The sequence below is a fragment of the Verticiella alkaliphila genome (assembly GCF_018904615.1).
Classification (GTDB): Bacteria; Pseudomonadota; Gammaproteobacteria; order Burkholderiales; family Burkholderiaceae_B; genus Verticiella; species Verticiella alkaliphila.
The window spans coordinates 114,130-170,191 of the sequence record NZ_JADCNH010000002.1 but is presented as its reverse complement, the minus strand read 5'-3'; the positions used below and the strand labels follow the sequence as shown (position 1 = coordinate 170,191).

Genomic DNA, 56,062 nt, shown 5'->3' with positions numbered 1-56,062 from the left:
GCAGGGCTACTTCTTCGTCGATCCCTCGGGCTACGCCACGGCTGCGCAATGGCAGTTCTGGATCGGCACGGCCAAGGCGTTCAATCCGCAGGCCCGACGCTCACCATCGAAGCGGCGAACTGCAGCCAAGCGCGGCTGACATACGGATCGAGCAGACGCGGGAGCGGATCGTTGAGCGTCCCCGTGAACCAGACCACCTCACACGCCCAGATAGCGTTGCCAGAGCCCGCGATCCGCGTCGAGCTCCGCCGACGTGCCGCTCCACGCGATGCGCCCGCGCTCCAGGATCACGTGCCGATCCGCCAGACGCACGAGTCGCTCGACATACTTGTCCACCACCAGCGTCGTCTGCCCTTCGGCACGCAGGCGAGCCAGGCAATCCCAGATCTCCTCGCGAATGACAGGCGCCAGGCCTTCCGTCGCTTCATCCAGGATCAGGAGGCGCGGATTGGTCGACAAGGCCCGCGCAATCGCAAGCATCTGTTGCTCGCCACCCGAGAGCTGGTTGCCCATGTTGCCCGCGCGCTCCTTTAATCGCGGGAAGAGTTCGTAGAGGCGCGCCAGCGTCCAGCCGTCTTTCAGGCCATTGCGGTGGTCGGCAAACGCGACAAGATGTTCCTGCACGGACAGGTTCGGAAAGCACTGACGCCCCTCGGGTACGATGGCCATCCCCAGGCGGGCGATGACATCCGGGCGTGCCGCATGCACGGGTTTGCCGGCGAACTGGATCTCGCCGCCCTTGGCGCGAAGCCCGCCCACCAGCGTCTTGATGGTGGTGCTCTTGCCCATGCCGTTGCGCCCGAGCAGGGTGAGCATCTCGCCTGCGTGTATGTCGAAATCCAGGCCGAAGAGCACCTGGCTCGCGCCGTACCCTGCTTCCAGACGACGGCAGCTGAGCAAGGGCGCAGGGGCTCGCGCGTTTCCGCGAGGCACGGCCGCCTCTGGCGTCTCCTCGAAGATGGTGGGAATCGTCATGTGGCCTCCGTGCCCAGATAGACGGCTTGCACCTCCGGATGCCCCTGGATGTGCGCGGCATTGCCGCAGGTCAGCACGCGACCGTAGACCAGCACGGAGATGCGGTCCGCCAGCTGGAAGACGGCGTCCATGTCGTGCTCGATCAGCAGGATGGCTGTGTCGGCGCGCAGGCGATCGATGAGCTCGACCATGCGCAGCGAATCCTCTGGCCCCATGCCGGCCATGGGCTCGTCCAGCAACAAGAGCTTGGGCCGCGCGGCCAATGCCAGGGCCACGTCGAGCTTGCGTTGCGCACCATGCGGCAAGGTGCCGGCGATACGGTCCAGCGCATCGGTAAGGCCAACCTTCTCGGCCAATGCCAGTGCCGTCTCGCGCAGCGCGGGCTCCTCACTGCGCACGCCCAGGCAACCAAAGCTGGAGCCCGCGTGGGCCTGCGCGGCCAGCAGCAAGTTATCCCGGACGGTGTCACCGCGAAAGATGCTGGTGACCTGGAAGCACCGCGACAAGCCGTAGCGCACGCGCTGATGCGGCGCCAGGCGGGTGAGATCCACGCCATCCAGCACGAGCTGCCCGTCATCCGCGGGGAGCAGGCCGGAGATCAGATTCACGAGCGTGGATTTGCCGGCGCCGTTCGGGCCGATCAAGGCATGGACTTCGCCGGGCAGCACCGTGATGTCGACGTGATCGGTGGCGAGCAGCCCGCCGAATCGCTTGACGAGCCCTTGCGCGGCGAAGAGCGGCGCGTGGGTGAGCGGATCGGCCAGAAAGCGCAGCGGTGCGTTGGCCCCGCTGGATAAGGACGCTGATGGGCTCATGCGGCCCCCCGGCGGTCAGCCAGCGCGGCCAGGCCGCGCGGCGCAAAGAAGACGACCAGCAGCAACACCACGCCCATGGGCCAGTGCCAGTAGGCGGTGTGCAGCTTGAGCACTTCGGCGAGCGTCATCCATACCGCCACGCCCAAGGGCGCGCCCCAGCGCCGGCCCAGACCCCCCAGCACCACCATGACGAGCAGCGTGGCGGATTCGGTCCAGTGCATGAGCGATGGGCTCACGAAAGCGTTGTTGACGGCGAGCATGGCGCCGGCAAGCCCGGCCACCGCAGCCGCACCCACGAAGGCCGCCAGCTTGATCGCGAACACGGGGTAGCCCATGGCCGCCATGCGCGTCTCGTTGTCGCGAATGCCTTGCAGCGCCTTGCCGAAACGCGAGCCTGCCAGGCGACCCACCAGCAAGAAGGCCGTGGCCGCCAGCGCCAGCACGATCCAGTACAGCATGTGCGGATGCCTGCCGTCGAACCAGCCCAGCGACAAGGGCGAATAGATGCCGTAGCCGTCATCGCCACCGTAGGTGGAGAGCGACACCGCCACGTAATAGAGCATCTGCGCGAAGGCGAGCGTGATCATGATGAAGTACACGCCCCGCGTGCGCAGGCTGATGGCGCCGATGACGAGGGCAAAGCCTGCGGCAGCCAGCATGGCGAGCGGCCAGGCGAGCCATACCTGATCGAAGCCCGCATCCACCAGCGCGACCACCGTGTAGGCACCGACGCCAATGAAGCCCGCGTGGCCCAGCGCCACCATGCCGCCATAGCCCAGGATGACGTTCAGGCTGGCCGCAGCGATGGTGACGATGAGCACCCGGCGCACGAACTCGATGTAGTAATCCAGACCGAAGACCGGCGCCACGAGCGGGATGGCGGCGAGCGCGGCAAGCACCACCCACGGCGCGAGCCGCAGCGGCGGCGCGCGCGCGGGTGCGAGACGGCCTCAGAGGGCAAAGGAACGGACGACATGGCGACCTTCAACTACGCGCGGGAAAGAGGCCGGCGGGCTTGAGCGACAGCACCGTGGCCATGAGGAGATACATCGCGATGCCGGCGATCGCGGGGCCAAGATCCGCCGCGAGCGTGGGCGGCAGTACCGCGCGCAGCAAGGGCGGCAGAAAGGCGCGACCCGCGGTGTCGATCATGCCCACCAGCAGGCTGGCCACGAACGCGCCGCGGATCGAGCCGATGCCGCCGATCACGATCACCACCAGCGCCGGGATGAGGATGGATTCACCCATGCCGATCTGCACGGCGCTGATCGGGCCCATGAGCGCGCCAGCGAGTGCCGCAAGCGCGGCCCCCAGTGCGAAGACGAACGAGAACACCCGCGCCACCCGCACGCCCATGAACTCGGCCATGCTGCGGTTGGACGCCCCCGCCCGCACGAGCATGCCGAGCCGCGTGCGGTTCACGAGCAGGTACAGCCCGATCGCCACCACCAGGCCCGTGCCGATCATGAGCAGGCGATATGAGGGATACGGCAGGCCATCCAGCACCTGGACCGGCCCCGTCAGGGCAGCCGGCGTGGGCGCCATGATAGGCGATGGCCCCCAGATGGCGTGCACCAGATCGTCGGCGATGAGGATGATGCCGAAGGTGGCCAGCACCTGCGCCAGGTGATCGCGCTGATAGAGCCGGCGCACGATCACCATCTCCAGCAGGAACGCGATCAGCACCGTGACGGCGATGGCGATCAGCACGCCGCCCACGAAGGAGCCGCTGCCCGCGTGCACCTTGGCGGCCACGTAGGCGCCTGCCATGTAGAGCGAGCCGTGGGCAAGGTTCATGGTGTCCATGATGCCGAAGACGAGCGTGAGCCCGGCCGCCAGCATGAAGAGCATGAAGCCATAGCCGATGCCGTTGAGCAGTTGCTCGATGACGAAGATCGTGTTCATGGGGGCAAAGGACGATAGCGATAGCGCATGATCCTGAATGTTCCTACATCTTGCATTCGCCGACGTAGGCGTCCTGGTGCTCCTTGAGCACCGTTCCCACCAGCGTGTTCGTCATGCGGCCCTGTGCGTCCTTGGCCACTACGCGCTCGTAGTAGTTCTGGACGGGGAAGTGATTCGCGCCATAGCGAAAGGCGCCGCGCACCGAGCCGTAGTCTGCCTTTTGCAGCGCGGCCACCACGGCCTCGCGGTTGGCCACATCGCCCTTCACCTCGCGCACCGCGGCATCCATGGCCATGACGACGTCATAGGCCATCGCGGCATACACCGAGGGATAGCGTCCGTCGTACTTGGCGCGGAAGGCCGCAACGAAATCGCGGTTGGCAGGGTTATCCAGATCGTGCGCCCAGTGGCCGGTGTTCTTCACGCCCAGCATGGCGTCGCCCACAGCGTGGATCACGTCCTCATCGGCCGTGAAACCTGGCGCCACCAGCGGGATGTCGGCCAAGCCGGCCGCCACGTATTGCTTGACGAAGTTGATGCCCATCGCGCCCGGCAGGAAGGCGAAGACGGCCTGCGGCTTGCTCGAGCGGATAAGCGCCAGTTCGGCGGCATAGTCGATCTGGCCCACCTTGGTGTAGATCTCGTCCTGGACCTGGCCCGTGTAGGTGCGCTTGAAGCCGCCGATGTGGTCGCGGCCCGCCGGGTAGTTGGGCGCCACGAGCATCATGCGCTGGTAGCCCGCGACGTTGGCGACGACGCCCGCGGCTTCGTCGTACGTGTCGTTCTGGTATTGCCCGAAGAAGAAGGCGTTGCACTGCTTGCCGGCGAGCTGGCTGGGGCCCGGATTGCTCGACAGGAACGGCACCTTGGCGGCGAAGAGGCGCGGCGCCACGGCCAGTGCGGCATTCGAGGCGATCGGGCCGGTGAAGAAATCGATCTTGTCGCTCTGGATGTAGCGGCTCACGAGCTGGTTGGCCTGCTCGGGGTTGCCTGCGAAATCCGTCTGCAGGAATTCGGCGGGCACGCCGCCCAGCTTGCCACCGAGCTTCTCGATGGCCAGGTTGAAACCGTCGCGCGCCTCGGCGCCACTGGCCGCGAAGGGCCCGGAGATGTCGAGGGCGATACCGACCTTCACGGTAGCGGCAGCCAGCGCGGCCGTACTGGCAAGGACGAGACCGGCGCAAAGGGCGGCGTGTTTCAGCGAGAACATGAGGACTCCTGGGGAGAATGCGCAGACGAAGCAGGCGCGGCACGCTGCATTCTGGGAGCCAGATGCGGGGGCCCGCTATCCGCTGCGCGCAAGCGATCACGCGCGTCATCCGTTTCTGGCAGCTTCCCGCCACCGCGGGCATGCCGCGCGGCCGCCCAGAGAATGGCATGGACCTTGCAATAAATCGTTTCCTGTCTTGCGAGACGCGCCATGCTTCACGCCCTGCCCGCCCCCGCCGAGCTTCTGGCCCTGCGCCAGCACCGCTACTTCGAATCCACGGATGTGGATGACACGCGCATCCGCATCTCCACGGTGCTGCAGCCGCACCGCCTTGAGCCCACGCGCGCCGCACGGCGGGCGAGCGCCCACATGGACGTCATCAAGCTGGGCGGGGTGACCATCGGCGCACTCGACTTTGGCGACGAGATGGATGTCACCGTCGATCAGATGGCCGAGTACTACCTCTTCGTGCTGTGCCTGCGCGGTCATGGGGACTTGCGCACCATGGGCGAGCACGCATGCATCGGCGCGCACCACGGCGCGATCTGCATTCCGGGCGGGCCGTTCTCGGGCCGCTTCTCCGAGAGCTGCGAGCAGTTCTTCATGCGGGTGGACCGCGCCACGATGACGCGCCACACGGGCATGGATCTGGTGCAGTTCGACCCGCGCATCGATCTGCGCCGGCCCGAGCTGCAGCCGTGGTTCGCCCAGCTGCGGCTGCTCGCGAGCGAGCCGGAGATGGCGCGCCTGGCGCAGCGCAATCCGGCCGTGGCCGCGGAACTCGAGCGCATGTTGATCGCGCTGGTGCTGGCCGGACAGGCGCACCAGCCGGCGCCCGCCAAAGCGGGCGATGGCATCGCACCGCGCGCGGTGCGGCGCGCCGAGGCCTACATCGAAGCGCACGCCCATGAGGCCATCTGCCTGGACGATATTGCCCAGGCGGCCGGTGTGCCGGTGCGTACGCTGCTCGATGGCTTCAAGCGCTTTCGCGACTGCACGCCGATGCAGTCCGTGCGAGAGCACCGCCTGCAACGCGTGCGCGAGGTGCTGGTGCACGCCACGCCCCGCACGCGGGTGGCGCAGGCGGCGCTGGACTGTGGCTTCGTGCACCTCGGGCGCTTCGCGCAGCTCTACCAGCAGCGCTATGGCGAGACGCCGTCGCAGACGCTGGCCGAGCGGCGCCGGGCGGCCTGACGAGACAACAGGGAGCGCTCAGGCCGAGCCCAGCGTGTGCATGAGGTGCTGGTGCAGATTGACCGGCTCGCCGCGGCGCTTTCGGGCGCGGTGGTAGTTGCCGTCCGCGTCCTGGATCCAGGCGAGCGCGGTGTCGCGCAGGGCGAAGGTGAAGGATTCCGCGATCACGCGCTTCTTGAGCTTCGGGTCGAGCACCGGCGTGGCGATCTCCACGCGGCGGAAGAAGTTGCGGTCCATCCAGTCGGCCGAGGACAGATACACGCGCTCGTCGCCACCGTTCAGGAAGTAGTACACCCGCGAGTGCTCGAGAAAGCGCCCGACGATGGAGCGCACCGTGATGCGCTCGGACAGGCCCGGCACGCCGGGGCGCAGCGTGCACACGCCGCGCACGATGAGATCGATGCGCACGCCCGCCTGGCTGGCTTCGTACAAGGCCTGGATGATGGTGGGCTCGAGCAGCGAATTCATCTTGGCCATGATGCGCGCACGCTTGCCGGCCTTGGCGTTGCGGATCTCGGTGCGGATGGCCGCGATCATGGTGTCATGCATCGTGAAGGGCGACTGCAGGAGGGCCTTCAGTTGCCGCCGCTCACCCAGGCCGGTGAGTTGCGAGAACACCATGTCCATGTCTTCGCAGATGGTGCGATTGGCCGTGAGCAGGCCAAAATCCGTGTAGAGGCGCGCGGTGCGCGGATGGTAATTGCCGGTGCCCAGATGGCCATAGCGCGTGAGGCCCTGGGCCTCGCGGCGCAGCACGAGCGACATCTTGGCGTGCGTCTTGTGGCCGACCACGCCGTAGACCACGTGCGCGCCCACTTCCTCCAGCCGCGCGGCCCAGTGGATGTTGGTCTGCTCATCGAAGCGCGCCATCAGCTCCACGACCACCGTGACTTCCTTGCCGGAGCGCGCCGCTGCCAGCAGCAGCTTCATCAGCTCGGAATCCTCGCCCGTGCGGTAGATGGTCTGCTTGATGGCGACCACGTTCGGATCCACGGCAGCGGCAGTGAGGAAATCGATGACGGGCTGGAAGGACTGGTACGGGTGGTGCAGCAGTTGATCCTGCCTGGCGATGGTGGCAAAGAGCTCGGCCGGGCGATCCGCCACGGTGGCGAGTGCGGCCGGCATCACCGGGCGGTATTCCGGGAACAGCAGATCCGGGCGCTTGGTGTCGTTGGCGATCTGCATGAGCCGCGACAGGTTCACCGGGCCGCTCACGCGATAGCTGTCGATGGGCTGCAGGCCGAATTCGCGCTGCAGGAAGGCCTCGAGCTCCGGTGGCGTATTGGCGTCCATCTCCAGGCGCACGGCATCGCCGAAGTGGCGTTGCGTGAGTTCGCCCTGCAGCGCGTGTCGCAGGTTGGTGATTTCTTCCTCGTCGACGAAGAGATCGCTATTGCGCGTCACGCGCCACTGATAGCAGCCGTTGACCTGCATGCCCGGGAAGAGCTCGCCCAGGAACGCATGCATGAGCGAGGTCAGCAGCATGTAGCCGTGCGGATAGCCGGACACCTCCGACGGCACCCGGATCACCCGGGGCAGCGCACGCGGGGCCTGCACGATGGCGATGGCCGCGTTGCGCCCGAAGGCGTCGCGTCCGCTCAGGGACACGATGTAGTTCAGGCTCTTGTTGTAGACCCGCGGGAACGGGTGGGCCGGATCAAGTGCGATCGGCGTGAGCAGCGGCATCACGTCCGTCAGGAAGCGCTCGCGCGCCCAGGCGTGGTGGGCTTCCGTCCAATCCGGCACGCGGTGCAGGGCAACGCCCGCCTCGCGCAGGCGCGGCAGGATCTCGCCATCGAGCAGCGCGTATTGGCGCGCCACGATGTCTTGCGCCAGCGCGGCCACGGACTGCAGCGCCTGCGCGGGCGTCATGCCGTCCTCACCGACACTGTCGGCGCCCTGGTGCAACTGCTCCTTCAGGGAGGACACCCGGATCTCGTAGAACTCGTCGAGATTGGCGCTCACGATGCACAGAAAGCGCAGACGCTCCAGCAGGGGCGTCGATGGGTTGGCCGCCAGGGCCAGCACCCGCTCGTTGAACTTCAGGAGGGCCAGTTCCCGATTCAGGAAGTGACAGTCAACGGGTTTTCGGGTGGGCATCGACAACGGATCCGGCGGCAAGCAAATCGAGAGGTTTTACGGCATCCACATGACGGCAGTATGACAACCTTGTCGCGCCGGTGTTCCCGGCGCGACAGCACCTCAGCGCACGCGATTACTGCGCGCTGGCCAGGCGAAAGAGATTGCCGCAGCGCGTGCCCGTGCGGCAGAAGGCCAGCACCGGCCCGGGCAGGGTTTCGACGAGCTCGGAGAAGGTCTCGACATCCTGTTGCTGGATGGCCGCGCCGTTGACGGGCTGATGGCGATACTCCAAGCCCAGGGCGCGCGCGGCCTTCTCGATGTCGGCGCTGGCGGGTTGGCTCGGGCCGCCCTCGCCATCCGGGCGATTGTTGATCACGCTGCGAAAGCCAGCGGCGGCCACGGCAGCCATGTCTTCGGGCGCGAGCTGCGGGGCGACGGCGAAATTCGGATTGAAGTGGGTGAAGGGGGCTTGCGATTCGGCCATGGCGATCTCCTGTCTGGCATTCGTCGCTGATGCTAACCCATTCGTCTGGGCGCGGCGCACGTCGCGTCGTTCAGGACAGCGCCGGCAGGACCAGGGTGAAGGTGCTGCCGTGCCCTGGCACGCTGTGCACCACGGCGCGCCCCCCGTGCCGACCCACCGCCGCTTGGACGTAGGCCAGGCCCAGGCCAACGCCTTGCGCGTCGTTGCCGCTCACCCGGGTGAAGGGATCGAAGAGGGTCGATTGATCGGCGGCAGCGATGCCCGGGCCGTCGTCCTGGACGTGGATGCACCAGACATCGCCTTCACGCTCGAGCCGGACGTCGACACGCCCACCGGGCGGGCCATACTTGATGGCGTTGGTGATGAGGTTCACCACCGCACGCCGCAGGAGGTCTGCGTCGCCGCGCCCGGGCGCCTGCGCGGGCGGGGAGAATCGGACGTCGACACCTCGGGCCTGGGCGCTGCCCCAGCAGGCATCGACTGCGTCGAGCACCACGTCGCCGTAATCGAGTTCGTCCTGTCGCATCGGCGCGCTCTCGGCGCGCGCGAGCTGCACGAAATCCTCGGCGAGCGCCTGCGCCTGGGCTGCAAGCCGCCCGATGCGGGCCTCGCGCGAGGCGCCCAGGGCACCGCCCGTGCCGGACATGGCGACGATGGCCTGGATCGCCGAGAGCGGCGCACGCAAGTCGTGCGACAGAAAACGCAGGGCCTCGTCACGGGTACGCTCGGCCTGTCGCAGCCGCGCCACGTCGATGAGACTGACAATGCCGATCGTGGCGAAGTCCGGCAGCCCCTGGCATTCGCTGTACTTGAGGAGGAACTCGCGTCCCGCCGCATCCCGGCACTCCAGATCGTGGCCGGATGCCAGGACCAGGCCGCCGCCGCCGCGCACGCGCATCGAAGCCAGCAGCAATGCCAGAGGAGCGCCACGCAGTCGATCCGCCGCATGCCGACCGAAGTACGCCGCCGCTGCCTGGTTGCCGAGCACGACGCGCCCGTGACGATCGGCCACCAAGGTGATGTCCGGCAGGCCCTCGACCGCCGCCCCGATGAAGGCGTTCAAGGCGCGCAGATGGCTGGTGGCGCGCGCCATCGCGCCGATTCGCTGATCCACCAGATCGCCGCCCTGCACGGGCTCGTCCTGCGGATACGGCAGAATGGCCTCCTCCCGCTGCAATCGGCGCAGCTCGGCTGCCATGTAGGTGCTGGCGGCCTCCAGCCGGCGCCAGCTCCACACCGGATAACACACCAGGCCGACGACCAGCGCGGCACCCGGCGGCACCCAGACGCCAGCGCCGCCCAACAGCAGCAGGCTGCTGACAATCACCGCGAAGACGTAGACGACCGTCGTCGCAAGCGCGCCCGCCGGCGTGTTGCGCAGCAGCACGCCGAGCAGCAGGAACACCGCGAGACAGATGGCGAGCAGCGTCTGCGCCGGCGTCGCGCTGCGCCAGTGCGGCCCATGCGCCACGTTGTCGACCACCGCCGCGAGGATGGCCACGCCAGGCGCATAATGCCGCTCGCCCGTGAGCGGGGTCGGATATGTGTCTCCCAGGCCTGCGGCCGTGATGCCGATCAGCACCAGCCGATCCTCGAAGTCCTCCGGTGTCACATCCCCGCGCAGCACGGCAGCGGCCGATAACGCGCGGTGCGGTGACTGGCGTTGGGGAAAGGCAATGCGCAGCGCGTGATCCTGCTGCCAGATGCCTGATCTGGACGCGAGTCCGGAGGGCGCGCGCTCACCAGGCAGGTGCGGCAAGGAATCACCCGCCACCTGCAGCATCGCTACACCCAGGTGATTCCATGTCGTGCTCGCGTCGTCCGCGCGCAGGAACACCTCCCGGATCACCCCATCCTCGTCCGGCCAGATCGACACGTGCCCCAAGGCGGCCGCGTTGGCCGCGAGCAGGTCGATAGGCCGCATGGAGCGCACGCCGCCCTCCGGCCGCGCGGCCGTGAACATGGGCAGGGCCACCCGTCCGCTGCGAGCGAGCGCTCCCGCCAGTTCAGCATCGGCCTGGGCATCGGCCGAAGGCTCGGGAAACAAGACATCGAGACCAATGACGGCAGGGCCATACGCGCTCACGCGTTCGATCAGATCCGCCAAGACCCGACGGTCCCAGGGCCAGCGCCCATGCTCGCGCAAGCTAGGCTCGTCGATCTCAACGATCGTCACGCGCGGGCTCGCCGCGGGCGCGAGCAGCACCGCCATGGCGTCATACACCGCGTTGTCGAGTCGGCCAAGGCCGTTGTGCCAACCTAGCAGGGCCGCCAACGCGAGTGCGAAGAACGCGAGCAGACCTCGCTCGCGTCGACTGGCCCGCGCCAGGGTCTTCATGGCGGAGGCGAATCCAGATGCGCGCCGTCCGACGTCGTGATCAGCCCACCGGCGTGACGCACGACTCGCGGCACGAAAAAGCCCTGGGGCGTGGTGAAGCTGCGCACGAAGCCGTCAGCGTCAGTGGCCTGCACCCGCAGATAGAGCTGGCCATCGGGCAGCGCCACGCCAGACAGACTCGGCGCTTCGACATCGAACTCGGCCAGCGGCGTGACAAAGCGCGGGTCGTCGGCGATCTGCACGGTGAATCGCTGGCCAGGCTCCCCATCCCAGTGCAGGCTGACGCCGTCGTCATCCGAGACGACGCTGACCTCGGTAGCGACAGGTCTGCGCACCACGACCGTGCGCGGTTCCGAGAACCGGCCCGGTCGCGATCCGTCCGCCGGCACCGCGCGAATGCGCCAGCGATACGTGCCCGGCGTCTCGAGCGGCAGCACCGTCTGGGGGGTGTCCACGCGTACCTGATGCAGGACAGCGGCGTCCGGCGTTCCTGACAAAACTTCCACGTCGTAGGCCGCGACCGAGTCGGCCTGTGTCCAGGCGAAACGCACGGACCCGGCCAGCGCCTCGGCCTGTGGCAAGGGCGCCAGGGTGGCGGGCGGCTCCGGGCGGGCGTGCAGCTCGAAGGCATGGATGGCGGCGGCACCCTCGCTGCCGTTCTCGTCGATGGCGCGCACGGCGATCACGTAATGGTCGTCGACCCAGCCGGACAGGCGCACCCGCGGGCCGGCAAAGACGTCATTGTCGAACACCTGGTCCAGGCTGGCGTCGCGTGCGAGATAGGCCCGGTAAGCCACCGCGCCGGGCACCGGTGCGAACGCGACGTCGATCAGGGGGCGTGTCTGCAGCACGGGCGCCGTCGTGAGATCAGGTGCCGGCAGCAGCGCCACGGCAGTCAGCGGCGCCAGCGAACTCGCGCCTCGGCCCGCAGGAACAGCCAGCGGGGACGCCCCTGGCACCTGCGTCTGGACCCGCCCCTGGCTGACGTCGGTGCTCACCCGCTCGGCCATCGCGCTCACCCCGAACCGCGTGCCGCGCACACCCGTGGACATGAGAGGCGTATCCACCTGGAAGCGATGCCGGCGCGGCCCGGGCCTGGGCACCACCGTGGATTCGATCCGACCATGCGAGAGCTCCAGCCGCGTGTCGGCGCGCTGACGCCGCACGGTATAGCCGACCCGCTGCAGGACCAGTTCGGTACCGCCTGTCACCCGCACCAGGCTGTCGTCAGCCAGGCGCAGCGTGACGAAGCCGTTGCGCGCGGTCCGCACCGCGTCCCCGTCGATCAGTCGGTCGTCGCGAGTGAGCGCGCGCGGCTCGGCGCCGGGCATCTGCACCTCGACCGAGCCCGACAGGTGTTCGATGCGCACAGCGCCCGGCCGCGCCCGCAACAGATCCGCCGGCACGAGCAGCACGCTGCCCGGCACGAGCCGCAGCGGGTGCGGTGCGCCGTTGGCAGCGCCCAGCGCCTCCCATTGCGCCGGATCGTCCAGGTACCGTTCGGCGAGATCATGCAGCGTGTCGCCTGGCTGCACCACGTGGCGCACGGGCTCTGCCGCACTGGCCACACCCAGCCAGCCGGCCAGCGCCGCCGCCGCCCATAGCCACATCACGCGCATGTCGGCTCCGTGCTTACGCGCTCAAAGCGATAGCCGATGCCGTAGACCGGCGCAAGGCGATAACCGTGATGGGGACGCAGATCGAGCTTTCGCCGCAGTTGAGACACGTGCGTGGTGAGCGTTCGCGTGTCGATCTCGCTCACGCCCCAGAGCTCGGCGAGCAGATGGTCGTGCGAGAGCAGGCGGCCGGCATTGCGGAACAGATAGAGCGCGAGGTCGTATTCCTTGGGCTTGAGTGCGATGCGCTCACCATTCAGGAAGACCTCGCGCTGGTGCAGGGCAAAGCGATAGGCGCCGAAGTGATCTTCCGTGGCATCGGCGCCGGGATAGGCGCGCCGCATGAGCGCTCGAAACCGCGCACTCAGTTCGGCGCGTCCCACGGGCTTGACCATGTAGTCGTCCGCGCCGGCCTCCAGGCCGTCGACGATGTCCTGTTCGGCATCGCGACTGGTACGAAAAGGATCGGCGTCTGGCTCGACGCATGGCGGCGTACCCACTGAACGATCTCCGGCCCGCTTACGTGCGGGACATGCCAGTCCATCACGAAGGCATCGAACGTCTCTCGGCGCAGGTCGCGCAGCAACGTGCGGCCGTCGTCGTACACCACGCATTCTCGATCCGGCGCGCGCAGCGCGCGGCAAATCAATTCGGCATGAGCGGGCTCGTCTTCCAGGATGGCAATTCGCACGATGGCAGCGCATCAGCCGTGCGTTGGTGATCCATCACGCGATCACACGTCACGCACGTCTCTGATACATAAAGTTAATAAATCAAACGAGACATGTCACCTGCTTATGACCAAAGATCATCGGGTGTTTATGAATGTTGATCTTCCTGCCACGGCCGTGCAGCCTGTGCGACCGGCGGGGCACGCAGGGAAGCTGCGCATTGCGCCGATTTAATTCACGTGATTTACTTTCCGACGACACGGGGATTGTCGCCCCCGACCACGTGGAGGCAAAGCGCATGTCGCAGATGTCAGACACCCGACCGCTGGCGGGGATACGGGTACTGGAGTTCGGCCAGTTCATCGCCGTGCCCGGCGCGGCGATGCTCCTCGCCGACATGGGCGCGGACGTCATCAAGGTGGAAAGCCCCGAGGGCGACAGTGCCCGTCGCTCAGCCTCGCTCGGTCTGCAGTCGCCCATGTACGTGGGCTACAACCGAAACAAGCGTGGCATTGCCATCGACCTGCGCAGCGAGGACGGGCGAGCAGTCGCCCGGGAGCTGGCGCTTGGCGCGGACGTCGTGCTGCAGAATGCGCGCGCCGGCACCCTGGAGCGGCTGGGTCTGGGCGCCGCAGCGCTGCGCGCGATCAAGCCCGAACTCATCTACGCCTCGGTCTCGGGCTTCGGGCTGGCGGGCCCCTCGCGGGCGCGGCCGGGCCTGGACATCGCTGCCCAGGCCGAGAGCGGCATGATGTCGATCACGGGGGAAGCCGGTGGCGGGCCTTTGAAGGTCGGCTTTGCCGTCGTGGACGCGGCCACCGCCCTGGCGCTGTGCAGCGCCATCACCGCGGCGCTGTTGCGGCGCTTTCGCACGGGCGTGGGCGAGACCATCGAGACATCATTGCTGCAGGTGGCGGTGCAGTTGCAGACGCAGATCTGGTCTGAGTTCCAGCACACGGGCAAGACGCCCGCGCGCGTGGGCAATCGCCAGCCCATGGCCGCACCCGCGGCGGATCTCATCCCCGTGTCCGACGGCTTTCTCGTGATCTCCGCCTACCTGGAGACCCACTTTCGCCGGCTGTGCGAGGCCATCGGACGGCCAACGCTCGCCGACGACCCGCGCTTTGCCACCAACGCCGCCCGCGTGACCAACCGCGCGTCACTGCTGCCGGAGATCGCAGCCGGCCTGAGCCACCTCACGGGCGAGGCGGCGCGCGAGAAGCTCGAATCTCACGGTGTGGTGGTCGGCATCGTGCGCGCGTATCCGCAAGTGCTGCAAAGCGCCGATGTCCTGGCCGAGGGCCTCTTCCAGCCTGTGGACAACGGCGAAGGCCGCGCCATTGCGCTACCGGGCCTGCCCTTTCAACTGGCCGACACGCCGCTGCCGCCGGCCACGCCCGTGCCGCGCATCGGCCAGCATTCCGTAGCCATCCTGCAGGAGGCCGGTTTCACCGCCGAGCGCATCCAGGCGTTGCTCGACGCGGGTGCGGTGCTGACCGAGACGGCCACCTGCGACGCGCCGCCTGCCTGAGCTCTTGTCTACACTGGCGGCATGTCATCCCCCGTCCCCGCCTCTTCGCCGCAGGGCCCGCGCAAGCGCGGCGCCACCCTGCCCGCCGACGCCAGCCGCGCTGGCGCCACGATCCAGGATCTGCTGGAGACCGCCGAACGCCTCTTCGAGGAGAAGGGCGTGGATCATGTGTCGCTGCGGCAGATCGTGCTCGCGAGCAAGCAGAAGAACCTCGCCGCCCTGCACTATCACTTCGGCTCGCGCGCGCATCTCGTCACGGAGCTGCTGCGCATCCGGCGCGAGCACGTCAACGCACGGCGTCACCGCCATCTGGATGCGCTGGCATCACGGCCCGGCCCCGTCACCTTGCGCGACGTCGTGAGCGCCTCCCTGCATGCATTGGCCGACACGATCGCCGAGGAGCCCTGGGGGCGGCGCTACGTGAGCGTGCTTGCACAGACCACGTTCAGCCCGCAGCTGCGCGCCGATGGGGTCACGCTGACGGCAATCTCCGGCGTGCTGCGGGTGCACGATCTGGTCGGGCGCGCACTGCCCGACCTCGATCCGGATACGCTGCAGCGGCGGCTCGCGTGGTTCACGCAGACCATCGTGTATTCGCTCGCCCAATGGTGCCGCACGCATGCCGATCTCGATCCGCCCGCCTACGCTGCGTACGTCGAAGACTTGGTGGACTTCTGTGTGGGCGGGCTGCAGGCCGAGCCGCGCACGCCCGGCATCGCGGTGCCGGGCGTCGTGAGCCACGCCACGTCCTAGCCCTACTCCGCCTTCAGGCCGGCCGTCTGCACGATCTTGCCCCAGGACACGATGTCGTCCTTCACGAGCTGACCGAACTGCTGCGGCGTACGCGGCTGGCCCGGGCGCAGGTACATCGCCAGGAAGCGCTCGCGCTTGGCCGGGTCGGCAATGATCGTGTTGACCGCCTCGTTGATGCGGGTGACGACCTCCGGCGGCAGGCCCTTCGGGCCGAAAATGCCCAGCCATGAGGCGTTGTCGAAGGTCAGCCCCTGTTCCGTCATGGTGGGCACTTCGGGCATGCTCACCACCCGCGACGGCCCACTGATCGCGACCGGCCGCACACGCCCGTCGCGAATGTGCGGCAAGGGCGAGATCGAGTCCGTGAACGCGATACGCACGTGGCCCGCCGCGACGTCGTTGGCGCACTGCGTGGCCGTCTTGTACGGGATGTGGCGCATCTTCAGGTCACGCTGCGACTGCAGGTACTCCATGGTGAGATGACCGCCCGAGCCCACGCCCCAACTGCAGTAGGACAACTCCTCCGGGCTCGCCTTCACGTAGGCCACGAGCTCGTCGAGCGTCTTGACGGGCACCTCGCCGTTCACCACGAGCATGTTGCCCGAGCCGCCGCTGATCTGCGCGACCGGCGTGAAATCCTTGACCGGATCGTAAGGCAGCTTGGCGATCAGCCAGGGATTCATGGTGTGCGTGGCCGAGTACGTGAAGAGCAACGTGTATCCATCCGGCTTGGCGCGGGCGACATACTCGCTGGCCAGAATGCCGTTGGCGCCAACTTTGTTCTCGACGATCACCTGCTGCTTGAGCAGGTGCGTGAGCTCGTCGGCGACGAGGCGGGCCGTCTGGTCGGTGATCGCGCCCGGCCCGGACGGCGTGATCATGCGGATGGCGCGCTCGGGATACTCGGCCGACGCCGGCGTGGCCGCGAGCGCCAGCGGCGCGGCGCACAGGGCAGCGGCCAGGGTGGCAGACGTGAAGGAATGATGCGCGAACGTGAACATGATGGCCGTGTCTCCGGAAGTCGTGCGTTGCGACAGTTGCCCGCCGTGCCGGCTCGGCACGACGGGGTTCGGCGTCAGTCCTGCACCGCGAGGCGCGCGAGGTGCCACGCGGTATCACCGAATAGGTTGGCAGCGGCGGCGAGCCGCTTGTAGCAATGGCCGACGCGGTACTCGTCGGTCATGCCGATGGCGCCATGCAGCTGGACGGCATCCTCGCCCACGCGACGACCCGCAGGCGACACGAAGGCCTTGGCCAGCGACACCGCGCGTCGGCGCGCAGCCGGCGCATCGTCGAGCCGCGCCGCGGCGGCCTCGGTGATGGCTCTTGCCTGCTCGATGGCCACGAACATGTCCACCAGGCGGTGCCGCACGACCTGGTTGTCGGTGATGGCGCGGCCGAACTGCCGCCGTTCGCGCAGGTAGGCCTGCGTGAGCGCCAGCGCCTGCGCCATGGCGCCGACGGCCTCGCCGCAGAGCATCACCGTGGCGTGATCGATGGCGCGCTCGACGGCGGGCCACGCGCCACCGACGGAGCCGATGCGCGCGGTGTCGTCCACGAGCACGCTGGTCATGCCCACCTGCGCCGTGGTCCGGCCGTCATAGGTGGGCAAGGCGCGCAGGGACACGCCTTGCGCATGTCGCGGCACCGCAAAGAGCGTGAGACCGCCGGTGTCCCGGGTTTCGCCCGACGTGCGGGCCAGCGTCAGCATCGTGTCGGCCTGTCCGCCGCCAAGCACCAGCGTCTTCTCGCCGTCCAGGCGCCAACCGCCGGCGCCACGACGTTCCGCCAATGTGCCGACATGGCAGGCGTCGTAGCGCGCGCCGGGCTCCCAGGCCGCCAGCGCGAGGCGTTCGTCGCCGGCAACGAACGCGCAAAGGCGCGCCGCCTGGCCCTCGGCATCCAGGGCGAGGAGCAGCGGCGCGCACAACGCCGCGTTGGGTAGCCAGGGCTCGGCGACCAGCGCGCCGCCCAGTTGCTCGGCCAGGGCGAGCTGATCGAGCGGCCCGCCATAGCCGCCCACGGCTTCGGGCATGCCGACGCCAAGCCATCCCAGTTCGGCGAACGCCCCCCAGTGCATCGGCGCCTCGTCCCATGCGGCCAGGGCCCGCGTGCGCTCGGCAAAGTCGTAGTTCCTGGCGAGGTAGCGCGCGACGCTGTCCTGGAAGAGGCTCAGGTCGTCATCCGTCGGTGACATCGCGATCTCCTAGAGGCCGAGGACTTGCTTGGCCAGCACCTCGTGCTGGATCTCGCTGGAGCCACCGGCAATGGTGTAGCCCCGCGTCACGAAGCGCCGTGCCGAGGCAGAGGGCGCGTACTCGGATCGACCCAGCTGCGGTGCAGCGGGCGTGAAGTGCGCGTCGCGGTCGTAGGCTAGGGTGTCCGGCCCCAGCGCATCCACCGCCAGGTTCTCGATATCCTGGATGAGCGTGCTGCCCACGAGCTTCAACATGCCGGTCTCAGGCCCCAGGCGATGGCCGGCCTCGGCGCGCTGGCGAAAGCGCAGCACCGTGGCAGCCAGTGTCTCGAAGCGCACCTCCAGGGTGTGGAAGCGTTCGGCGAACCACGGGCGCTCGCGCAGCGGCACGCCCGCTTCCTGCACCGATTCGCCGATCGCTCGGACCTTGGCCAGACGCCGTCGGTTTTCCGCCACGCGAGCCAGGTTCAGCCGTTCGAACTCGAGCAGCGACTTGGCGATCGCCCAGCCGGCGTTCTCCTCGCCCACGCGCTGCGCGACGGGCACCTGCACATCCTCGAAGAACACCTCGTTGAAGAGATGCCAGCCATGGATGCCGATGATGGGCCGCACGGTGACGCCAGGGCTCTGCATGTCGATGAGCAGAAAGCTGATGCCGTGCTGCGCACGCGCCTCGACATCGGTGCGCACCAGGCAGAAGATCCAGTTGGCGTACTGTGCGTAGGACGTCCAGATCTTGCTGCCGTTGACCACGTAGACGTCATCGCCATCCACGCGCTGCCGCTCGGCGCGCGTCTTCAACGAGGCGAGATCCGAACCGGCGTTGGGCTCGGAGTACCCTTGGCACCACCAGTCCTGCAGATCGAGGATGCGCGGCAGGAAGTACTGCTGCTGGGCCGGGCTGCCGTAGCGGATCAGGATCGGTCCCAGCATCTCGAAAGTGATCCCGCCCATCTCGGGCGCGTGATGGGCCACCATCTCCTCCTGGAAGACGGCCCGCTGCGCCGGGCTCCAGCCCTGCCCCTGCCAGGCCTGCGGCCAGTGCGGCACGAGCCAGCCGCGCGCGGCCAGACGCGCCTGCCAGGCCAGCATCTCGGCCTTGCTGATCTCCAGACCGAGTCTCACCTTCTCGCGCGTGGCGGTGGGCAACTCGGCTTGCACGAAGGCGCGCACGTCCAGGCGGAATGCCTGCAACGCCTGCGGCGTGAGTGTGAGGGCTTCGGTCATGGCGATTCCTGGCGGGTTCAGAGCCGCGGGGGCGGAGCGAGCGGGAGATCAGTACCCGCGGGGCGCGCCTGAGCGCAGGCGCCCAGCCAATCGCGCGGCGGCATCTGGGCTCGCGCGGCACGCAGCGCCGTCTTGACGGCAGCCACGCCGGCGGCGGGATAGGCGCCGATCTGTGCCGCAAGCGCGTGCGCGCGCGTCACCACGTCCGCGTCCGGCACCACCTCGGTGGCCACGCCCAGACGCAGGAGCTCGGGTGCGGCGACGCGCTCGCCCAGCAAGGCGAGCCGGGCGGCCACGGCTTCGGAATGCCGCAGGACGAGCCAGGCAAGATTGCGCGGGGCCGCCATACCGATCTGGATCTCGCCCACCTGCAGGTAGGCCGTCTCGCCCGCGATCAGCACATCCCCCGCGAGCGCCAGGGCGGCGCCGCCATTGATGGCATAGCGCTCGAGCGCGACGACGAGCACCTTGGGGCTTTCCAACAGCAGACCGTGCACGTCATCCCACGCCTGCGCAAAGCCCGCCTTCCAGGCGGGTGCGGGCTCCGCCGCGAAGGCTTTCAGATCCAGGCCCGAGCAGAAGGCGCTGCCCGCACCACGCAGCACGATGGCGCGCACCTCGGCATCGGCATTCACGGTGCGCAGTGCCTCGCCCAGATCCGCGGCCAGCGTGCCTTCGATGGCGTTGCGGCGCTCAGGGCGGTTGAGGACCACGTCGGCCCAGCCGTCGTGGCGTGTCCAGGTCACGGCAGGCATCATGCGTCCTCCTCGGGCCAGCCGTGCAGCGTGGCGCGATACTCCATCACCTCGGGCGCGCCGAAGGTTTCGCTGTAGACCACTGGCACGCGGTCGTAATCGAAGCTGGTGGTGAGGATCCGCAGCAACGGCGTGCCCGCCTCACGGCGCAGCCGGCGGGCGAGGCCTGGCTCGGTGGCAACTGCCTGCACGGTGACGCGGGTCTTGGCGGTACGCAGGCCGAGCACGCGATGCAGGACATCGTTCACGTCGTGCTCGACCAGGTCCTGCGTCGCAAGCCGTTCGGCAAGCGGCGGATCGAGATAGGTGGTGCCGATGGCGAACGGGGCGTCGTCACGATAGCGCATCACGGTGAGCGCGCCCACGGGCGTCCCCGCGATGAGGCCAAGGGCCTTGGCGACTTCCGCGTTCGCGGGCACGGTGCGTTGTGACACCAGGCGGCCATGGGCACGGAACCCGCGCTTGCGCATGGATTCCAGCACGCCCACCAGCGGCGATTGCCCGCCGGGCGCACCAGGCTGACTGACGAACGAGCCGCGTCCGTTCACCGTACGCACCAGCCCGCTTGCCTGCAACTCGGCCAACGCCTGGCGCACGGTGATGCGGCTCACGCCGTGCTGCGCGCTCAGCTGCGCCTCGGACGGCAGCTTCGCCCCGGGCGGCAGCTCGCCGCGCAGGATCGCCGTGCGCAACGCGTCCCGCACCCGGGCGAACAAAGGGGATTCAAGACGGATGTCGATGGATTCGGGAGAGTCGGCCATGAGCGCCTAAGCTGTCATAACAGGTTTGCCTGTCATAATAGGTAGGTGCGACGGCCGGGGTCAATCCCGGGTTTGTACGGACATGCCTGGGCCTATCACCTCGGATACATCGGGACACGACTTTGGGCTGAACGGGTGTCCGTGCGAGACCAGACACGCCTGCGCATGACCAGCGTTGACAAAGTGTGCGAGTGAGACAATGCCCGATCTCGTGTCGCACTGGAGTCACCATGCGTCCTGCTCGACCTGCTGCACCTCGCCGAGGCCTCGCTCATCGCGCAGCGCTTGGCCTTGCTGTCCTCGTCACGGTGCTGGTGCCGCTGGTCGCAGGTCATGCTGCCGCCCCGGATCCGCGCCGCGAAGCGCACGGGATGGCCACGGCGCGAGATGCCGACGGCAAGACGCTGATCTTCTACAGCGCCGGGCGCCGGCCTGCCCCTGGCAGCAGCTGGCACCACGACGTCGTGGTGGCCCGCTGGCATGACGGCGTGCTTGAGAAGCCCACGCCTTTCATCGTGCGCGAAGAAGCTCAGGAGCCCGTCTCGGTGGCCCAGGCGGCCAGTGGCAACATCCTCGTCACCTTCGAGGATGGCTGGGATGCCAACGGCAGCGTGACGCAGCGCTACGGTGTGTACCGGAACACCCTGGAGGAAGTGGCACCCTACCCGCGTGAGGTCAAGCGCGGCGGGCATTCCGGCCATGCCGCGGCCGTGGGCGACCGATTCGTGGTGGTGTATTCGGACGAGTGGATCCATGGCGGTGGCGTGGACGACCTGGGGAGTGGCTTCGGTGTCTACGCCGCCGTGTACGACGCCAAAGGCGAGCAGCAACACACGGTTGCGTTGGCCGATGCCCGGCGGGAGTGGTGGCCGGTGATCGCCGGCGGTGGCGAGACGGCCATGGCGGTGTGGCAGCGGTTCGTGCCCGGCACCCGTCAGGCGGCGCTCGTGGCCGCCCCCATCGATCCGGTCTCCGGCAAGGCCGGCGGGGCCGTGGTGTTGCATCCTGCCGTGAATTACTACACCTATCACGTGGCCTGGCTGCCAGCCATCGAGCGCTTTCTCGTCGTGGGCACGGCCGGCCCGCGCGGCTTTGCCCGGCTGCTGGACGGCCAGGGCAAGGTGCAGGCAGAGCTGGACTGCCTGCCGCCCAGCGTGCGCGAAGCGAGCATTGCGGTGGCGCCCACGGCCGACGGCGATCGCGGCGCCGTCGCCTTCACGCCCGTCCAGGGGGGCGGACTGATGGCGATCCAGGCGTCGCCGCAGGCCCTGCGCGCAGCCGGCACCCTGGACGACGGCCGGCGCGAGCCGTGGCCGCCCAACGGCGGAGTCGGCCTCTTCACACAGCGCGGCGAGATCGACTGGTTCTACTTCATGGGAAGCGATCTCGCGAGCCGACGCTTCGCCCCCTCCGCACCGCGTGGCGCGACGACGTGCCGCGGCTAGCTGGCTAGAATGCCCGCTGGACGTTGCCACGAGATCGCCCATGCGTACGTTTGCCTGCCTTGCCCTCGCCGCCCTTCTTCCTCTGTCCGCCCACGCCGCACCGGCGCGCACGTGGTCGACGAGCGGCGCGGAACTCCTCCAGACATTGCGCGGTCAGCTCCGCGATGGCTCCGCCATGCCCGAGGCCGGCACGGCGCAGGCGCGCCAGCGTGCGCAGGCCTACGTCATGGGCATCGCCGATGGCTTGGCGGCGCAGGGAAAGTGCGACGCCACCGGCGTGCTCCCGCACGAACAGGCCGCGCGCGTCTTTGAAGCCCTGCAGGCTCTGCCCGCCGAGCGCCTGCAGGGCCCGGCGGCGCCGCTCGTGGCAGCGGCGCTGGCCTGCTGAACCCCCGGCGTCAGAACTCGGCCGACACGGACAGCAGTGCCGTGATTGGCGCGCCGACGGTCAAGCCTTCGCGTGCCGCGGACTGCCAGTAGGTCTTGTTCAGCACATTCTCGATCGTCGCGCGCACCACCATGGGCGTGCCGCCCGCGTCGAACGCGTAGCGCGCGCCGATGTCAACACGCGTCCAGCCCGGAATCGACTGGGTGTTGGCGACGTCCACGTACTGACGCCCGGTGCGCAGCACGCGCGCGGTGAGGGTCAGGCCTTCCAGGAACGGGGTGTCCCATTCGGCCGAGGCGTTGAACTGCAGGCGGGACACGGCCGGCGCCTGGTTGCCGTCGTTCAGGCCGCCCGCCGTGCGCACGAGACGCGCATCCGTGTAGGCGGCCCCACCCAGGAGGCGCACGCCAGGCAGGGGCTCGCCTTGCACGAGCAGCTCCAGGCCGCGGTTGCGCTGACGCCCATCCACCACGAAGCGCAGGGAAGATGGCTGCAGATAGCTGCTGGGGCGCGTGATCTCGAACGCGCTCAGCGTGGCGGCGACGCGACCCGCGTCGTACTTGATGCCCACTTCGCGCTGGCGGGACACCTCAGGCGGGAAAACCTCGCCGGCGTTGGTGGCCGTGCTCGGCGCGGTGGCGCCCTGGTTCAGGCCCTGGATGAAGTTGCCGTAGAAGGACAGACGATCCGTGGGGCGCAGCACCAGCGCCACGGCGGGGGTGACGGCCGATTCCGCGTAGCGCGACGTGCGATCGCCCGACGCTGCATCGAAGCTCGAGACCTCGACGTGCTGGTGGCGCAGACCCGCGGTGAGCTGCACGCGGCCATCGGCAAAGGAGATCGTGTCGGCCAGTGCCACGCTGCGCAGCCGATTCTCGGTGGCAAGTGGCAACGGACCCGAGATGCGGATGTCCGGTCGCGCAATGGCAACGGGATCATAAAGGTCCGAGAACACCGTCGTGGTGCGCACGCGCCGGGCGTGGTAATCCACGCCCAGGCCACTCACGCTCAGCACGGGCTCATGCTGCAGCGGCCCCGTGCGAAAGCGTCCGCGCAACCCGACCTCGCCCGTCACCGAGGTCAGGCTTTCGTTCAACGCCGACGGATTGGTGCCGATGCCGCCCGCATCGTCGAGCATCAGAAACGTGGTCTGCAGGCTTTTGAAGTCGTGGCGACGGGTGCCCGCCGCCGCGTACAGCGTCCAGTCCGGCGTGAGATCGAACTCGCCGCGCACGGTGCCGGACGCGTCCTTGGCATCCCAGTACGTCCAGTCCGGGAAGAAGGTGTGTCTGGCATCTGGCGCGGGCGGGATGCCGATACCGGACTCGGGCGTGAGCAGCAGACCGCTGCGCGCATGCGTCACGCGATCCTGATAGTTCACGTCCACGGCCATCCGTGCGCGCTCGCCCTGGTAATCCACGCCCAGGGCCAATGCGCCCAGGCGCTCACGCCCGCCTTTGACGACCATGTCGCCGTTCTGCCCCAAGGCGTTCACGCGCACGCCCCAGGCCTGGTTCTCGCCGAAGCGCCGGCCGATGTCCGCATGGGCGCCGACCTGACTCTTGCCGATGTAGGAGAGCGTGAGCCGATTGAGCGGCGTGGGCCCCGCCCGCTTGGGCACGAGATTGATGGCCCCGCCCAGCGAACCATAAGGCGCCATGCCATTGAGCAGCGCGCTCGGGCCGCGCAGCACCTCCACGCGCTCCACGCCGATCAGCGAACTGGCGTTGCGCGGCGTGATGCCGTAGAGGCCGTTGAAGGACACATCGTAGTTGTAGAGCTGAAAGCCGCGAATGTTGAACTCGTCGCGGCCTGCGCCCCGCGCATACGTGTTGCGCACAGAAGGGTCGTCCATCAGGATGTCGCCGATGGCCTGGGCCTGCGTCTCCTCGATGCGCTGCGCGGTGTACTGCGTCACGCTGAACGCGGTATCCAGGTTGTCGCGATCGCCCAGCATGCCGAGTCGGCCGCCCTGCGCCACCTGACCGCCCGCATACGCCGGCGGCAGCCCCGTCGCACTGCCCGTCCCGATGACGGTGATGGCCGACAGACGTGCCACGGCCGCCCCGCTGCCTTCGATGAGTCGGAACTGCCCCCAGGCGTCGGCGCGTGCGGACAGCCCCGTGCCCGCCAGCGCACGGTCCAGCGCAGCCGCCGGCGCGAATGTCCCCTGCACGCCCGGGCTGGACCGCCCCTCGACCTGGGCGGGCGCCGCCGCCAGCAACACGCCGGAGACAGCGGCCACGCGGGCCAGTACGACGTTGAGTGGGCCTGCCGGGATGTCGTAGCGGTGTGACGACGACGGCGTCACCGCCGGGGCCGCCTGCGCGTGCGCCGTGCCGACGCTCAGCATCGGGCCCGCAAGCGCCAGGGCCAGGGGCAGCAGCGCCAGGCAGCGCGCGGGTGGTGGGGAGGGAAAAGACATGACGGGAGTCCTGGGTTCGGGAGGAGGACGTCTTCGCACGGCCAGCATCCGGCCCGCGCGAGGCGCTTTCTCCTTATTCGAACGAGGGTGCGAGAAGCGGAACCGCGACGAGCGGAACCGCGACGCCAGGCTGAGCCGCTACGCCAGACGCTGCACGTGCAGCCAGCCCGGCAACCAACGCCGCACCTGGATCGGCATGACCGAAGCCAGCATGTGCAGCGCACGCACCGGATCCTGCGCGGGGTAGCTGCCAAAGACGCGCAGGCTCGCCACCTCTGCCGACACGCTGATGTGCCCGCCGTAGTAACGCGAAAGTTCTCGGGCCATGTCGGCCAGAGGGAGGTTGTCCGCGATGACCACGCCCCGCGTCCAGGCATCCCGCGCCGCCTCGGCCGGCGTCGACGGCATCACCGCTTCTGACGAGAACCAGGCCTGCTGACCGGCCGCCACGATGGCCTCGGCACCGGTGCGCGTGGTGATGGCCATCGCGCCCTCGTAGACCGCCACCAGCGTGGCGGCGGACGCCACCCGTGCCGTGAACCGGGTGCCGAACGCGCGCAGCCGGCCATGGCGCGTATCCGTGACGAAATCGCGGCCAGGCGCGGGCCGCGTCCGCACCTGGATCTCGCCGGCAAGCAGATGCAGACGCCGTAGCGTGCCGCCGAAATCCACGTCCACGGCCGACAAGGCGTTGAGCCAGAGCGCACTGCCGTCGGGCAGCGCCATGCGCCGGATCTCGCCCACGCCGGTGTGCACGTCGGCCGTCCAGGCCAACGCACGCACGGGCAGCTCGGTATGACGCCAGGTGGCCCACCCCAGGCCACCCGCGGCGATGGCAGCGCCCCAGGCCAGCATCCGGCGGCGCGACACGCCCGAAGGCTCACGCACGCGCTGCAACGTCTGTGCAGCGGCGTGACGGGCGGGACTATCCTGGACCGCCGTGAAGCGGGTCCGTATGCGTTCCACATACCCCCACGCCTGCCGATGCTCGGGCGCGCCATCGAGCCAGGCCTGCCAACGTTGCCGGTCCGCCGGGGAGGCATCGCCCGAGCGCAGCAGCGCGAACCATGCGGCGGCCGCCGCCAGCGCCGCGTCCGGCGGCGGCGAGCCAGCAGGCGCGGTCATGCGGCCAAGGCCTCGCCCGCTTCCAGGCGCAGACAATGCAGCATGGCCTGCGCCACGTACTTGCGCACCATCCGGGTGGACACGCCCAGCGCCTCGGCCACTTCGCGGTCGGTCATCTCGCAGGCCATCGAAAGCACGAAGGCCTGCGCCGCGCGCGGCGAGAGCTGGCGCAGCATGGCATCGATCTCCTGCAGCGCCTGGAGCACGATCACCTGGTGCTCGGCCGAAGGCACGACGGCCTCAGGCTGTGCGGCGAGCGCCTCCAGCCAGGCCTGCTCCAGGCTACGGCGACGCCACAGGTCCACGCACAGGCCCTGCGCCATCGTGCGCAGATAGAGCCGGGCCTGCGGCACCGTCTCGAATCGCAAGGGTCGGCGCAGCAGGCGCACGAAGGCATCCTGGGCCAGATCGGCGGCGTCGCAGGCATCGCCCAGACGGCGCGTGAGCCAGTGCTGCAGCCAGCCGTGATGCGCGCCGTACAGGCCCGCCACGGACGACAGGGACGATTCCGAACCGCTCACGATGCGCCAAGCCCCAGGGAATTAGATGGGAATAATTATCAATCCACCGAATTATGCGGGCTGCGCCCGGCCTTGGCAATGCACACGTAGGCGATGTCGCGTCGTCGCTCTCGCCGAGGATCGAGCGCGCGAAACCGGGCGGCAGGCAGAAGCCCGGCGCCCGGCAAGGGGGACCACAATCGCGGCGGAGGGCTGGGCCCCGCCGCTACCGCATCAATCCGACAGCGCCTTCATTTCCTTGTACAGATCCGCCTTGCCTTCGAAACCGATGCCGGGCAGATCGGGCAGCGTGACGTAGCTGTTCTCCACCCGCACGCCATCCGGGAAGCCGCCGTAGGGCTGGAAGAGATCCGGGTAGGATTCGTTGCCGCCCAGGCCCAGGCCGGCCGCGATGTTCAGCGACATCTGGTGGCCGCCATGCGGAATGCAGCGGCTCGCGGACCAGCCGTGTTCCTTGAGCATGTCCAGCGTGCGCAGGTATTCGACCAGGCCGTAGCTCAGCGCGCAGTCGAACTGCAGCCAGTCGCGATCCGGGCGCATGCCGCCGTAGCGGATGAGGTTGCGCGCGTCCTGCATGGAGAAGAGGTCTTCGCCCGTGGCCATCGGGTTCTTGTAGAAGGCGCGCAGCGCGGCCTGCAGTTCGTAATCCAGGGGATCGCCGGGCTCTTCGTACCAGAAGAGGTCGTACTGGGACATGGCCTTCGCGTACTGAATGGCGGTTTCGAGATTGAAGCGGCCGTTGGCGTCCACGCACAGCTTCTGGCCGTCCTGCAGCACTTCCATGATGGCGTCGATGCGGCGCAGATCCTCGTCCAGCGAAGCGCCACCGATCTTCTTCTTCACCACCGTGTAGCCGCGATCCAGGTAGCTGCGCATCTCGTCCTGCAGCTTGCGGTGATCCTGGCCGGGGTAGTAGTAGCCACCCGCCGCATAGACGAAGATCTTGCGGTTGGGCTTGCCGTCGCCGTAACGATCGGCCAGCAACTGGAAGAGCGGCTTGCCTTCGATCTTGGCCACCGCGTCCCAGACGGCCATGTCGATGGTGCCGATGGCCACCGAGCGCTCGCCGTGGCCACCGGGCTTCTCGTTGGTGAACATGGTCTTCCAGATCTTGTGCGGATCCAGGTTGGTGCCGGCGTCGTCCACGAGCGAGGCCGGATCGGCTTCCAGCACGCGCGGGATGAAGCGCTCGCGCATCAGCTTGCCCTGGCCATAGCGGCCATTGGAATTGAAGCCGTAGCCCACGACCGGCTTGCCATCGCGGATGACATCGGTGATGACGGCCACGAGGCTCAAGGTCATCTTGCTAAAATCGATGTAGGCATTGCGGATGGGCGAACTGATCGGAACAGTCTTCTCGCGGATTTCGACGATCTTCATGGCAGGTCTCGGTAAGGTGCAGCAGACACGCCAGATTGTGGGCGCGGCTGCGAGCGCTGACCAATGCTCTTTTTCGCTGGCTTGATGCGTCTGACGAACCGACCATGAATCTCATCTGGCTAGAGGATTTCCTCGCGCTGGCCGCCTCCGGCAACTTCTCCCGTGCCGCCGAGGATCGCAACAGCTCCCAACCTGCCTTCAGCCGGCGCATCCGCGCGCTGGAAGAATGGCTGGGCGTCGATCTCTTCGACCGCAGCTCGCAGCCCGCCCGTCTCACAGAAGCCGGGCGATGGTTCATTGAGGTCGCGCAGGAAACCCTGGAGCGCGTGGCGCGCCTGCCGGGTGACGCGAAGAAAGTGGCGCAGATGCGCGCCGATACGCTGCGCATCGCGGCCACGCATGCCTTGTCGTTCACGTTCCTGCCGCACTGGCTGCACAGCCGGGCCGCCGCCGCGCCCGTGCAGCTCATGTCGGATTCCCTCGCACGCTGCGAGGCGATGATGCTGCAGAGCAAGGTGCAGTTCCTGCTGTGCCATGCGCATGCACACATGGCCGATCCGCTCGCGCAATCGCACTTCGATTCCGTGCGTGTCGGCAGCGACGTGCTGGTGCCTGCCGCCCAGGCGGATGCCAACGGACAGCCGCGCATCCTGCTTCTGGGCAACGCTGATCCTGTGCCACTGCTGGACTACTCGGAAGACTCGGGCCTGGGCCGCATCCTGCACCATGTCATCGGCCGCCGACTGGCCGCCGTGCCACGGCGCGCCGTCTTCACCGCGCCGCTGGCCTCGGCGTTGCGCAGCATGGTGCTGGAGGGGCGCGGGATCGGGTGGCTGCCGCTGTCGCTGGTGCAGGACGATCTGCAGCAAGGCCGACTCGCCCGCGCGGCGGATACCGATTGGGACGTGCCGGTGGACATCCGGCTGTATCGGGATCGGCAGCCCTTGTCGATGGCGGCTGAAGCGTTCTGGACGCTTGCAACACAGGGGGCGGACAGCCCGCTCGCCTAGCTGACGAACCATCCGACTCGCTGGACACCCGCCGCAGCTAAGAGCGGCAGGTCAGTGCAAGGTCAGGACCGGGTCGGGCGCCGGCCAAATCCCGTCAGGATCATCGAGATCACCCGGCCTACCTGCGTCTTGTCGAGCACGTAGGCCGGCGTCGCGGGCAAGGTCGCGTCTGAGGCCTTGGCCAGCAGCTCGAAGCGCCGCGACACCGGATCCAGGTTGGCGAGCATGTGGATCGCCACACCGCGCGCGTACTCGTAGTGCCAGATCGCCTCCTCGCGCGTCAACGCGGGGCAAGCTCGCGCGATCGCCTCGATGAACCGGCCCGCGACGTGCCCGTTCAGGTCAAAGCTTTGATACCCCGCTCGCGCATCGATGCGCATCTGGAAAACGCTGCGCACATACAAGCTGCCGCCATCTTGCGCGCGTGACACGTCCAGGATCGGCTCGATGAGCGCCGACAGGATCTGGGCGCGCTTCAATGGTGCGCCGCGCGCGCGCTCTTCCAGTGCATCCAGGCGCGCCAGGCGCTCTCGGTTGACATCCCCCGTGATCTCGTTGGTGGCCAATGCCACCAGCGCATCCTTGGACTGGAAGTAGTAGTTCACCGCAGCGCCGTTCGCGCCGGAGGCCGCCGTGATGTCTCGCACGGTCGTCCCGTTGGCGCCCTTGCGCGCCACAAGCTCCTTGGCCGCGACCAGGATCGCCTGCCGCGTCGGATTGGCACGGTCCGTGCCTGCATCGCTGCCGAGCTGGAGGTCTCGAGAATTCATGGCCTTGCGTGCCGCCTCATCAGGATTTTCATGGATTTCGAAGGTCTTGCGTCATCGCGTGACGGAGGGCGGCGCAATGAGAACCAGGGCTTTCTTCGCCACCGGCGTCCAATGCAGGGTGGCGGTGGCGCCCGCAGTGGCCTGCGCGACCAGCGCGGCTTCGATGTCGCCCGCCTTGAGCGCGGCGGTGAGCGTGGTGGTACGGCCCCGCATCAACTGCAGCTCGAGGCCCGGATGGTGGCGCTTGAGCCAGCGCACCGCGCCCGGCAGCACCACCGCCTGCAGATTCTCGATGATCCCCAGCCGCACGGTGCCGCGTACCCGTACGTCGCTTTCCTTGCGAAGCACGTCGAGCCCATCCAGCGGCTCGCCCATCAGCTGCACGACCTGGAAAGCGAGCGGCGTCGGCCGGGGATGCGCCCCGGAACGGTCGAACAAAGGCTGGCCAAAGAAGGCTTCGAGCTGCTTCATCTGCATGCTGATCGCACTGGGCGTCACGTGCATCTCTGCCGCCGCGGCCGCAAAGGTGCCGCCGCGAATGACGGCGCGCAGGGCAGCGAAGGCGGCGAGCTTCATCAAATATCCTTATCCCAAAGATCAAACAACGGCGCTGTTCAGGCCAGGTGCGCCTGCTTAGACTGCTGCAATCGCATCTCGCATCTCACGCCTAGGGGATCATTATATGAACGCACAAATCAACGTCGCCGCTCAGCCGCAGGCCTGGACGGCCGCCCAGGTCGAGCAGGACCACTCGTGGATCCTGCGACTCTCGCCGGACAACGTTAGCGATCTGCAAGCCGCGCTCGCCCACGCCAAGACGTGCGGCAAGCCCCTCCTGGAATGGTCGCATGCCGAGTTCCCCCTGCCCGAACGCACGAAGGCCGTGCTGTCGCAGGCCATCGCCACCACGCAAGGCCGCTGGGGCATGTGCCTCATGAAGGGATTCCCCGTCACCGAGTGGAACGAGGAAGAGACCCGCATGGTGTACTGGGGGGTGGGCCTGCACATGGGCGTGGGCCGGCCGCAGAACCGCGCGAGCGACGTCATGACCGACGTGCGCGACGTGGGCGGCTCCTACAAGGTCAAGGGCGGCCGTGGCTACAACACCAATGCCGAGCTGGACTTCCACATGGACTCGTGCGATGTGGTGGCGCTCCTGTGCCGCCGCACGGCCAAATCCGGCGGTGGCAGCAAGGTGGTGAACTCGATCGCGCTGCGCGATGAAGTCGCCCGCCTGCGCCCGGATCTGCTCGCCGTGCTGCACGAGCCCTTCTACCACAGCTATCAGGGCGCGCAGGATCCCAGCCAGCCGCCCTTCTATCGGCTGCCGATCTTCGGCAACCATCCCACCCACTTCTCGGCGCGCACCAACCGCAAGAACACGGTGGCGGCCCAGCGCGACTTCCCGGAAGTCCCGCGTCTCACCCCGCAACAGGTCGAGGCGCTGGATCTGCTCGACGAGTTGATGGCCAGCGACAAGCTCTGCTACACCATGACGCTTGAGCGCGGCGATCTGCAACTGCTCAACAGCTACGTCACGCTACACTCGCGCACGTCTTTCGAAGACCACGAAGAGCCCGACCAGAAGCGCCACCTGCTTCGCCTGTGGCTGGCCGTGCCGAGCTCGCAGCCGCTGCCGGACGACTGGGCCGAGTACTACATCGACGTGCGCGCCGGGGCGATCCGCGGCGGCATGCGCGGCTCGGCCATCACCCCGGAGTTCCTCGAGTACGAGCAACGCCATGCCAAGGCGATGAACATGCCGTTCGAGGCGTGGGCGCCGAAAGTGCGCAAGGAAGACGTGGCCCTCGCCGCCGAATGACGGCTTACGCCACAACCAGGATTTTCATGACCCCCTCTCTCAAGACCCGCCTTGCCCAACCCGGCGCCGTACTCGCCCCCGGCGTGTATGACGCCCTGTCCGCTCTCGCCGCAGAACAGGCCGGCTTCGAGGCTCTGTATCTGTCCGGCGGTGCCGTGGCCTATACGCAGCTCGGCCGCTCGGACGTGGGCCTGACCACCGCCAAGGAGACGGTGGACGTGCTCGCCCGCATCACGGATCGCGTGCGCACGCCCATCGTCGTCGATGCCGACACGGGCTACGGCAATGCCTTGAACGTGCAGCGCACCGTCCGTGACATGGAGCGCGCAGGCGCTGCCGTGATCCAGCTCGAAGACCAGACCTTCCCCAAGCGTTGCGGCCACCTGGAGAACAAGTCGCTGGTCTCGCAGGCCGAGATGTGCGGCAAGCTGCGCGCCGCCCTGGACGCCCGTCACTCGCCCGAGACCCTCATCATGGCCCGCACCGACGCGGTGGCCGTGGAAGGCCTGGACGCAGCGATCGAGCGCGCCGAGGCATATCTGGCCTGCGGCGTGGATCTGCTCTTCATCGAAGCCGTGCGTGGCGCCGAGGACATGGACCGCGTCTGCGGCCTCTTCGCCTCGCGCGTGCCGCTGCTCGCCAACATGGTCGAAGGTGGCAAGACCCCGATCCAGAGCGTCGACGCGCTGCAGGCACGCGGCTACAAGCTCGTGATCTTCCCGGGTGGCACGGTGCGCTTTCTCGCGAACCAGATGCAGCGCTACTTCCAAAGCCTGCGCGCCACGGGTTCGACAGCGGCGATGAAGGAAGAGATGCTGGACTTCGACGGGCTCAATGCCGTGATTGGCACGCCGGAGCTGCTGGCGTTGGGCAAGCGCTACGAGGGCTGAGCCTGCCCGCAGCGAGAGAAGGCCGCACGCACCCGCACGCGGCCTTCACCCGCCTTGGATCGCGACGCCATCGCGCGCGTTGGTTCGATGCGCTAGGATGCCCCTTCTTTCAGGCACGGAAAGGTCATCGAATCATGCGCATCCTCACAGTGTCCGGCCTCGTGCTGGCGGCCGCCACACTCACCGCCTGCTCCCCGATGGGCAAGGCCCAAGGCAATGACGTCGCGGTAGCCGCACAGCGGCTGATCGGGCAACCGGCGTCCGCCGCGATCGAACTCTTCGGCAAGCCCGACCAGGGTTTGGGGCCCTCCTCCTACGGCAGCGGCGGCTTCTACGCTTGGCATCGGCTGCAGACCCATATCGGGCCCGAAAAGATCTTCGTCAAGACCGGACGCGAACAGGTCGGCACGCGCACGACCTACGCGATCATGCGCGGCCAGGGCGTGGCCGCCAAAGTGCCGGTGGGCACGCAGGCGGTCTATCGCCCCGTGGGCTACTACACCGACGACCTGGTGATCGACTACCTCTGCAACATCACCTTGATGACGGACGCCAAGGACATCGTGACGCAGGCCACGGTGGTGGACTGCGTGGACAATCGGAAGTAGGCAACGGCATCTGCAGGCTGTGGCAGCTTCAGACGTGAAAAAGCCCGCTGCTCCAAAGAGCTAGCGGGCTTTTTGAACTACTGGCGGACAGAGGGGGATTCGAACCCCCGATACGCTTGTGACGTATACACGCTTTCCAGGCGTGCGCCTTCAACCACTCGGCCACCTGTCCTGATTCTGTCGCGCACGCAGGGGAATGACTCACCCGGCATTTGCGAATCCGCGATTCTAGCAGGTTTTGACAAGCTCGGGTGGCTTTGGCCTTCAGGCCGGGTGCGTATCGTCGGCCGATGCCATGCCGGCGTACGTCCCGGCCCCCAGCGCCGCGCCATGCACCGACAGGTGCGCGCCCAGCTGGATGGCCTGCAGGAGCTCGCGGTCGGTCACGCCCAGGCTCAGCGCGTGGCGGATGACGCTGCGCAGGGCGGTCGGGTTCTGGCCGGAGAAGCAGCTGTGCAGGGCGGTCTCGACGATGGCGCGGTCGGATGGCGTGAGGCCCTGGGCGGCCGGGCGTCCGTGTTCCACGAAGTCGAGCAGCGCGGCCAGATACGATGGGTCCACCGCATGCAACCACGCGATCGCCTGCTCACGGCCGGGCACCAGCAGGCGGGCTCGGTCGATCACGCCGTCGGCATCCGAGCGTGTCGGGCAGACGCGACCCACGCCCGTAGCAGCCCACCCGGCCTCTTCGGCCAGCACTTCCACGCTCTGGTAGACCGCATCCACGCCTTGCAGCGTGACGAGGTGCAGCACGTCGAAGATCTCGGCAGGTGTGGCGCCCGCTTGCAGGGCGTATGTCATGTGTACCTGCAGGCCGGTGGGAAACAGGTGCGTGGCGGACGAATCCAGTGCCACGTAGACCAGCTCGACCATGCGCTCGCTGAGCGGGCCTGTCCGCGCGGGGTGGCCGGCGTAGTCCGCATAGCGTTGCAGGAACGCCGGGTTATGCGCGAGCAGCGCTTCGGTCCAGGGGCGCCAATAGCCGCGTTCGGCGATGAAGTGGGCCTTGATGGCCTCGCGGTCGATGGCGTCCGTGCTGCCTGCCTGCGGCGATCCGGCCGGCCTCGGGTCGGACTGAGCGGCAATGCGCGAAGAGTGGTCCATAGCGTCTTCCGTGCGTCGTTATGCTTGTGCTTGGCGAGGGATTGCCAGGGACACATCGTCTGTGGCGTGCGCACTAGCCGTGTGCAATACCTGGCCCGTCAGATATTGTGCGCGGGCGCCGCGACGTACCGCAGCAACGCGCCGTGCGTCTGCGGCGTGGCGTCCGGTGCCACGGTGACAGCATTGATGCGCAAACCCTTGGCGCCCAACTCGCACGCGAGCGTGGCGATCAGCATGCGGGCCGCGCCCAGATCGCCTGCGGCTTGCCAGTCGTCCTCGGCTGGAGCCTCAGGCAGCAGCACCGTCAGGCTGGCGGATGCGGGGTGTTCACGCACGAACGCCGCCGCCGCGCGATGGACGGCCTGCCAGGGGCTGGCCGCGTGCAAGGCCGAGGCATCGACCACCGCGGAGTAACCGTCCACGGCATCCGCGGCAAGCGCGCTCCAGCGGTTATCGTCATCGCCCATCACACGCAAGGCCAGCGCCGTGTCGGCGGGCGCCGTCGCGAGCTCGGTCGGCTCATACGGCACGCCGCCCGTGAAGACGGACGTGCCGCCATCCAGCGACAGTACTTGGCCCGCCAGCGGCCGTGCCGCCTCGCTCGCGAGGAACACCAGCGCATCGGCCATCTCGTCGGGCTCGGCCATGCGGCCCAGCGGCACGCGAGCCACCGCAGCGCGCGGGCTCAGGCGCCCGGCAGTGATGAGGCTCTCGACGAGCTCCGTGCGCACGAAGCCCGGGCACAGCACGGTGACGCACCAGTCCGGGCGGCGCGCGCCAGGGCCTTAGACTGCGTGATGACGCCGGCCTTGGTGGGACTGTACATGCCGCGCCAGGGAATGGCACGCAAGCCCGCGCCCGATGACACATTGACGATGCGGGCACCGGCGCCGAGCCGACCGGCAAGCGCCTGCACCATCGCAGCGGGGGCTTTCAGATTGAGCGCCACGAGCCGGGCCTGCTGCTCGGGCGTCTGCTCCACCAGCGCCGTGCCGCTCGTGTCAGACATGCCGGCGTTGTTCACCAGCGCGTCGAGGGCCGGCACGGCCTCGCCGAGGCGCGCAATGGCATCCGCATCGGTGAGGTCCAGCGGGATCGACACATGCGGCTCGGCGGTCGGCCGTAATGTAGGCACCAATGCCGACAGTGCGTCGGCATTGCGGTCGACCAACACGCAGCGCCAGCCAGCGTGGGCGAATCGATGGGATGCGGCACGTCCGATGCCAGAGGCGGCACCGGTGATGAGGACGGTGGGCATGCTGTCTCCTGCGCTTGTGTTCTTGATGTTGTCCTGCCACAGCTATCGACACGCCAGGATCGCGGCCACCGGCGGCGACTTCCTGTCACGACGCGGCGCTCAGGTCTTGAGCGCCCGGCGCGTCTGGCATCGATCCACGCTGGCGTACGGTGGGGCGATGCGGGTCAGGACCGCACCGCCGCCACGCCTACAGATTGCTGAACGTCACACCGCCATCCAGCACCAGCGCCTGCCCGGTCACGAAGCCGGACTCGTCACCCGCCAGGAAGCAGATGCCGCGGGCGATATCCTCCACCGTGCCCAGGCGGCCCAGCGGTGTCGTGGCCACCCGACGCGCATCGCGCTCGGCATTGCGGTTGCGCTGCGTGCCTTCGGTCGGAATGGCCGACGGGCACACCGCGTTGACGCGGATGTTCTGCGCGCCGAGTTCGGCCGCGGCGGCGCGGGTGATGCCGACGATGCCGGACTTGATGCCCGAGTACACCACCGAGTTCGGCGCCGAGCGCAGCGCAGCCGTGGAGGCCACGTTGACGATGACGCCACCGCGCTCGGCGTCCATGGCGGCAACAGCGGCCTGGATACCCCAGATCACGCCCTTGAAGCCCACGGCCAGCATGCGGTCCATGGTGTCTTCGGCGATCTCCGGCACGGCCTGGTAGCGCACCCAGGCCGCGTTGTTGACGAGGATGTCAAAGCGGCCACCGCCCTGCTCATGGGCAGACTGCACGGCCGCATGGATACCGTCGCGGGTGGAGACGTTCTGCACCACCCCGAAGGCCTGGCCACCCGCGGCACGGATGCTGGCCACGGCGGCCTCGACGAACTCTTCCTTCAGGTCGTTCACACCGACGATGGCGCCGCGGGCGGCCATCTGGTGGGCGGTTTCGCGGCCGATGCCGTTGCCGGCACCGGTGATGAGGGCGACGCGCCCGGCGAGATCCTGTTGCATGGTCATGTGATCCTGGGCCGTCAGGCCGCTTGAATGAATTGGCGGCCGATGTCCTGGGTCAGCTTGCCGCTGCCGAACGCCGCGTCGATCTTGCGCACATCGCGCAGGGCCACGTGCAGGGGCAGCTCCCACGTAAAGCCCATGCCGCCATGCAGATGGATGGACTTCTCCAGGACGAAGGCCGCGCTGTCGATGCTCACGGCCAACGCCGTCAACGGGCTGCGAGCCGCGCCGAACTCATCGGGCGAGAGCACGCGGTGCACGCTGGCAGACGCCGCCTCCCATTGCAGACGCATGCGCGAGAGCCAGTGACGCACGGCCTGCTTGGCCGACAGCGGACGGCCGAACTGCACGCGGGTGGCCATGTAGCTCGCCGTGCGCTCAAGGGCGCCCTGGGCCGCGCCATTGAGCCACGCGGCGGTGAGCACCTGGGCATCGTGGATGAGCGCCGCGTAGGCTTCGGCATCCAGCGTGGCCACGGTGCGCGCACCCTTCAGATGGATCCAGGCCTGCGGGCGCTCGGGATCCAGGGCGGGATCGCTCTCGATCTCAAGGCCATGCACCTCGATGAGCGCCGCCCCGCCCTGGCCGTCGGCCACGAGCACCCAGTCGCACTCGGCGAGCTGGCGCGCGTGCCCGGCCATGCCTTGTGTCAGGTCGCCCTGCCAGGCAATGGTGGCGAGCTTCTCACCTGCCACCAGCGCAGCGGCCTCGGGCGAGCCCGCGAGCGCCTTGGCCAACACCAGGCTTTCCACGAGCGGCACGCCCACTTGACCCATGCCGCCCGCCTGGGCGATCGGCACGGCGAAGTTCAGGCCGAGGCCCAGGCCACCGTCGTCCTCCGCGGCACCCACGCCGATCAGGCCGGCCTCGGCCAGCACCTTGGCGGCCTCGCGCACCGAGCGCCCTTGCGCGTCCTCGATGGCGGCTGCGGCGGCCTCCGCGAGTTCCTCAGGGCGCAGGCTGTCGTCTTGCATCGTCATGTCAGAGATCCTTGGGCAGTTGCAGGATGCGTTGGGCGATCACGTCCAGCTGCACTTCCGACGTGCCGGCGTAGATCGTCTCGGCACGAGCAAAAAGATACGCGGTGGTGAAGTGCTTGCGGGCCCGGCGCGCGAGCGGGCTGGAGCCCGGGTTCACGTGGGACACGAGCTGCAGCGCGAGCGATGCGAAAGCCTGGTGGCACTCGGACCAATACAGCTTGGTGAGCGAGCCGCGGGCACCGATGCCCTCGCCCGCCATCATCAAGTCCACCGTGCGCTCGACCAAACCCTTGTGCGCATCGATCTGGGCCACGACCTCGCCGATGCGGCGCTGGTAGTAGCCATCGTCCAGCAGACGCGAGAGCGCCGGATCGGACTTGCACGCCTGCACGAGCTGGCGCAGTTCGCATTCGAAGCGCCACGGGCGGTACATGCGGTTGGTGGCGCGTTCGATGCCGAGCACGCGGATCGCCGCACTCCAGCCTTCGTCCTCGGCACCCAGGCGGGCGCTGTCGGGCACGACCACGTCATCGAAGAACACTTCGGCGAACGAATCCTTGCCGTCGATGGACTTGATCGGCACCACGCGGATGCCCGGGGTATCCATGGGCACGGCGAACATCAGGAGGCCACGGTGCTTGTCGGCCACGACGCCGGTGCGGGTCAGCAGCAGGCAGTAATGCGCCTTGGCCGCGCCGCTCGTCCAGATCTTCTGACCGTTGATGCGCCAGGAATCGCCTTCCTGGACGGCCTTGGTGCGCAGGCGGGCGAGATCGGAGCCGGCATCCGGCTCGGAGAAGCCCTGGCACCAGTACTCGCGCATCTCGAGGATGGCGGGCAGGAAGGCCTGCTTCTGTTCCTCGGTGCCGACGGCCATGATGATCGGGCCCGCGAGCTCCTTGCTGATGGAGCTCACGCTGTCCGGCATCGCGAGCGCGCCGATCTCCTTGTTCACGGCCAGGTGCTCGCGCAGCGACAGGCCGTAGCCACCGTACTGCTTGGGCCAGGTCATGCCCGCCAGGCCGACCTGGTACATGGCGGCTTCCCAGTCGCGGCACTCGGCCAGCGTCGGGTTGCGGTATTCCAGGCTGTCCGCACGCATGTGAGCGGGCAGATTGGCCTGCAGCCAGGTGCGCGCATGTTGCCGGTAGGCATCGCGCGCGGATGCGGGATCCGGGATCGCGACGGTAGTGTCGTAGGTCATGGTTCTCTCAATGCGTGGACGGGGCCGTGGCACCCGTCGGAATCATCAGCGCGTCGAGTACGACGACACCTTCCCCTTGCGGGCGCACCAGCACGGGGTTCATGTCGATCTCGGCAACGTCATCGGCGTGGCGGCACGCGAATTCGGACAGGCGCGCCACTGTCTGTGCGGCAGCGGCCACGTCGGCCTTGGGCTGGCCGCGCGCGCCATCGAGCAGAGCGAAGAGCTTCAGACCGCGAATCATGGACTCGGCCTCCGCCACGCTCACGGGTGCCGTCTGCACGGCCACGTCCTTGAGCACCTCGGCATAGATGCCGCCCATGCCCACCATCACGACGGGGCCGAACACCGGATCGCGCGAGACGCCGGCGATGAGCTCGACGCCGCCTTGCGCCATCGGGGCGACCAGCACGCCGTCGATGCGCGCTTTCGGCGCGTGCTGCTGCGCCGAGGCCAGGATGCGGGCATGGGCGTCACGCACCGCGGCCGCGTCGGCCAGGCGCAGGGCCACGCCACCGATCTCGGTCTTGTGCTGGATATCCTCGGAAGCGATCTTGAGCACCACCGGGTAGCCCAGGCGATCGGCCTGCGCCACGGCGTCGTCGGCCGAGATGACGAGCGCTTCGGGCAGCACGGCAATGCCCGCGGCGCCCAGCGCCTGCTTGGCATGGAATTCGTTGCGGAACACCGCCGGATCGACCGGCGCTCGCGCGCCGGTGTAGGCGGATGCCTCGCCCAACTGGGCGAGACGGCCCAGGCGCACCAGGCCGGCCGTGCCTTCGGCCGCGGCGTCGATGCTGGCGAACACCGGAATGCCCAGCGCACGGATCTGCGCCACGGCATCGGCCGGGCCGCTGCTGATCACCATCAGCAGGCGCTCGGGATGATCCTGGCGGATGCGGGCCAGCGTTTCCATGTACACGCCGCGCAGGCGCTGGTTGTGCAGCGCGAGCGACATGAAGAGCACGGTGGCGTCGCTGTTGGGCTCTTCCAGCAATGCGGACAACATCTTGAAGAGAATGTCCGGGCGGCTCGACATCTGCGCCGAGGCATCGACGGGATTGTTGGTACCTGCGCTCGGCACGGCCTCGCGGATGCGCGCCTGCGTGTCCGGGCTCAACGCCGGCAGTTCCATGCCTGCCTCGCTCATGGCATCGGCCATCATGATGCCAAAGCCACCGGAAGCCGCCACGAGTGTGACCTTGTCACCGGCAGGCAGGCGGCCGGGCATCAGCTGCGAGGCGGCCTGGCCCACGTCCAGCAGCGCTTCCAGCGAATAGACGCGCAGCGCGCCATGCCGACGGAACACGGCATCGATGACGGCATCGGACCCGGCCAATGCGCCGGTGTGCGAAGCGGCGGCCGCCTGACCCAGCTCGGTGGCGCCGATCTTCAGCACGATGACGGGCTTGTTGCGCGCACGGGCGCGTGCCAGCGCGTCGATCAGGCGATCGGCGTCGCGGCACGTCTCCATGCAGCACAGGATGACGCGGGTGTTCTCGTCCTCAGCCAGCGCGGCGATGCCGTCGGCCACGTCCACATCGGCTTCATTGCCGGTGGCGATGAAGCGCGAGAGCCCCAGGCCGCGCTGCACCACGTTCTGCACGGTGAAGCTGCCGATGTTGCCGGATTGCGAGACGATGCCCACGTGGCCCGCGGCCGGCATGTTCTCTTCGAGCACGATGGAGAACGAGCCGATGGCCGCGTTGGTGGTGCTGACCGTGCCCAGGCAGTTTGGCCCGAGCAGGCGGATATTGGCCTCTCGCGCGATGGCGACCAGCTCGTCCTGCATGGCCACGCCTTCCGGGCCAGCCTCGGCAAAGCCGGAGGACAGCACGACGGCCGCACGCACACCGCGCGCGGCGCAGTCACGCAGCGCATCCGCGGTGGCCTGCGCCGGCACGGCGAGGATCGCCATGTCGGGCGCCGTAGGGGTGTCGCGCACGGAGGCGTACGACGTGAGGCCCTGCACCTCGTCGGCCTTGGGGTTGATCGGGTAGATCGGGCCGGCGTAGCCGTACTTCTTCAGCAAGTGGACGGGGCGTCCGCCGATCTTGGTGATGTCACCGGAAGCGCCCACGATGGCGATGCCTTTAGCATCGAAGAAGGCGTCCAGGCCCGTGCCGGGTGCGAGTTGGTCAGTGCGCGCCATGGATCAGCGGCCCTTGAACTGCGGCTTGCGCTTTTCGAGGAAGGCCATGCGGGCTTCGCGGGCGTCTTCCGTCTTGGACAAGGCGTAGGTGAATTCCTGCTCGAAGCGGTAGGCATCGCGCTGCGGCATCACGTCCACCATGTTGGCCGCACGCTTGGCGTAGACCAGGGCGAGCGGGGCCTTTTGCGCGATCTCGAGCGCAAGCTCCATCACCACGGGCATCAATTCCTCGGGCGGCAGCACGTCCTCGAGCACGTTGCGACGCAGCAGATCATGGGCCGTGAGACGCTGGCCCGTGAAGAACATGCGGCGCAGCGTGGAGCGGCCAAAGAGCGTGCGCAGCATGGAGGCGCCGCCGGCCAGGCCCACGTTGATCTCGGGCATGCCGAAGGTGGCCGTCTCGGAGGCGTAAAGGATGTCGCACGCGGCGACCAGACCCATGCCAGCGCCGAGCGCGGTGCCGTTGACGGCGGCGATCACGGGCTTGGCGCACTCGCGAATCGCGTTGCCCGTCTCGCGCGTGATGCGGTTGTGTTCGAGGAAATCGCCGGCCACGTCGGCATCGGGGCGATCCTTCAGATCGGCGCCAGCGCAGAAGACCGAGCCATTGCCCGTGAGCACGGCGCAACGGATGTCTTCGCGTTCGGAGATCGCGTCGAACGTGGCGACGATCTGGCGGCGCATATCGCGATTGAGGGCATTGACGGGCGGGCGATCCAGCGTGACGACAGCCACGCCATCGGCCACATCCAGGCGAACGACGGTATCGGTCATGCGGCCCCCCGCGTAGTGCATTGCAGGACGTCGATGCGCCCCATGGCGTTCGTCTTCATGATTGCCTCTCCGTTTTTAAGACTGCGATGTCGACGGCCCGGGAGCCGTGCATGCAAGGATTATAGGGACGCACATTCCGTCAATTTGTGGTGGAAATCTCCGTTCTGTCCTGCGCAAAAGCCCCATAGTCGCGGCTGCTGGCGCATTGGCCTTGCGAGCGCAAGAGCATCCAAAGGACATGATTCCCGCCAATCCCGTTCAAACACACCTGCCGATTCCGGGGGTATTCGCAAGCATGCGCCCCCGTATGATAGGCAGCACATGAGGGCTGCCACGACAGCCCACGGGGGACACACCACGGGCGGCAGGCGCCGTCCACGCGGGTCATGCGCCCCCTTCACCCATTCCACGCGGCCGATGCCTCGGCGCCCTTTCGGGTGCGCGGCATCCACATCGCGGCTCTATCGGAGGAGAACCCGACATGTTGGGCTTCAAGCGTTTTGGCTTCATCACCACCGCCGTCGCCATGATGACGGCGCTCGCGGCACCCGCCGCGCAGGCAGAGCGTCCCATCTCCATCGTCGTGCCCTACGCTGCAGGCGGCATCAACGACAACTTTGCCCGCATGCTCGCCAAGGGCATGGGCGAAGAACTCAAGCGCACCATCATCGTGGAGAACAAGCCGGGCGCCAATGGCGTAATTGGCGCGAACTACGTGGCGCGTGCCGAGCCGGACGGCACCACGCTCCTGATCGGCGGCACCGGCCCGATCTCGCTGAACGTGCTGCTGCGCCCGAACCTGCCCTTCGGCTTTGACAGTTTCGAATCGGTGGCCCTGCTCTTCGAAGGTCCGCTCACGCTCACGGTGCCGACCAAGCTCGGCGTCAATTCGATTCCCGAGCTGGTGGACTACAGCAAGAAGAACGACCAGCCGCTGCGCTACGGCACCCTGGGCCCGGGCAGCGTGGGCGATCTGTATGGCCTATTGGTGGCCAAGGCGCTGGACGTCAACGTGCTGAGCGTGCCGTACAAGAACATTCCCTCCTCGCTGATCGACTTGATGGGTGGGCTGGGCGATCTCAGTTCGGCCACGCCCATCGCACTGGTCGAACACCAGAAGTCGGGCCAGGTGAAGATGCTCGCGATGAGCACCCAGGAGCGCGACCCGTCCTTCCCGGACGTGCCGAGCGTGGCCGAGCTCGGTTATCCGCAACTGGTGTCCACGTACTGGACGTCGCTGCATGCCCCGAAGGGCACGCCCAAGGAACTGGTCGAGGCCTACTCCGCCGCGGCCATCAAGGTGGTGCAGAGCCAAGATTTCCGTGACCTGCTGCGGCGCAATGGCCAGATGGAAAAGACCGGCGGCCCCGCCGCACTCGACGCACAGATCCAGGCCGACGTCGAACACTGGGGTGCGATCATCAAGGAAAACAACATCGTCCTGGATTGAGCGCTCGCCCCAACGGGTCGGCATCCCGCGCCACGGCCTCGATGGCCGTGGCGTTTTCCATGGTCCTATCTATATATAGAGAGAGTGCGTCACGATGACTTCCGACATCACCCGGTTCGGCACGGTGGACACGGCCCTGGGCGAATGCCCGATCTGGGATGCGCAGACCCAGTCCCTCTGGCTCATGGATTGCCGCGCAGGACGCATCCACCGGCTGGACGCCCACACGGGCGAGGGTCCGCACTGGGAACTGCCCCCGCCCACCGGCTCCTTCGCGCTGAACACCGATGGACGAGTGGTCGTGGCCTTGAAGGAAGAGGTCGCACTCTATGATCTGGACAGCGGCGAGCTCACCCGCCTCGCGCGCATCCACGACAGCCACCCGCAGGTGCGGCTGAACGACGGCGTCAGTCTGGCCGACGGCAGTTTCGTGGTGGGCACCATGCACGCGGGCCGCGAGCCCGGCGAGGCCCCGCTGGGCGGCTTGTACCGGCTCGCGCCGGACGGCAGCTTCACGCGGCTCGCGCAAGGACTCGGCGTGGTCAACGGTCCGCGCCCCACGCCGCACGGCGATGCCCTCGTCGTGGCCGACAGCGTCGCGCGCAAGATCTACCGCTATGCCTGGCAGGCCGACGGCAGCCTGGGCGATCCCAGCGTCTACATCGACACCACCGCCGTGGACTCCGCCCCGGACGGCGCCTGCTTCGACACGGACGGCGGGCTCTGGACGGCGCTCGTGCTGGTGGGGGCGATTGCGCGGTTCGGGCCGGACGGCACCCTGACCCACCGCATCGACCTCCCGGTGGCCCACCCAGCCTCGCTGTGCTTTGGCGGGCCGGATCTGGACGAACTCTACGTGACGACGATCCGGGACAGCGGCCGTCTGCGCGCGGATGGCCCGCTCGATGGCGCGGTGCTGCGCGTACGGGGCTCCGGCTTTCAGGGCACGACGGCACCGCGCACGCGGATCGTGGCCGGCTGAACCAGGCTCGGCAAGCCGGGCGGCATCACCCCATCGCGTCTTGCGGGCGCAGCTGAGGCGGTGCTCCGGCCCTTCAGTTCGCGGGCTTGCGATAGGCCTGGAAGCGCTGGTCCTTGCCGGACACGCGCGAGGCCACGAAATCCAGGAAGAGCCGGATCTTGGCCGGGATCATGGGCGTGTCGAGGATCGTCGCATAGATGCCTTCCTCGAACGTGGTGTTGGTGACGCGGAACTCGGGCAAGAGGCGCACCAGGGTGCCGCGCGCCACGTCGTTGGCAATGGTGTAGTCGTCCAGCAGGGCGATACCTTCCCCCAGGCGGGCGAGTTCGAGCAGCGCCATGCCGGTATTCGACACGTGCCGCGGTTTGATCGCCACCTCCTCGACGCCATCGGGCGTCATGAAGCGCCACACGTAGTTGTCTCCGGGCAGCAGATACGGCAGGCAGTGGTGCTCGGCCACCTGGCGCGGCTCGGTCAGCGGCGGCATGGACGCCACGTAGGCCGGCGAGGCGACCAGATGGCGCTCGCTCTTGAAGAGGATGCGGCGCTTGAGCCCCGCCTCGACAGGCGGCGCAATGCGAAAGTCGATGTCGATCTGCTGGCGGCGCAAATCCGCCTTGGTCTCGGCCAGCAGCAATTCGATGTGGATGTCGGGATATTGCGTGCGGAATTCGGCGATCAGCGGGGGCAGCACGCCCAGGCCGAACATCATGCGCGAATGCACCCGCAGCGTGCCCTTGGGGGCTGCCCGGATGGCCGTGATGTTGTTGTGGGCCTCATTGATGCTCCAGAGGATGCCCTCCAGTTGACGGGCGTACTCCTGCCCTGCCTCGTTCAACACCACCTGCCGCGTCGAGCGCAGCAACAGCTTCACGTTCAGTTCGTTCTCGAATTCCGTGATCATCCGCGACACCGAGGTGGCGGACACGCCGAACAGCCGCGCCGTCTCCGAAAAGCTCTGGGTGCGCGAAATCGACAGAAAAAGCTCCATCGCGCGAAGACGGTCCATGATTCCTCCGGAATTTGCAGCTCAGAACGCTTGTTTTCGGTTATTCCGCATGATACCAAGCGCAATCTAGAATGCCTCAAAACCTGACAACGGAGGATTCATCATGGAATTCGGGGTGTTCATTCTGGCCCAGCAACGGGGCTACCATCAGACCTCGCAGCAGGTCATCAACAATTCCATCGAGCAGACCGTCGTTGCCGAGCAGGCCGGCTTCAACACCGCCTGGTATGCCGAGCATCACTTCAACAACTATTCGCTGTCGCCCTCGCCGCTCATGACGGTGGCGCATGCCGCTGCCAAGACGAGCCGCATCCGCCTGGGCACGGCCGTGTGCATCCTGCCGCTGTACCACCCGGCGCGCTTTTTGGCCGAAGTCGGCTTCGTCGATACGGTCTCGAACGGCCGCCTGGAACTGGGCGTGGGTTCGGGCTACCAAGAGTTCGAATTCGAGCGCTTCGGGGTGGACATCGCCAACTCGGGCGCCATCTACAACGAATTCCTGGACATCCTGCCCAAGGGTCTGAAAGAGAAGATCTTCGAGTACGAAGGCCAGTTCCTGAAGGTGCCGCCGAGCTCGATCGCCGTGCGTTGCATCCAGGATCCGATGCCGCCGATCTGGGTGACCTCGGGCAATCCGCTCACCCTGGCCCGCGCCGTGCGCGAGGACTACAACCTCTTCGTGACCTCGCTGCTCAACGGCAACGACGCGATCGCCAACCTGCGCGGCCGTCTGGAGAAGATCGCTGCCGACGAAGGCAAGGATCTGGACCGCGACGTGAAGTTCGGCTTCCTGCGCTGTGGCTACGCCTCGGACAACAGCGCCGAGATCGACTCGTACCTGGACAACGCGCGCTTCCAGCGCCGGATCTCCGAGAGCCTGAAGTACCGCCGCCAGCAGTCCGAAGACGGCTACATGGTCAAGGAAGTGCCGTCCGAGACGGATCTGTCGTTCGAGCAGCTGCGCCAGAACCTGCCCGTGGGCTCGGTCAATCAGGTCATCGACAAGATGCTGGAAGAGATCTGCATCCTGCGTCCGAAGCACATAGCGCTGCAGACGCAGCTGGGCGACTTCGACCAGAAGACGATGCTCAAGCAGATCGAACTGTGGGGCGACAAGATCATCCCCGCGATTCGCAAGGAAATCGACCAGACCGCTGACGCGGCCTAAGGAGCTGAACCGTGCGCATTCACCTGACCAATGCCGGCGCGATCACCCTGCGTGATCCCGCAGACTTCCGGCGGCTCGACGTGCTGATCGATCCTCAGCCTCAGGACCGGCTTGAGCAGGCGATCGCACGTATCGGCCGGCGCGAGGACGAAGACCACATCCGCCTGGCCGCCCCCGTGCTGCGTTTTCTGTCCAACCAGGCCGGCGATCCGGACTGGGAAGCAGGCTTTGCCAACATGGTGGCCTACGCGACCAAGGCGGGCTGGGTGGACGCCGATGGCCACATCCGCGCCCATATCACCCGCAACGACGCCGACGACGTGGTGTCGCTGGCGGAATTCAAGGCGGCCATGCGTGGCCTGCCGGGCGGGATCAGCATCATCACAACGGGCGCGGGCGAATCCGTGGCCGGCATGGTGGTCTCCAGCCTGACCTCGATCTCGGCCGAGCCGCCCATGGTGGGCTTCTTCGTGCACCAGACCTCGTCGATGCATCGGGTGCTGCTCGCCAATGGCCGCTTCGTGGCGAACATCCTGGGCGAGTATCACGAAGGCGTGATGTCCAGTGTGCTGTGCGCCCCGCAAGGCCCGGCCCGCTTCGCCACCGGCGCCTGGGACGTGAGCCCGGAGGGCATGCCCGTGCTCACGGATGCCGTGACGAGCCTCGAATGCGAGATCCTGTGCACGCAGACGCTCGGCACGCACGATCTCATCGTGGGCAAAATCCGCCGCACGACGTGCAGCGATGCGAGCCCCGTGGTGCATTACAAGGCAGCCACGCATCGGTTGTCGCAGTGCGAGCCCGCTGTGGCCTGACACACGGCTACCTGAGAGCCCAGAGCGTTCGGCCGTGCCGGCGCTCGCGACACGGCGCCTGGCAACCCTGCCTGGCGCCGTTTGCGTTGGACGCTACCTGCGCACGAGGAGCCAGGAGGCCTGACTCTGCCCCCAAGGGGACAAGGCAGTCAGACTGACTGCGTCGATGCGTGCGCCAAGCTTGCGCCTGACGCATAAGGGACGACCACAAACGCAAAAACGCACCGTCTAGGTGCGTTTGTCATTTGGGTACTTCCGCGTTGTCGAGGGGGGAGTGACCGGGACTTCCTCCGTCCCCGGCCACCCCGGATTCCTCTTTCATTCTTATGGGTTACTGCCGCTGCGCCATTCGGCGTCTATGCCCCATGCAGGGTGTCGTCTCCTCCACTGCATGCGTCAAATTATGAGCTTATGCACCGGGATGTTCACTAGGTGAATACCCTATGCACCATTGCGACGCATGCACAGCGGCCACGATTCAATGCGATTTGCCGAGTTGCTGGAGGATGGCCGGGTTCTCGAGCGTGGACGTGTCCTGCGTGATCTCCTGCCCCTGGGCCACCTGGCGCAGCAGCCGGCGCATGATCTTGCCCGAACGGGTCTTGGGCAGATTCTCGCCGAAACGGATGTCCTTGGGCTTGGCGATCGGCCCGATCTCCTTGCTCACCCAGTCGCGCAGGGTCTTGGCCACGTCCGGCGCCTCGCTCTCGTCCACGGATTGCTTGAGCACCACGAAGGCCACCACGGCCTCGCCAGAGACGTCGTCCGGGCGACCCACCACGGCGGCCTCGGCCACCAGAGGATGCGCCACCAGCACCGATTCCACCTCCATGGTGCCCAGACGGTGCCCGGAGACGTTCAGGACGTCGTCGATGCGGCCCATGATCCAGAAGTAGCCCTCGGCGTCCCGATGGGCCCCATCGCCTGCCAGATAGATGTGGCCGCCCATCTCCGGCGGGAAGTAGCTCTTCTTGAAGCGCTCAGGATCGCCCCAGACGTTGCGGATCATCGAAGGCCATGGTCGCTTGACCACCAGAAAGCCGCCCTGCCCCTGCGCGACGGGGCCACCCGCCTCGTCCACGATGTCGGCCATGATGCCGGGCAGCGGCATGGCGCAGGAGCCCGGCTTGGTGGGCGTGGCGCCCGGCGAAGGCGTGAGCATGTGCCCGCCTGTCTCGGTCTGCCACCAGGTGTCCACCACCGGGCAGCGCTCGCCGCCGACTTCCTTGTAGTACCACATCCAGGCTTCGGGATTGATCGGCTCACCCACCGAGCCGATGATGCGCAGGCTGGAGAGGTCGAACTGATTCGGATGCACCTTGACATCGCTGCCGGCCGCCTTGATGAGGGAGCGGATGGCCGTGGGCGCCGTGTAGAAGATGCTGACCTTGTGCGCCTGGATCATGCGCCAGAAGCGCGCGCTGTCCGGGAAGGTGGGCACGCCTTCGAAGATGACCTGGGTCGCGCCTGCGGCGAGCGGCCCATAGGCAATGTAGGTGTGGCCGGTGATCCAGCCCACGTCGGCCGTGCACCAGTAGACGTCCTCCGGCTTGAGATCGAAGGTCCATTCCATCGTCAGCTGCGACCACAGCAGGAAGCCCGCGGCCGCATGCTGCACGCCCTTGGGCTTGCCGGTGGAGCCGGAGGTGTAGAGGATGAAGAGCGGATGCTCGGCGTTGACCGGCACCGGGGTGTGCGTCTCGGCCTGGCCCGCCTCGACCTCATGCAGCCAGGCGTCGCGGCCTTCGGTCCAGGCCACCTCGTCGCCCGTACGGCGATACACGATCACCTGGCGCACGGCCTCGCAGCCGCCCATGCCCAGGGCTTCGTCCAGGGCAGGCTTCAGGGGAATGGTGCGCCCGCCGCGGCGCTGCGCATCCGCCGTGATGGCAAGCACGGCGCCCGTGTCGACCAGGCGCTCGTGCAGGCTCTTGGCCGAGAAGCCGCCGAAGACGACGGAATGGGTGAGCCCCAAGCGCGCGCAGGCCTGCATGGCCACGACGGCCTCGATGGACATCGGCAGGTAGATGATGACGCGCTCGCCGGCCTGGTAGCCCGCTGCCTGCAGCGCGTTGGCGAGGCGGCAGACGCGCGCATGGAGCTCGCGGTAGGTGACGCGCGTGACGGTGCCGTCATCCGCCTCGAAGATGATTGCCGTCTTCTCGGCATTGCCGTTGGTGAGGTGCTTGTCCAGGCAATTGGCCGAGACGTTCAGCTCGCCGTCGGCAAACCAGCGATAGAAGGGCGCGTCCGACTCGTCGAGCACGGTTTTGAAAGGTGTGGTCCAATCCAGCTTCTCGTTGGCAAGCCGCCCCCAGAAACCCGTGAAATCGCGCTCGGCTTCTTCGCACAGCGCGCGGTAGGCCGCCATGCCCGCAATGTTTGCCTGCTGCGCCAGGGATTCGGGCGGCGGGAAGACGCGGTTCTCGACCAGTACGGATTCGATTGCATTCGCCATCGGGTGACCTTTCTCGTTGTGGATTCCGGGCCGTGCCGTCTCGGGGGCACGGTGTACAGCCTGCGGCTTTCCTCGATGATAGCGCCCTGCCCGTACAGGCGCAGTTGGACCAAAGTCGGGCCTGCCCCCACACGCCATCTCGCTGCCGTTACATTTGTGGATGAGCAGAATGTGACCAATGCGATTACATCTCGTCTCACGTAACGCTGTAAGGTGTGAAACCTAAGCCATTGATTCATTGACTTTTAAAACTGACAGCATGTATTGTCTAGCCTGCCTGTCGGTTGTATCCGCAGTTTTCCCCTTTTTTCATGACGTGCCGGGCGGTCCGCAAGCCGCGCCATTCCTCTCCTTTTGCCCTCGCCACCATGATGAACGCCACGTTTCCCGCACAATCGAACGCATCGTCTTCAAAGGGGAGCTGGCTCGTCGGACTAGGAATGGCACTGCTGCTGCTCACGGGCTGCGCCAGCACCACGCAGCCCACCGCCGAACTCACGCCCATCAAAGCCGCGCCCGAAGCGCGGCTTTTTGCGTATGGCGAAACCGACGAGATCGGTGTCCTGCTCACCCGCATTGACCGTCGCTCGCCGGCCGCCATCCTGGAAGGCACGCTGGACAAGCCCGGCGCCAAGGATGCGGATTTCGTGGGCCAGGCGCTGGCCTACCTTGGTACTCAATACAAGTACGGTGGCGCATCGCCTGACGCCGGCTTCGATTGCAGCGGTCTCGTCTGGTACATCGCCCGCAAGTCGCTGGGCCTGCACCTGCCGCGCAGCGCGGCCGACCAGGCCAAGCAAGGCCAGCAGATCGCCCGTGCCGAATTGAAGCGTGGCGACCTCGTCTTCTTCAACACGATGGGCCGCCGCTACTCGCACGTCGGCATCTACGTGGGCAATGATCGCTTCCTGCACGCCCCGAGCTCGGTGGCGAAGTGCGCGTGGACGACATGACCGGCCGGTACTGGAAGAGCCGCTACAACGGCGCCCGCCGCCTGCCCCAGGCGGCCACGCAGCTGGCGTCGGCTCAACGCTGATCCGGATCTTCTGCCACGGCACCCCAGCCGAGGCCCCATGAGAAAAGGCGAGCCGATGGCTCGCCTTTGTCATTTCGGGGGGGCGGCGATGCCGGCGCGGTGGTCCGTGGCCACCGCCGGTGGCCTTGCCCGCAACGCGACATCATGGCCACCGCAGCGGGCTGCCCTGCCCTCGCCGTTCACTGCCGACGCATCACCCGCACCACCTTCTCCTGCGCGGCGTCACGCCCGCAGGCCTCGCCGTTGCCATCGCACAGGCCACAGTTCTCCAGCGCCTGCTGCATGCTGCACACCGAGCGACGGCAGGCCACGACCCGGATGCCGGAGCGCTGCGCGGCTTGGCGGAAGGTCTTCATGACGTTGTGGCCGAGGAAATCCGTGAGCAGGATGACGAGCTCGGTGCCGCTGGGCAACTGCAGCGTCTTCTTCTGGTGGGATGGATCCCGGCCACTGATGTGGTGGGTGATCGCGATGTTCAGCCGCTTCAACAGATCGGGGATATTGCCGAGGCGGTCGGCGCCTACGATGACGGCACTGAGGGCTGCTGCGTGAGCCATGGGTCGCTCCCGGGTGGATGGAATGCTGAAGATGATAATTATTCTCATCGCAATAGGCAATCCAAATGAGAACGATTGTGATTTATTTAATTTATCGATCTCCAGGAAACGATTCAGGGCCGGCACGCAGCCGGCCCCGGTGTTCAATGCAGCATCGAGCAGACGGCGACGTCCTGCCACGCCCCGCGCCCGGTCGTCCCGCAGGCAGAAAGGCCGAGTGGCTCGGCCACCTGACCAAACTGGCCTGTGCCCGAGCCGGGACGACGGTCAGGCGGCCTGCTGGCCCGCCCCCCCCCTCGTCAGGGAGTGGCCTCGACCGCGATCGGCACCACGGGCCGCCCCGCGCTCTCGGCTGTCGGCGACATGACGTCAGGCCAGCCCTGCGCGACGCCATGGCACGCCACCTCGGCGTCACCCTTTGCCGGCAGGAACGCCGGGGCTTCCTGGCGGCACACGTCCCGCGCATGCGGGCAGCGCGGGTGGAAGGTGCAGCCAGGCGGCGGATTGAGCGGATTGGGTACCTCCCCTGCCACCGGCGTGCGGGCGTGTCCGCCGCCGCGGATATCCGGAATCGCCGACAACAGCATCCGCGTGTACGGATGCAGCGGCCGCGCAAAGAGGGAATCCCGCGGCGCCAACTCGACGATCCGGCCCAGGTACATCACGCCGACCCGGTCGGCCACGTGATGCACCACCGCCAGGTTGTGCGAGATGAAGAGGTAGGTGAGGCCCAGCTCGCGCTGCAAGTCCTTCATGAGGTTGAGCACCTGCGCCTGCACGGACACGTCCAGGGCCGAGGTGGGCTCGTCGCACACGAGGAATTCCGGCCGCGCCGCCAGTGCCCGCGCGATCGAGATGCGCTGGCGTTGGCCGCCCGAGAACTGGTGCGGGTAGCGTGTGCGGTCGGCCGGGTCCAACCCGACTTGGCGCAGCAAGGCGTCCACCCGCTCGCGTTTCTGTGCGGATGTCATGTCCGCCAGGGCGTTGAGGGGCTCGGCGATGATCCGCCCCACGCGCCAGCGCGGGTTCAGGCTCGCGTAGGGATCCTGGAAGATCATCTGCCGACGCCGCCGCAGCGCCTGCGCCTGCGCGCCATGCACCGACGTCAGCGAGCGCCCGTCGAAGCGGATGTCGCCCCGGGTGAGGCCATACAGCCCCACCAGCAGGCGAGCGAGCGTGGACTTGCCACAGCCGGATTCACCCACCAGGGCCAGCGTCTCGCCCTTGCGAATGGTGAAGGTGACGCCGTCGACCGCGCGCAGGTCCACGCGCGGCCGGCGCGAGATCATGCGTTCGAGCCAGGGCGGCGAGACGTCGAACCAGCGCGCGGCGTCGACGACTTCCACGAGCGGGGTAGCGGGCTTCGTCATGCGGCCTCCTGATGCATGTCATGCAGCCAACAGGCCGCCCGCGAGGCGCCCGCGGGCAGCAGCTCGGGACGCTCGCGCGTGCAGCGCTCCATGCGCTGCGGGCAGCGCGGATTGAAGGCGCAGCCGGGCGGGATGGCCGTGAGCCGCGGCATGCTGCCGTCGATCTGCACGAGCCGCTCGGCGTGGGCTTCGAGCGACGGAATCGAGCCCATCAGGCCGCGCGTGTACGGGTGCGCCGGACGATGGATGACGTCGGCCACCGGCCCGATCTCGGCCACACGGCCGGCGTACATCACGGCCACGCGATCCGCCGTCTCGGCGATCACGCCCATGTCGTGCGTGATCAGCATGACGGCGGTGCCCTGCTCGCGGCACAGACGCTTGAGCAACTCGATGATCTGCGCCTGGATGGACACGTCCAGCGCCGTGGTGGGCTCGTCGGCCACCACGAGCTTGGGTTCGGCAGCCAGCGCCAGGGCGATCACGACGCGCTGGCGCATGCCGCCCGAGAACTGGTGCGGATAGTGATCGATCCGCTCGCGCGCCGCCGGGATGCCGGTGGCGGCAAGCAATTCGACCGCGCGCTCGCGCGCCTGGGCCCAGGACAGGTCCAGGTGCGTGACGATGGTCTCGGCGATCTGCCGCCCCACGGTGTAGAGGGGGTTGAGCGAGGTGAGCGGATCCTGGAACACCGCGCCGATCTGCCGCCCGCGCACACGGCGCATGGCCTCGGGCGGCAGGTTGTCGATGCGCTTGCCATCGAGCAGGATCTCGCCCGAGGCGATGCGCCCCGGCGGCTCGAGCAGCCCGATGATCGACGCACCCGTGAGCGATTTGCCCGCACCGGACTCCCCGACGACGCCCAGCACCTCGCCTGCGGCGATGGTGAAGGACACGTCATCCAGCGCGCGCAGCGTGCCGCGGCGCGAGGGAAATTCCACCTGCAGGTGGCGAACCTCCAGCAATGGGGTCATGGAAGCTCTCCTTGTCTAGTTCAGCCGAGGGTTCAGGGCATCACGCAGCCAATCACCCAGCAGGTTCACGGACAGCACCAGCAACACCAGGGCCAGGCCCGGGAAGATCACGATCCACCACTCACCCGAGAAGAGGAAATCGTTGCCCACGCGGATCAGGGTGCCCAGCGACGGCGAGGTCGCCGGCACGCCCACGCCGAGGAAGGACAGCGTGGCTTCGGTGATGATGGCGGTGGCCAGGTGCACGGTGGCGAGCACCATGACCGGGCCCATGACGTTGGGCAGCACGTGGCGGAACATGATGACGCCCGCCGGCACGCCGATCACGCGGGCGGCCTGCACGTACTCGCGGTTCTTCTCGACGAGCGTCGAGCCGCGCACCGTGCGGGCGTACTGCGGCCAGCCGGCGAGCGCGATGGCCCCCACCAGCACCGGAAAGGCGATGGCATCGTGGTTGCCCGTGCCCACCACGGCGCGCACCACACCATCGATCAACAGCGCGATGAGAATGGCCGGGAACGAGAGCTGGACGTCGGCCACGCGCATGATGAAGGCGTCCGTGCGGCCTCCGGCGTAGCCGGAGAGCAGGCCCAGGGCAATGCCGATCACCATGGACAGCGCCACCGAGGCGATGCCGATGAGCAGCGACACCCGGGTGCCATAGAGCAGCGCCGAGAAGAGATCACGGCCCTGGCTGTCCGTGCCGAGCAGGTAGCTCACCTGCCCGCCATCGAGCCAGGCGGGTGGCAAGAGGGCATCCAGCAGGTTGAGCGTGGCCAGATCGAACGGGTTGTGCGGGGCGACCCAGCGCGCGCCGAAAGCGCCGACCATCAGGACGACGAAGAGCACCGTGGCGATCACCGCCACCGGGGTATGGCGCCAGGACCAGGCGAGATCGCTGTCCCAGGCGCGAGCGAGAAGACGTTTCATCAGTGGCCTCCCGCAGAGCGCGCCAGGCCCAGCCGGGGATCGACGACGGCGTAGAGCAGGTCCACGACGAGGTTGATCACCACGAAGACCAGCGCGATCAGACAGAGATAGGCCGCCATGACCGGCACGTCCGCGAACTGCACCGCCTGGATGAAGAGCAGGCCCATGCCCGGCCACTGGAACACCGTCTCGGTGACGATGGCAAAGGCGATGATGCCGCCCAGTTGCAGGCCGGTGATGGTGATGACGGGCACCAGGGTGTTCTTCAAGGCATGCCCGAAGTGGATGGTGCGCTGGCGCAGGCCGCGCGCCCGGGCGAACTTGATGTAATCCGCGCGCAACACCTCGAGCATCTCCGAGCGCACGAGACGCAGCACGAGCGTGAGCTGAAAGAGCGAGAGCGTGATGGCCGGCAGGATGAGGTGTTTCCAGCCCGAGGCCGTGAGCAGCCCCGTCGTCCAGAAGCCGAGATCGACGACCTCGCCCCGGCCATAGCTGGGCAGCCAGCCCAATTGCACGGAGAACACCAGGATCAGCAGGATGCCGATGAGAAACGTGGGGAGCGACACGCCCAGCAGGGAGAACGCGAGAATGCCCTGCGCGAGCCAGCTTTTTCGGCGCAGCGCGGTGTACACGCCCAGCGGTACGCCCACGACAAGGGCGAGCAACGCGGCAGCCACGGACAGCTCCACGGTGGCGGGCAGGCGATCGGCGAGCAGTTGCGAGACCGGCTGGCCCTGACGCAACGAAAGGCCGAAGTCGCCCTGCGCGGCATTGCCCACGAAGCGGGCGAACTGCACGGGTGCGGATTGATCCAGGCCCAGGGAGCTGCGCAGTTGGGCGCGGCTCTCTGGCGTGGCGTCCTGCCCCAGCATGATGGTGACCGGATCGCCGACATAGCGAAACAGCATGAACGCCAGCAGGGCCACGGTCAGCATGACGACCACGGCCTGGATGAGGCGTCGGAGAATGAAAGCAAGCATAGGCGTTACCGGGTCTGCCGCGCGGATACCGCGACAAACGGGAAAATGCCCCTCGGGGGGGCGTCTGACCGGAGAATGCCCGGCGGCGGCAGCGCTTATGGCCTGCGGCGCCAGCGGCCTCGGGACGTCGAATGCGCTCTTGTGACTTCAGAATGCAGCGCGGCGCGCGACGGCCGTGGGACCGTCGCGCGCCGTCAGGTCACGCCATCAGTTGACGACCACCCACTCCATGGTCAGCCGGTTGTCGGCACGGTGCACCACGTCGACGTTCTTCTTCATGGCCCAGGGGATGACCTGGTCATGCAGAGGAATGTGGCCGAACTCGCTCGCGTGGATCTTCAGCACTTCGTGGATCGCGGCGTTGCGCTTGGCCTCGTCGGTCTCGACCTTGATCTGGTCGATGAGCTTGTCCACCTGCTCGTTCTTGTAGTGGCCGTAGTTGAACGAGCCGTCGGCGCCCTGGCCCTTGCTGCGGATCAGGCTTTGCAGCGTGTAGAGGGCGTCGAACGTGGGCACGCCCCAGCCGAACATGTAGGCGCTGGTGTCGTAGGACTGCACCTTCGGGAAGTACGTGGCACGCGGCATGGCGTTCAGGCGCGCCGTCACGCCCACGCGCGCCCACATCGCGACGATGGCCTGGCAGATGGCTTCGTCGTTGATGTAGCGGTTGTTCGGGCAATCCAGCGTGAAGTTCAGGCCTTCGGCGTAGCCGGCTTCCTTGAGCAGCGTCTTGGCGCGTTCGGCGTCGTAGGGCACGCGCTGGGCGAGTTCCTTCGTCCAGCCCTGCACCTGCGGGGCGATCATGGTGCCGGTGGGGGCGGACAGCCCGCGCATCACCGCCTTCTTGATGGCTTCGACGTCGATGGCCACGTACAGGGCTTCACGCACGCGCGGATCGGCGAACGGGTTCTTGCCCTTGATGGTGGAGTACTTCAGTTCCGGGCTCTGCTGATCGAGGCCCAGGTAGATCGTGCGGTACTCGTTGCCCTCGACGACCTTGGCCTGCTG

52 protein-coding genes, 1 tRNA gene and 2 pseudogenes (2 of these 55 running past the window's edge) are annotated in these 56,062 nt (G+C 67.7%); 15 read left to right on the top strand and 40 right to left on the bottom strand.

The window, feature by feature from the left end:
• Positions 1–139, top strand: the 3' portion of a protein-coding gene (locus IMZ29_RS02370) for a TfoX/Sxy family protein (protein WP_216179945.1). The gene continues 227 nt to the left of window position 1, outside the view; 139 of the gene's 366 nt are visible here — the last part of the coding sequence; its start codon lies beyond the left edge, outside the window; the stop codon is at positions 137–139.
• 59 nt (positions 140–198) lie between these two features.
• Here IMZ29_RS02370 and IMZ29_RS02365 read toward each other — a convergent pair whose 3' ends face one another.
• From IMZ29_RS02365 to IMZ29_RS02345, 5 genes are all read right to left on the bottom strand, one after another.
• Entirely contained in the window at positions 199–900 is a 702-nt protein-coding gene (locus IMZ29_RS02365; RefSeq protein ID WP_216180225.1) for an ABC transporter ATP-binding protein, read from the bottom strand.
• Between the two features lie 71 nt (positions 901–971).
• Complete coding sequence (locus tag IMZ29_RS02360; protein WP_216179942.1) at positions 972–1,790, bottom strand: ABC transporter ATP-binding protein; 819 nt, start codon at positions 1,788–1,790, stop codon at positions 972–974.
• Positions 1,787–2,692: a branched-chain amino acid ABC transporter permease gene (locus IMZ29_RS02355; RefSeq protein WP_371820073.1), complete on the bottom strand. Its 906-nt coding sequence runs from the start codon at positions 2,690–2,692 to the stop codon at positions 1,787–1,789. The genes IMZ29_RS02360 and IMZ29_RS02355 overlap by 4 nt, the downstream gene beginning before the upstream one ends.
• A gap of 82 nt (positions 2,693–2,774) precedes the next feature.
• A complete protein-coding gene (locus tag IMZ29_RS02350; protein ID WP_216179940.1) occupies positions 2,775–3,695 on the bottom strand; it encodes a branched-chain amino acid ABC transporter permease in 921 nt (306 codons plus the stop codon).
• A gap of 43 nt (positions 3,696–3,738) precedes the next feature.
• Positions 3,739–4,905: an ABC transporter substrate-binding protein gene (locus tag IMZ29_RS02345; RefSeq protein WP_216179938.1), complete on the bottom strand. Its 1,167-nt coding sequence runs from the start codon at positions 4,903–4,905 to the stop codon at positions 3,739–3,741.
• A gap of 210 nt (positions 4,906–5,115) precedes the next feature.
• Here IMZ29_RS02345 and andR point away from each other — a divergent pair, with 210 nt between their 5' ends.
• Complete coding sequence (gene andR / locus IMZ29_RS02340) at positions 5,116–6,099, top strand: anthranilate 1,2-dioxygenase regulatory protein AndR (protein WP_216179936.1); 984 nt, start codon at positions 5,116–5,118, stop codon at positions 6,097–6,099.
• Positions 6,100–6,117: 18 nt separating this feature from the next.
• Here the strand turns inward: andR and ppk1 are convergent, their stop codons facing one another.
• From ppk1 to IMZ29_RS23165, 6 genes and pseudogenes are all read right to left on the bottom strand, one after another.
• A complete protein-coding gene (gene ppk1, locus IMZ29_RS02335; RefSeq protein WP_216179934.1) occupies positions 6,118–8,199 on the bottom strand; it encodes a polyphosphate kinase 1 in 2,082 nt (693 codons plus the stop codon).
• Positions 8,200–8,314: 115 nt separating this feature from the next.
• Complete coding sequence (locus IMZ29_RS02330; RefSeq protein WP_216179932.1) at positions 8,315–8,665, bottom strand: protein tyrosine phosphatase family protein; 351 nt, start codon at positions 8,663–8,665, stop codon at positions 8,315–8,317.
• 70 nt (positions 8,666–8,735) lie between these two features.
• The gene (locus IMZ29_RS02325) at positions 8,736–11,003 is read right to left on the bottom strand and encodes a CHASE2 domain-containing protein (protein WP_216179930.1); all 2,268 of its coding nucleotides are present in this window, start codon (positions 11,001–11,003) and stop codon (positions 8,736–8,738) included.
• The gene (locus IMZ29_RS02320) at positions 11,000–12,622 is read right to left on the bottom strand and encodes a FecR family protein (RefSeq protein ID WP_216179928.1); all 1,623 of its coding nucleotides are present in this window, start codon (positions 12,620–12,622) and stop codon (positions 11,000–11,002) included. The genes IMZ29_RS02325 and IMZ29_RS02320 overlap by 4 nt, the downstream gene beginning before the upstream one ends.
• The gene (locus tag IMZ29_RS22540; RefSeq protein ID WP_371820072.1) at positions 12,613–13,119 is read right to left on the bottom strand and encodes a response regulator transcription factor; all 507 of its coding nucleotides are present in this window, start codon (positions 13,117–13,119) and stop codon (positions 12,613–12,615) included. The genes IMZ29_RS02320 and IMZ29_RS22540 overlap by 10 nt, the downstream gene beginning before the upstream one ends.
• Before the next feature lie 14 nt (positions 13,120–13,133).
• Positions 13,134–13,310 (bottom strand): annotated as a pseudogene (locus IMZ29_RS23165) (DNA-binding response regulator); the annotation flags it as partial.
• A 278-nt stretch (positions 13,311–13,588) separates the two neighbouring features.
• On the opposite strand from IMZ29_RS23165, the gene IMZ29_RS02310 reads away from it, so the two are divergent.
• Positions 13,589–14,821, top strand: coding sequence for a CaiB/BaiF CoA transferase family protein (locus IMZ29_RS02310; protein ID WP_216179927.1), 1,233 nt, complete (start codon positions 13,589–13,591; stop codon positions 14,819–14,821).
• Between the two features lie 21 nt (positions 14,822–14,842).
• Positions 14,843–15,574 carry a TetR/AcrR family transcriptional regulator gene (locus tag IMZ29_RS02305; RefSeq protein ID WP_216179926.1) on the top strand — a complete coding sequence of 244 codons (732 nt, stop codon included), beginning with the start codon at positions 14,843–14,845 and terminating at the stop codon, positions 15,572–15,574.
• A 2-nt stretch (positions 15,575–15,576) separates the two neighbouring features.
• On the opposite strand, the gene IMZ29_RS02300 is transcribed toward IMZ29_RS02305, so the two are convergent.
• The 5 genes from IMZ29_RS02300 to IMZ29_RS02280 all read right to left on the bottom strand — a co-directional run bounded on the left by IMZ29_RS02300 (position 15,577) and on the right by IMZ29_RS02280 (position 20,514).
• Positions 15,577–16,575: a Bug family tripartite tricarboxylate transporter substrate binding protein gene (locus IMZ29_RS02300; protein ID WP_216179925.1), complete on the bottom strand. Its 999-nt coding sequence runs from the start codon at positions 16,573–16,575 to the stop codon at positions 15,577–15,579.
• Between the two features lie 74 nt (positions 16,576–16,649).
• Positions 16,650–17,771: an acyl-CoA dehydrogenase family protein gene (locus tag IMZ29_RS02295; RefSeq protein ID WP_216179924.1), complete on the bottom strand. Its 1,122-nt coding sequence runs from the start codon at positions 17,769–17,771 to the stop codon at positions 16,650–16,652.
• Between the two features lie 9 nt (positions 17,772–17,780).
• Entirely contained in the window at positions 17,781–18,998 is a 1,218-nt protein-coding gene (locus tag IMZ29_RS02290) for an acyl-CoA dehydrogenase family protein (protein ID WP_216179923.1), read from the bottom strand.
• Positions 18,999–19,015: 17 nt separating this feature from the next.
• On the bottom strand, positions 19,016–19,756 hold the full coding sequence (locus IMZ29_RS02285; RefSeq protein WP_216179922.1) for an enoyl-CoA hydratase/isomerase family protein: 741 nt from the start codon (positions 19,754–19,756) through the stop codon (positions 19,016–19,018).
• Positions 19,753–20,514 carry a GntR family transcriptional regulator gene (locus tag IMZ29_RS02280; protein WP_216179921.1) on the bottom strand — a complete coding sequence of 254 codons (762 nt, stop codon included), beginning with the start codon at positions 20,512–20,514 and terminating at the stop codon, positions 19,753–19,755. The genes IMZ29_RS02285 and IMZ29_RS02280 overlap by 4 nt, the downstream gene beginning before the upstream one ends.
• Before the next feature lie 230 nt (positions 20,515–20,744).
• On the opposite strand from IMZ29_RS02280, the gene IMZ29_RS02275 reads away from it, so the two are divergent.
• Both IMZ29_RS02275 and IMZ29_RS02270 read left to right on the top strand, forming a co-directional pair.
• Entirely contained in the window at positions 20,745–21,959 is a 1,215-nt protein-coding gene (locus IMZ29_RS02275; protein WP_216179919.1) for a hypothetical protein, read from the top strand.
• A 40-nt stretch (positions 21,960–21,999) separates the two neighbouring features.
• Entirely contained in the window at positions 22,000–22,347 is a 348-nt protein-coding gene (locus tag IMZ29_RS02270) for a Rap1a/Tai family immunity protein (protein ID WP_216179917.1), read from the top strand.
• A gap of 10 nt (positions 22,348–22,357) precedes the next feature.
• Here IMZ29_RS02270 and IMZ29_RS02265 read toward each other — a convergent pair whose 3' ends face one another.
• The 5 genes and pseudogenes from IMZ29_RS02265 to IMZ29_RS02250 all read right to left on the bottom strand — a co-directional run bounded on the left by IMZ29_RS02265 (position 22,358) and on the right by IMZ29_RS02250 (position 27,798).
• Positions 22,358–24,772, bottom strand: a complete 2,415-nt coding sequence (locus tag IMZ29_RS02265; protein WP_253206672.1) for a TonB-dependent receptor — start codon at positions 24,770–24,772, stop codon at positions 22,358–22,360.
• A 138-nt stretch (positions 24,773–24,910) separates the two neighbouring features.
• A complete protein-coding gene (locus tag IMZ29_RS02260; RefSeq protein ID WP_371820085.1) occupies positions 24,911–25,660 on the bottom strand; it encodes a FecR family protein in 750 nt (249 codons plus the stop codon).
• A gap of 81 nt (positions 25,661–25,741) precedes the next feature.
• Positions 25,742–25,897, bottom strand: a pseudogene (locus tag IMZ29_RS23160) (DUF4880 domain-containing protein); the annotation flags it as partial.
• The gene (locus IMZ29_RS02255; RefSeq protein ID WP_216179910.1) at positions 25,894–26,418 is read right to left on the bottom strand and encodes a sigma-70 family RNA polymerase sigma factor; all 525 of its coding nucleotides are present in this window, start codon (positions 26,416–26,418) and stop codon (positions 25,894–25,896) included. The gene IMZ29_RS02255 and the pseudogene IMZ29_RS23160, both read right to left, overlap by 4 nt.
• Before the next feature lie 213 nt (positions 26,419–26,631).
• A complete protein-coding gene (locus tag IMZ29_RS02250; RefSeq protein WP_216179907.1) occupies positions 26,632–27,798 on the bottom strand; it encodes a mandelate racemase/muconate lactonizing enzyme family protein in 1,167 nt (388 codons plus the stop codon).
• Between the two features lie 104 nt (positions 27,799–27,902).
• Here IMZ29_RS02250 and IMZ29_RS02245 point away from each other — a divergent pair, with 104 nt between their 5' ends.
• The gene (locus tag IMZ29_RS02245; protein ID WP_216179905.1) at positions 27,903–28,808 is read left to right on the top strand and encodes a LysR family transcriptional regulator; all 906 of its coding nucleotides are present in this window, start codon (positions 27,903–27,905) and stop codon (positions 28,806–28,808) included.
• A 62-nt stretch (positions 28,809–28,870) separates the two neighbouring features.
• Here the strand turns inward: IMZ29_RS02245 and IMZ29_RS02240 are convergent, their stop codons facing one another.
• The gene (locus IMZ29_RS02240; RefSeq protein ID WP_216179902.1) at positions 28,871–29,578 is read right to left on the bottom strand and encodes a TetR/AcrR family transcriptional regulator; all 708 of its coding nucleotides are present in this window, start codon (positions 29,576–29,578) and stop codon (positions 28,871–28,873) included.
• 51 nt (positions 29,579–29,629) lie between these two features.
• Positions 29,630–30,154, bottom strand: coding sequence for a LysR family transcriptional regulator (locus tag IMZ29_RS02235; protein ID WP_216179900.1), 525 nt, complete (start codon positions 30,152–30,154; stop codon positions 29,630–29,632).
• A gap of 106 nt (positions 30,155–30,260) precedes the next feature.
• Here IMZ29_RS02235 and IMZ29_RS02230 point away from each other — a divergent pair, with 106 nt between their 5' ends.
• The 3 genes from IMZ29_RS02230 to IMZ29_RS02220 all read left to right on the top strand — a co-directional run bounded on the left by IMZ29_RS02230 (position 30,261) and on the right by IMZ29_RS02220 (position 32,898).
• Positions 30,261–31,400 (top strand): TauD/TfdA family dioxygenase, encoded by a 1,140-nt coding sequence (locus tag IMZ29_RS02230; RefSeq protein WP_216179898.1) that lies wholly within the window; start codon positions 30,261–30,263, stop codon positions 31,398–31,400.
• A gap of 26 nt (positions 31,401–31,426) precedes the next feature.
• Positions 31,427–32,290: an isocitrate lyase/PEP mutase family protein gene (locus tag IMZ29_RS02225; protein WP_216179896.1), complete on the top strand. Its 864-nt coding sequence runs from the start codon at positions 31,427–31,429 to the stop codon at positions 32,288–32,290.
• Between the two features lie 134 nt (positions 32,291–32,424).
• Positions 32,425–32,898 carry a hypothetical protein gene (locus IMZ29_RS02220; RefSeq protein WP_216179894.1) on the top strand — a complete coding sequence of 158 codons (474 nt, stop codon included), beginning with the start codon at positions 32,425–32,427 and terminating at the stop codon, positions 32,896–32,898.
• Positions 32,899–32,979: 81 nt separating this feature from the next.
• On the opposite strand, the gene IMZ29_RS02215 is transcribed toward IMZ29_RS02220, so the two are convergent.
• The 9 genes from IMZ29_RS02215 to IMZ29_RS02180 all read right to left on the bottom strand — a co-directional run bounded on the left by IMZ29_RS02215 (position 32,980) and on the right by IMZ29_RS02180 (position 41,322).
• Positions 32,980–33,070 (bottom strand) — tRNA-Ser (locus IMZ29_RS02215).
• Positions 33,071–33,162: 92 nt separating this feature from the next.
• Positions 33,163–34,002, bottom strand: coding sequence for a carboxymuconolactone decarboxylase family protein (locus IMZ29_RS02210; protein WP_216179892.1), 840 nt, complete (start codon positions 34,000–34,002; stop codon positions 33,163–33,165).
• Between the two features lie 98 nt (positions 34,003–34,100).
• The gene (locus IMZ29_RS22530; RefSeq protein ID WP_371820070.1) at positions 34,101–34,751 is read right to left on the bottom strand and encodes an SDR family oxidoreductase; all 651 of its coding nucleotides are present in this window, start codon (positions 34,749–34,751) and stop codon (positions 34,101–34,103) included.
• Positions 34,688–35,260 carry an SDR family NAD(P)-dependent oxidoreductase gene (locus tag IMZ29_RS22525; RefSeq protein WP_253206670.1) on the bottom strand — a complete coding sequence of 191 codons (573 nt, stop codon included), beginning with the start codon at positions 35,258–35,260 and terminating at the stop codon, positions 34,688–34,690. Before IMZ29_RS22525 ends, IMZ29_RS22530 begins: the two co-directional genes overlap by 64 nt.
• 187 nt (positions 35,261–35,447) lie before the next feature.
• Entirely contained in the window at positions 35,448–36,215 is a 768-nt protein-coding gene (locus IMZ29_RS02200; RefSeq protein WP_216179890.1) for an SDR family NAD(P)-dependent oxidoreductase, read from the bottom strand.
• A gap of 14 nt (positions 36,216–36,229) precedes the next feature.
• A complete protein-coding gene (locus IMZ29_RS02195; RefSeq protein WP_216179887.1) occupies positions 36,230–37,192 on the bottom strand; it encodes an acyl-CoA dehydrogenase family protein in 963 nt (320 codons plus the stop codon).
• A gap of 1 nt (position 37,193) precedes the next feature.
• Entirely contained in the window at positions 37,194–38,396 is a 1,203-nt protein-coding gene (locus IMZ29_RS02190) for an acyl-CoA dehydrogenase family protein (protein WP_216179884.1), read from the bottom strand.
• A gap of 7 nt (positions 38,397–38,403) precedes the next feature.
• Complete coding sequence (locus IMZ29_RS02185; RefSeq protein ID WP_216179882.1) at positions 38,404–40,548, bottom strand: acetate--CoA ligase family protein; 2,145 nt, start codon at positions 40,546–40,548, stop codon at positions 38,404–38,406.
• A 3-nt stretch (positions 40,549–40,551) separates the two neighbouring features.
• Positions 40,552–41,322: an enoyl-CoA hydratase/isomerase family protein gene (locus IMZ29_RS02180; RefSeq protein ID WP_216179879.1), complete on the bottom strand. Its 771-nt coding sequence runs from the start codon at positions 41,320–41,322 to the stop codon at positions 40,552–40,554.
• A 481-nt stretch (positions 41,323–41,803) separates the two neighbouring features.
• Here IMZ29_RS02180 and IMZ29_RS02175 point away from each other — a divergent pair, with 481 nt between their 5' ends.
• Together IMZ29_RS02175 and IMZ29_RS02170 are read left to right on the top strand one after the other, a co-directional pair.
• A complete protein-coding gene (locus IMZ29_RS02175; RefSeq protein ID WP_253206668.1) occupies positions 41,804–42,772 on the top strand; it encodes a tripartite tricarboxylate transporter substrate binding protein in 969 nt (322 codons plus the stop codon).
• Between the two features lie 94 nt (positions 42,773–42,866).
• Complete coding sequence (locus IMZ29_RS02170) at positions 42,867–43,754, top strand: SMP-30/gluconolactonase/LRE family protein (protein ID WP_216179876.1); 888 nt, start codon at positions 42,867–42,869, stop codon at positions 43,752–43,754.
• A gap of 73 nt (positions 43,755–43,827) precedes the next feature.
• On the opposite strand, the gene IMZ29_RS02165 is transcribed toward IMZ29_RS02170, so the two are convergent.
• Positions 43,828–44,763: a LysR family transcriptional regulator gene (locus IMZ29_RS02165; RefSeq protein WP_216179873.1), complete on the bottom strand. Its 936-nt coding sequence runs from the start codon at positions 44,761–44,763 to the stop codon at positions 43,828–43,830.
• Positions 44,764–44,866: 103 nt separating this feature from the next.
• On the opposite strand from IMZ29_RS02165, the gene IMZ29_RS02160 reads away from it, so the two are divergent.
• Together IMZ29_RS02160 and IMZ29_RS02155 are read left to right on the top strand one after the other, a co-directional pair.
• Entirely contained in the window at positions 44,867–45,931 is a 1,065-nt protein-coding gene (locus tag IMZ29_RS02160; protein ID WP_216179869.1) for an LLM class flavin-dependent oxidoreductase, read from the top strand.
• An 11-nt stretch (positions 45,932–45,942) separates the two neighbouring features.
• A complete protein-coding gene (locus IMZ29_RS02155; protein WP_216179866.1) occupies positions 45,943–46,746 on the top strand; it encodes a flavin reductase family protein in 804 nt (267 codons plus the stop codon).
• Between the two features lie 478 nt (positions 46,747–47,224).
• On the opposite strand, the gene acs is transcribed toward IMZ29_RS02155, so the two are convergent.
• The gene (acs, locus tag IMZ29_RS02150) at positions 47,225–49,204 is read right to left on the bottom strand and encodes an acetate--CoA ligase (RefSeq protein WP_216179864.1); all 1,980 of its coding nucleotides are present in this window, start codon (positions 49,202–49,204) and stop codon (positions 47,225–47,227) included.
• A gap of 440 nt (positions 49,205–49,644) precedes the next feature.
• Between acs and IMZ29_RS02145 the strand changes: the two genes are divergently transcribed.
• Entirely contained in the window at positions 49,645–50,157 is a 513-nt protein-coding gene (locus IMZ29_RS02145; RefSeq protein WP_253206667.1) for a C40 family peptidase, read from the top strand.
• Positions 50,158–50,419: 262 nt separating this feature from the next.
• Here the strand turns inward: IMZ29_RS02145 and IMZ29_RS02140 are convergent, their stop codons facing one another.
• The 6 genes from IMZ29_RS02140 to IMZ29_RS02115 all read right to left on the bottom strand — a co-directional run.
• Entirely contained in the window at positions 50,420–50,797 is a 378-nt protein-coding gene (locus IMZ29_RS02140) for a DUF2325 domain-containing protein (protein ID WP_253206665.1), read from the bottom strand.
• 299 nt (positions 50,798–51,096) lie between these two features.
• A complete protein-coding gene (locus IMZ29_RS02135; protein WP_216179861.1) occupies positions 51,097–52,167 on the bottom strand; it encodes an ABC transporter ATP-binding protein in 1,071 nt (356 codons plus the stop codon).
• Positions 52,164–53,141 carry an ABC transporter ATP-binding protein gene (locus tag IMZ29_RS02130; protein ID WP_216179858.1) on the bottom strand — a complete coding sequence of 326 codons (978 nt, stop codon included), beginning with the start codon at positions 53,139–53,141 and terminating at the stop codon, positions 52,164–52,166. The genes IMZ29_RS02135 and IMZ29_RS02130 overlap by 4 nt, the downstream gene beginning before the upstream one ends.
• A 15-nt stretch (positions 53,142–53,156) precedes the next feature.
• Entirely contained in the window at positions 53,157–54,071 is a 915-nt protein-coding gene (locus IMZ29_RS02125; protein WP_216179855.1) for an ABC transporter permease, read from the bottom strand.
• Positions 54,071–55,054, bottom strand: coding sequence for an ABC transporter permease (locus tag IMZ29_RS02120; protein ID WP_216179851.1), 984 nt, complete (start codon positions 55,052–55,054; stop codon positions 54,071–54,073). The genes IMZ29_RS02125 and IMZ29_RS02120 overlap by 1 nt, the downstream gene beginning before the upstream one ends.
• 207 nt (positions 55,055–55,261) lie before the next feature.
• Positions 55,262–56,062, bottom strand: the 3' portion of a protein-coding gene (locus IMZ29_RS02115) for an ABC transporter substrate-binding protein (RefSeq protein ID WP_216179848.1). It continues 771 nt past the right edge of the window; the window shows 801 of its 1,572 coding nt (coding positions 772–1,572); the start codon falls outside the window, past its right edge; it ends in the stop codon at positions 55,262–55,264.

Coding starts and splice junctions, on each gene's coding strand:
- IMZ29_RS02360 (WP_216179942.1), bottom strand. CDS start 1,790: ATGAGCCCATCAGCGTCCTTATCCAGCGGGGCCAACGCACCGCTGCGC.
- IMZ29_RS02350 (WP_216179940.1), bottom strand. CDS start 3,695: ATGAACACGATCTTCGTCATCGAGCAACTGCTCAACGGCATCGGCTAT.
- IMZ29_RS02345 (WP_216179938.1), bottom strand. CDS start 4,905: ATGTTCTCGCTGAAACACGCCGCCCTTTGCGCCGGTCTCGTCCTTGCC.
- andR (WP_216179936.1), top strand. CDS start 5,116: ATGCTTCACGCCCTGCCCGCCCCCGCCGAGCTTCTGGCCCTGCGCCAG.
- ppk1 (WP_216179934.1), bottom strand. CDS start 8,199: ATGCCCACCCGAAAACCCGTTGACTGTCACTTCCTGAATCGGGAACTG.
- IMZ29_RS02330 (WP_216179932.1), bottom strand. CDS start 8,665: ATGGCCGAATCGCAAGCCCCCTTCACCCACTTCAATCCGAATTTCGCC.
- IMZ29_RS02325 (WP_216179930.1), bottom strand. CDS start 11,003: ATGAAGACCCTGGCGCGGGCCAGTCGACGCGAGCGAGGTCTGCTCGCG.
- IMZ29_RS02320 (WP_216179928.1), bottom strand. CDS start 12,622: ATGCGCGTGATGTGGCTATGGGCGGCGGCGGCGCTGGCCGGCTGGCTG.
- IMZ29_RS02310 (WP_216179927.1), top strand. CDS start 13,589: ATGTCGCAGATGTCAGACACCCGACCGCTGGCGGGGATACGGGTACTG.
- IMZ29_RS02305 (WP_216179926.1), top strand. CDS start 14,843: ATGTCATCCCCCGTCCCCGCCTCTTCGCCGCAGGGCCCGCGCAAGCGC.
- IMZ29_RS02300 (WP_216179925.1), bottom strand. CDS start 16,575: ATGTTCACGTTCGCGCATCATTCCTTCACGTCTGCCACCCTGGCCGCT.
- IMZ29_RS02295 (WP_216179924.1), bottom strand. CDS start 17,771: ATGTCACCGACGGATGACGACCTGAGCCTCTTCCAGGACAGCGTCGCG.
- IMZ29_RS02290 (WP_216179923.1), bottom strand. CDS start 18,998: ATGACCGAAGCCCTCACACTCACGCCGCAGGCGTTGCAGGCATTCCGC.
- IMZ29_RS02285 (WP_216179922.1), bottom strand. CDS start 19,756: ATGATGCCTGCCGTGACCTGGACACGCCACGACGGCTGGGCCGACGTG.
- IMZ29_RS02280 (WP_216179921.1), bottom strand. CDS start 20,514: ATGGCCGACTCTCCCGAATCCATCGACATCCGTCTTGAATCCCCTTTG.
- IMZ29_RS02275 (WP_216179919.1), top strand. CDS start 20,745: ATGCGTCCTGCTCGACCTGCTGCACCTCGCCGAGGCCTCGCTCATCGC.
- IMZ29_RS02270 (WP_216179917.1), top strand. CDS start 22,000: ATGCGTACGTTTGCCTGCCTTGCCCTCGCCGCCCTTCTTCCTCTGTCC.
- IMZ29_RS02265 (WP_253206672.1), bottom strand. CDS start 24,772: ATGTCTTTTCCCTCCCCACCACCCGCGCGCTGCCTGGCGCTGCTGCCC.
- IMZ29_RS02250 (WP_216179907.1), bottom strand. CDS start 27,798: ATGAAGATCGTCGAAATCCGCGAGAAGACTGTTCCGATCAGTTCGCCC.
- IMZ29_RS02245 (WP_216179905.1), top strand. CDS start 27,903: ATGAATCTCATCTGGCTAGAGGATTTCCTCGCGCTGGCCGCCTCCGGC.
- IMZ29_RS02240 (WP_216179902.1), bottom strand. CDS start 29,578: ATGAATTCTCGAGACCTCCAGCTCGGCAGCGATGCAGGCACGGACCGT.
- IMZ29_RS02235 (WP_216179900.1), bottom strand. CDS start 30,154: ATGAAGCTCGCCGCCTTCGCTGCCCTGCGCGCCGTCATTCGCGGCGGC.
- IMZ29_RS02230 (WP_216179898.1), top strand. CDS start 30,261: ATGAACGCACAAATCAACGTCGCCGCTCAGCCGCAGGCCTGGACGGCC.
- IMZ29_RS02225 (WP_216179896.1), top strand. CDS start 31,427: ATGACCCCCTCTCTCAAGACCCGCCTTGCCCAACCCGGCGCCGTACTC.
- IMZ29_RS02220 (WP_216179894.1), top strand. CDS start 32,425: ATGCGCATCCTCACAGTGTCCGGCCTCGTGCTGGCGGCCGCCACACTC.
- IMZ29_RS02210 (WP_216179892.1), bottom strand. CDS start 34,002: ATGGACCACTCTTCGCGCATTGCCGCTCAGTCCGACCCGAGGCCGGCC.
- IMZ29_RS22525 (WP_253206670.1), bottom strand. CDS start 35,260: ATGCCCACCGTCCTCATCACCGGTGCCGCCTCTGGCATCGGACGTGCC.
- IMZ29_RS02200 (WP_216179890.1), bottom strand. CDS start 36,215: ATGACCATGCAACAGGATCTCGCCGGGCGCGTCGCCCTCATCACCGGT.
- IMZ29_RS02195 (WP_216179887.1), bottom strand. CDS start 37,192: ATGACGATGCAAGACGACAGCCTGCGCCCTGAGGAACTCGCGGAGGCC.
- IMZ29_RS02190 (WP_216179884.1), bottom strand. CDS start 38,396: ATGACCTACGACACTACCGTCGCGATCCCGGATCCCGCATCCGCGCGC.
- IMZ29_RS02185 (WP_216179882.1), bottom strand. CDS start 40,548: ATGGCGCGCACTGACCAACTCGCACCCGGCACGGGCCTGGACGCCTTC.
- IMZ29_RS02180 (WP_216179879.1), bottom strand. CDS start 41,322: ATGACCGATACCGTCGTTCGCCTGGATGTGGCCGATGGCGTGGCTGTC.
- IMZ29_RS02175 (WP_253206668.1), top strand. CDS start 41,804: ATGTTGGGCTTCAAGCGTTTTGGCTTCATCACCACCGCCGTCGCCATG.
- IMZ29_RS02170 (WP_216179876.1), top strand. CDS start 42,867: ATGACTTCCGACATCACCCGGTTCGGCACGGTGGACACGGCCCTGGGC.
- IMZ29_RS02165 (WP_216179873.1), bottom strand. CDS start 44,763: ATGGACCGTCTTCGCGCGATGGAGCTTTTTCTGTCGATTTCGCGCACC.
- IMZ29_RS02160 (WP_216179869.1), top strand. CDS start 44,867: ATGGAATTCGGGGTGTTCATTCTGGCCCAGCAACGGGGCTACCATCAG.
- acs (WP_216179864.1), bottom strand. CDS start 49,204: ATGGCGAATGCAATCGAATCCGTACTGGTCGAGAACCGCGTCTTCCCG.
- IMZ29_RS02145 (WP_253206667.1), top strand. CDS start 49,645: ATGGCACTGCTGCTGCTCACGGGCTGCGCCAGCACCACGCAGCCCACC.
- IMZ29_RS02140 (WP_253206665.1), bottom strand. CDS start 50,797: ATGGCTCACGCAGCAGCCCTCAGTGCCGTCATCGTAGGCGCCGACCGC.
- IMZ29_RS02135 (WP_216179861.1), bottom strand. CDS start 52,167: ATGACGAAGCCCGCTACCCCGCTCGTGGAAGTCGTCGACGCCGCGCGC.
- IMZ29_RS02130 (WP_216179858.1), bottom strand. CDS start 53,141: ATGACCCCATTGCTGGAGGTTCGCCACCTGCAGGTGGAATTTCCCTCG.
- IMZ29_RS02125 (WP_216179855.1), bottom strand. CDS start 54,071: ATGAAACGTCTTCTCGCTCGCGCCTGGGACAGCGATCTCGCCTGGTCC.
- IMZ29_RS02120 (WP_216179851.1), bottom strand. CDS start 55,054: ATGCTTGCTTTCATTCTCCGACGCCTCATCCAGGCCGTGGTCGTCATG.